This window comes from Peribacillus asahii (assembly GCF_004006295.1).
In the GTDB taxonomy this organism is placed as follows: Bacteria; Bacillota; Bacilli; order Bacillales; family DSM-1321; genus Peribacillus; species Peribacillus asahii_A.
This window is the reverse complement of sequence record NZ_CP026095.1, coordinates 2921522-2979192: the sequence shown is the minus strand read 5'-3', so window position 1 is coordinate 2979192 and position 57671 is coordinate 2921522. Positions and strand designations below refer to the sequence as shown.

The following is a 57671-nucleotide window of genomic DNA, read 5'->3' as shown; positions in this document are numbered from 1 at the left end:
GCTCATTTTTTTGCTGTATTATTTTATGTAATTCCTCAGTAAGAAACAGGTTTGTGATAAATCTGTTTTTTATTTTGTCTACATTTTTAATCGGATCTCTGTTTGAGAAGTGAACAATTAGGAAATAGCTAATATATACAACTTAAGGAGGGGTAACAATATGAAAAGTAAACTGAAACTTGTACCATTCTTAGCCGTTATCATGTTAGCTGGTTGTGGAGATCAGGATGAAGTAAATAATCCACCAGCTGAGAATAATGACACAACAGAGAATAATACACAAACAAATAATGAGACATCAGCCTTTTCGTTTAAAGAGTTTGAATTAGATGTAGATTACAAAGGTACGAATCAAGATTATGAAGTTGAATATGATACTTTAGAGGGAAAAACAGAGGCGTCTATTGAAGATTCTATAAATGACAAAAATCTTCATGGAGATGAAGCGATGAAAGAGCTAACGCCACTGTTTGAGCAATTAACATTTAATCAAGATACACCGCAAGCGGAAGTTATCCAAGAAGTATTGAAAGTGTTTCAGTTAAAAGATGATTATCAAGAATTTGACCTTGAAGTAACATTTGAGGACGGCACGAAAAAACAATATGAGCAACACCAATAATGAAGAAAGAATGGCGCGGCATACATACGTTGTCAAACAAGTGTTAATATAGTAAAATAGTCTTTATATAACAAAGGGGTTATATAAAGATATTCTACTCGGACTTATGGGGATAGGGCCGTAATCGATAGTGAACTATCGTTAGTAAAAAAAGCTACCACTAAATTATTTAGTGGTAGCTTTTTTTACTAAATATTTCCTAAGAAATAGTCGCTTTTTTCGGAAGCATTTTGGCAGTTTCCAGTCTCGATCGAATTAAAATGCCAATCCATGCAGCTAAAAAGGCCTTAATGATACCTCCGATAATAAAAGGAGCAAACCCTCCTAGAAAAGCTGCTTCCCACGTTAAATAAGCAAAAAACTTTAACCAAATAGTACCGATTGTTAGGTTAATAATCATTCCAACGATGTTTGCAACAAAGGCCGTCGAAATACTAAAGCGTGTTTTTTCAAGAATGAATCCGATAATGAAAGCAGAAATGACAAAGGAAAATAAGAATCCACCGGTTGGCCCGAAAAGTTTGCCTAGTCCTCCAGTCATTTGAGCATATATAGGTACACCTGTTGCACCGATAAATAAATATAATACTACAGAATATGTACCATAACGTGCACCTAAAATGGTTGCAGCAAGCCCAATGGCGAGTGTTTGACCTGTGATTGGTACAAGTGGTAGGGGAATAACGATTTGAGAAAAGATGCCAATTAATGCAGCAAATAAAGCAATAATCATCATCATTCGTAGTTTTTCATGGTTGTTATTCATAGTAACCTCCTATTGTAAACTCTATCCTAGATTATTCACCAACCAACACAAAATCCCACTGAAAAGCTGACTTGTCGGCTTTTCAATGGGATTCTCTTTTTCACTTAAAAGATGAAAAAAGAATCCTTTTCTGTTAAGGTTATTGCGACCAAACAAACACCAAAGAAAGGATTCTTATGATGACAACTTTAACGCAAAAACCTTTACATTTCAATCGTTCTATTAAATTATCCAATGATGGAGGTGCACTTTCTTCTGACACAGGTGAATTGATCTTCCGTGAGTTTGATGAAAAAATCGGCTTTTCTCAAACTATTGCCAAGCATCTTTGTTTGAAGGATACACGCACGTATTGTATTCATGAAAACGAACAACTTCTTCGTCAAAAAATCTATCAGCTCATCGCCGGCTATCACGAGAACGATGCAGCGGACCGTTTGACACATGATCCGGTTTTTACACAAATTCTTGGTACACCTGCACTCGCTTCTCAACCGTCGTTATCTCGATTTTTTAAGCGCTTTGACACGCAAGCACTGGACCAACTTCAAGCGGCAAATCAGAAGTTACTTGATCGGGTTCATCATGCCCGACAATCCAAGACACTGATTTTTGATTTAGATTCAACACATGCCGATACATACGGAAATCAAGAAAATTCGTCCTACAACACGCATTATCGCACAATGAGCTTTCATCCACTTGTCGTATTTGATGGGCTAACAGGCGATTTCTTGAAAGCTCAATTGCGTCCGGGGAGCGTTTATACTTCCAATGGTGTAGTGGATTTTATGTGCCCACTCATCGAACACTATAACGAAGTTTTTCCTGAAAAGTCTTATCTTGTCCGTGGTGATAGTGGCTTTGCGGTGCCTGAGCTATATGAATTGTGCGAAAAGGAATCGGTGTACTATATCATTCGTTTAAAAGCGAACGCCAAGTTAAAAGCACTTGCGGAAGAACTGCATCCAACACATGAAATTCGTGATGTGTCCGTGACAAAAAGCTATGTGGAAGAATCTATTTATCAAGCATCGTCTTGGTCAAAGCCTCGTCGTATTGTTATTCAATCGACCCGCCCAGCAGGTGAACTATTCTTTTCACATGCTTTTTTTGTGACGAGTCTCGGTGAAAGCTTTTCGCCTCAAGCGATTGTCACGTCCTATCAACAGCGAGGCACAATGGAAAATTTCATCAAAGAAGCGAAAGATGGCTTTGGCTTGGATCAGATGAAAAGCCATAATTTCCTCGTCAATGAAGCTCGGATGATGTTAAGTCTGCTTGCCTATAACTTCACAAACTGGCTACGTACACTAAGTTTTCCAGCTGCCTATAAAAGCATTCAAATTCAGACGATTCGCACACGTTTGATTAAAGTAGCGAATAAATTGGTGAGATCCGGACTCTCACTGTATTTCAAAATGTCCTCGAGCTTTGTCTATGAACGCTTCTTTTGGGACGTGCTGACCCGGGTGTAGCAGCTAAAATTCAACTAAATAGCCTTTTTAAAAAAATCGAAACCGCACCAAGGGGGAGTCTGTCCAAAAATCAGTATTCTCCTAAGACTCGTTTCAAACCTTCTCTAACTAGGCTATTTTCTTGGTACAAATTTACCTTAGCATTACTAATCTAATGAAATCCTTAAAAATTTTAGATTGCGGTGAATAATTCAGGATTAAATAAATTTAGTGAATTTTATTTTCCAAACTTCAAAGTCCGATTAGTTAAGATTACTAAATTGAAGCATTCCCATTTATTTTATTGGCAGTAATTATTTCTGGAATTATTCAGATGTTTGTGACAGAGGAAATGCTAGCAAAAATCATACCGAAAAATCGGTATTTATCTATTTTAGTCACATGTCTGATTGGAGCGTTATTGCCTTTGATTTACCAGGGGATGGTTTGTCAATGGGGAAGCGAGCTACGATTACGGACTTTAGTAAATATGTAGAAATATTTAAAGAAATTTACGAACGAAAAGTAGCTTCCATTACATTGCCATCTTATGTGATCGCTCATAGTACAGGTGAAGCCATTACGTTGGAGTATTTGTTTCAGTACAGGTACTCCATTTCAAAAGTTCATTTTAGTTTGTCTACTCGTTCGTTCACATGCGTAGAAGGAAAGTCAAGAGTACGTACTAAGACAGTTAAATTTATATGATCATTGTCCGGGAGATATCCATGCAGAAAAATATTAAAACTGTAAAGACGAATTCTATGGATTTCATTTAAACAAATTATAACGTACATGACTTAGCTAATCGTTTATCAACTAAGACTAAAAATTTTTTAGTCCTTTTTATCTATGAGTAAGAAAAGAAAGTGGATGATTTTGAACAGATAGTCAATCAGCATATATGGAACACAATCTCTCGAAGTGATTCAAGAAATGGATCAATTTAAAGATTTCAAAGTGAAGATGTATTTTCTGTGTGAATGGTTTAATTTAAAATTTCTCAAGAAATAATTGAAACATTGACAAAGTTCACATCGCTAAATATAATATTGGATATATTCTATTCTTTCAGAATATTGTTGGGAGCTTAAGTTAATGATAAATACAAAATCCATAGACTTATTATGTGTGCTTCATACAAACCTAGTTGAAGAAGACATTCAAAAGATTGAGGAAGTTGCACGAAACCTTTCTTTAATAGCCGATTTGAATCGAGCAAATGTCTTTGTGGATTGCCTGACTAAAGAAGGAAAGCATGCCATTGTGGTAGCAGAAGCTGTACCAGCGACGGCAAAATCGGTTTACAATAAGCCGGTCACAGGCAAGTTTGTGTATGAAGTATTCGAGCCTGCCGTATTCTTTGCATTGCGGACTGGGAAAGAAATGTTTTTGAATCGAGCCTTAACTCAAGAAGGAAAGACAGTAGAGCAAAGCGTTGTCCCGATTAGAGGATTGAACAATCGTGTCATCGCTGCATTGATTAAGGAAAAAGATATCAGTGAAGCAATTCAGAGTCAAGAAAAAATGAAAGCGTTATCAGAAACAAAAGAAACACTAAGTGAGCTTTTAGTAGGTATGACGGGAAACAGCTCTATTATTCCTGAAGTTATTGAGGAAGCTTTGTTTTTTGTTGATTCTCAATTAAACATTCTATATTTTAATCCATCTGCCATTAACTTAGTTTCAGAAGCATGTGCTTTAGAGTGTAAAGCCAGTACTCCGATTAATGAATATTTTCCGTGTCTTGAAGATATATTCCTTCATCCAGACGAATTGCTGATAAGGGAAGTGGAGATTCTACATAAAGTCTTTCAAGTAAAAAAGATTAGTTTAGGTCAAACAAATGAAACGATGGTCATTTTTCGGGATATTACAGAACTTCGAGAAAAGGAAAGAGAACTCGTTGTCAAATCGGTGATGATTCGAGAAATTCATCACCGAGTAAAAAATAATTTGCAAACAGTTGCAAGTTTATTGCGACTGCAAATGAGAAGGGGAGTTCCAGAGGAAAGCAAGGTTCATTTCCTGGAAAGCCTTAATCGAATCTTAAGTATTGCGTCAGTTTATGAGATTATCCTTTCCAATTCTAGTGTGGATGATGTGGAAATTTTTAGTTTGATTGAAAAAATCGGTAATATGCTTGTGTATTGTGAGGACCATGAGAATACAGATATTGCAATCGAGTATTCAGGAACTCAGTTCTTTATTGAATCTAATAAAGCGGTTTCCGTAGCATTAGTCATCAATGAACTTATTCAAAATTGTGTAAAGCATGCCTTCAAAGGATTGGTAGAAGGAAAAATTGAAGTATCCTTTCAGTACAATGGTCATGTTCTAGAGGTGCAGGTCAGGGACAATGGAGTAGGCTATCCAGAAGAAGCTAAGCCATCATTAGGTTTAGAAATCGTAAAAATGATGATTGAACACGATCTATCTGGTCAATTTACTATTAAACGTGATGAAAAAGGTACAATTGCCTCAGCGAAATTCCCGTTAAAAAAGGGGGAGTATGGTGAATAAACGGATCATGGTTGTTGAAGATGAATCCATTGTGCGATTAGATATAGCCATGATGTTAAAAGACGCTGGGTACGAAGTGATAGCTGAAGCAGGAGACGGGGAAATGGCCATTGAATTAGCTTATTCGTTAAAGCCTGACCTCATCATCATGGATATAAAAATGCCAAAACTGAATGGCCTTAAAGCAAGTGAAATCATCTCGAACAAATTTAATATTCCCATCCTGCTTTTAACGGCATACAGCCAGCGGGAGTATATAGATAAAGCGAAACAAGCTAATATATTAGGCTACCTAGTTAAGCCGATTTCAGAGGCTAGTTTAATTCCTGCTATTGAAATTGCCTTAAAGCAAGCAGAAAACGCGAATGCCTACAAAGAAAAAGTCCAAGAAATGAACGAAAAGCTAAAAAACCGGAAGATTGTTGAAAAAGCAAAAGGAATTCTCATAAAGCAATTTAATTTATCCGAAGATACTGCATACAAAAAAATGAGAACAATTAGCATGAATAAACAGGTAACATTAGAAAAAGTGGCAAAACATGTCATATCGAAATATAACGTGTAACATTACAAGTGAATAACCTGAGCAAAGGTGCTAAGTGGTTTGGTCAACTCAAACCACATGGCACCTTTTTGTCTTTTTTAGTGAAAAGGTTAAATCCTCTTAAAGAACAGACAAGCAGGGTTAGTAAGAATTTTGAGTAATTCCTTTCACATCATTCAGGTAGTCAAAAACAATCGCAAATCTTCCGTTTAAATAAAAGTTATCTATCTTCAAAACAAAATTAAGGTCAAAGAGGGGGATGGCATGATCATTATCGGTAAAATCGTTATTTATATTATCATGACTTGTGCGGTTTTGGGGGCTTTTGCAGCCATTAAAAACAGTGATGAGGGCTTAGGGAAACAATTTATGGAAGGATTGCATGCGATTGGACATATTTTCATCCCGGCAGCAGGTATTATGGCTTCCATTCCTTATCTTTCATGGTTTATTAACCAAGTTTGCGGTCCGTTTTTTTCGACAATCGGAGCCGATCCAGCGATTGCAGCGACAGCGATTTTAGCTACGGACATGGGAGGATATCAATTAGCAGAGGTTTTAAAGGAATCGCAAGAAGGATGGATTATGGCCATGATCGTTGGATTTATGGCTGGAGCAACGATTGTGTTCTCCATTCCAGTGGGACTTGCGATGCTTGATAAACGAGATCATAAATATATGGCTCTTGGTATCATGTCCGGGGTATTGACGATTCCAATAGGAGCTTTTATTTCAAGTGCGTTAATCACGTTGACAAATTCAAAAGTTCGTGATGCCATTTCAACTACAGCGGATTCAACATATGAATTCACTTTGAGCTACTTAAAAATCTTTTTGAATTTATCGCCACTCCTAATCTTTGTTCTTTTAATTGCAGTAGGATTATACTTCCTGCCTGATTTGATGGTTAAAGGGTTTATGTGGTTTGGGCGCATTATGGATGCCGGAATCAAGCTTGTTCTTGTTTTCTCGATTGTCGAGATTTTTACTGGTTTATTCTCAACCGTTTTTGGCAGTTGGGGCTTTCACCCGATTTTGGCAGACAAGGAAGATCAATTCCGTGCTTTAGAGACTGCAGGTTATATTGGTATTATGCTTGCAGGTGCGTTCCCAATGGTATATTTACTTCAAAAATATGCTGGGAATCAGCTTGAAGCGGTGGGCAAAAGATTTGGATTAAGTAAGGAAGGCAGTGCAGGGATCCTGGCTACGATTGCCAATATCTTAGCGATGTTTAAGCTTGTTCGTACCATGCCGCCAAAAGATAAAGTGATTAACATTTCTTTCGCTGTCTGTGCAGCATTCTTATTAGGTGATCACCTATCTTTTACCGCCAATTTTCAACCAACATTAATACTGCCAATTATCATTGGCAAGCTTTCAGCCGGTGTTATTGGGATTGGATTAGCGTACTGGCTATGTGTACCGAAGGCTCTGGAATTGGAGAAAAAGGATCGTGAAGCAGGAATTATTGGAAAAGATGAGTATCTGAATCATTCAGGAGAAAATGAGGAAGAAGAGAAAGAAGTTCAAGCAATTTTGTAATTTTATTCTTGCACCAATGAGAGGACGATCGATATGAGTGAGGAAAAAAAGCGTTTTATACAAGAATTCGTACCAGGAAAACAAGTGACGTTAAGTCATTTAATCGCTAACCCGGATCGAGATATGTTTGAAAAGTTAGGAATTCAAGAGGTAGGCGCCTTAGGAATTTTGACGTTAACTCCAAGTGAGACAGTTATTATTGCTGGTGATTTAGCTACAAAAGCAGCGAATGTTCAACTTGGATTTTTGGACCGCTTTACAGGAAGTCTAGTGATTGTCGGCAGTGTTTCAGAGGTAGATATGGCAATGAGTGAAATCAACCGGTTTCTTGCTGAAACACTGGGCTACACCCCTTCAAAAATAACAAAATCTTGATTTTTATTCCGGAGATGCAAAGAGGGGGAAGAAAACAATGTATACAGGAAATCGGGCGATGCTTATCGGCTCCATTGGTGCGGGTAAATCGACCTTAACGAACGCACTTCTTGAACGACAAGTGAAGGCAGTCAAAACACAAGCTTTAATCTATTATGATTGGATTGTCGATACACCTGGAGAATACACAGAAAATCCTTTATTCTATAAAAATATTATGGCGACTGCCCTTGAAGTAACCCATGTCATGTATTTACAAGATGCGACTAAGAAAAAAAACATTTTTCCTCCAGGCTTTAGCATGGGGATAAATAAGCTGCCCATTGGGGTTGTCACAAAGAGCGATTCGGAGCGTGCTGACGTAACACATGCGATTGCCGGGTTGAAGCAGGTTATTCCGAAAGGACCCATTGTCATTACCTCTTCTGTTAAAGGTGAGGGGCTGCAGGAGATTCGTAATCTGGTAAAATGTAAATCATTACAAGAGATGGAAGAGTATATAGCGAACCATCCATCCAATCATATTATTTTTAAATGAAACCCTTTACAAAAGGCAGAATATATTTTATATTATGTTTATACAATAAAATTTACAGGCAAAGGCGCCTTATACAACGATTTCAAGTCGGATCGTTCGTATGAGGCGTCTTTTTTTATTGGGGAGATGGGGGCATGAATCGTTATGATCCACAAAAAGAAGATATATTCAGTGCGGGGATTGATATTGGGACGAGTACAACGAAACTTGTCATAAGTAAGTTCTCACTCATGAATCTGGCTGGGGGAACGCATATGCCGCGTATTGAGATTGTCGATAAAGAGGTCATCCATCGCAGTCCCATTTATCGAACACCTCTCCTGTCCCCAACGACTATTGATATCGCAGCAGTGGAAACATTAGTTAAAAAGGAATATGAAAAAGCGGGGATTCAGCTCCAAGATATTAAAACAGGCGCTGTCATCATTACAGGTGAAACGGCTACGAAAAAGAATGCCGAAGAGATGATCCATCATCTATCCAGCCACGCTGGTGAATTTCTTGTTGCAACAGCAGGTCCTGACTTGGAAAGTATTATCGCTGCAAAGGGATCTGGTGCTTATCAATACTCGAAAAAAACCGGAAAGACTATTGCAAATATAGACATTGGGGGCGGCACTGCTAACGTTGCAGTCTACAAATCAGGCAGACTCTGTGGAACTTGTACCTTGCATATAGGCGGCAGATTAGTAGAGTTTGCAGGAGATAGAATTCATAGTATCTCGCCATCTGTCAAAAAAGTGCTTCAGCAATGGGGAGCAGCCACCACTGAAGGAGATCGACCCGCAGAGAAAGATATGAAAGCAATCACGGATTACATGGCTGAAGTAGTGTCACGCATGTTAAAACGGGCACTTTTAAAAGAGGATCATGCTCTTCTTTTAGGACATGAACCAGATTGGACAGAAGATATTGACGCCATTATGTTTTCAGGAGGGATTAGTGAATGTATCTATCAATACGAGAACCGTTCTCCCGAAGCAGTCCAATACGATGATATTGGAATGATGTTAGCAGCTTCTATTAAAAAAAATACGAATCTAGCGATGTGGCGATGGATTGAGCCGGAAGAAACAGTTCGGGCAACGGTTTTAGGGGCAGGCACACAAACGACCGAAATTAGCGGAGCAACGATACAAGTTGATAGCAAAGAATTGCCGGTTCGAAATTTACCTGTTTATCAAGTTCATTTTGAATACGAATTTCAGACTGGAATCGATAAGTTAGCGAATGCCGTAACAGAAGCGATTGAAATGTATGATCCGCAACATGAAGGTCAAAATTTTGCCCTGTATTTAACGGAGTTTCCCCATTTAGGTTTCCGGGATATCCAGCAGCTGGCAGCTTCTTTATTACAAGCAATGACACAAAAGACGAGGCATGACAAGCCTCTAGTGATTGTATTAGAAAGCGATCACGCCAAAGTACTTGGGCAAACACTTTATGCTCAGGATCCGACACAAAATGTCATTTGCATTGACCAAATTAAAGTGGAACATGGTGACTATTTAGATATTGGGACATTGCTGGAAACAAGCGTTGTACCTGTCGTTATCAAAACTTTAACATTCCACAAATAAGAAAGGAGGACTCACAGTTGAAGTTAAGTACAAATTACTTAGGAACTGTGTATCAGTTTTCAACATTAAAAGATTTGTTTGCTAAAGCGAATGAAGAAAAGTCTGGTGATCGCTTAGCTGGAATTGCGGCAGAGACTGTGCAAGAGCGAATTGCTGCAAAAGAAGTGTTAAGCCTGCTGACTCTTTCTGATATTCGTGAAAATCCAATGCTCCCATCCGAGGAAGATGAGGTCTCCCGTATTATTGAAAGTCAAATAAATGAGCCAATCTATCAATCCATTAAAAACTGGTCGGTTGCAGAGCTTCGAGAGTATATCTTAAGTGACGGAACAACTGGAGAAAACTTAAAAAGAATCAGCCTAGGTTTAAACAGTGAGATGATTGCCGCGGTTGCTAAGCTTATGTCTAATCTTGATTTGGTCCATGCAGCAAACAAACTAGAAATTTTAACAAAGTGCAATATTACGATAGGTCAGAAGGGTGTTTTGGCATCCAGACTTCAGCCAAACCATCCTACCGATAATGTAGAAGGCATGATTGCTTCATTGAAAGAGGGTCTTTCTTACGGAATTGGAGATGCGGTTATCGGGATTAACCCGGTCGATGATTCGGTCGAGAGTGTAAAACGACTGCTGCATGCAACACAGGATTTTATTCAAGATTGGGGGATCCCGACTCAAAACTGCGTGTTAGCCCATGTTACAACACAAATGAAGGCGATTGAACAAGGGGCGCCTGCTGATATGATTTTCCAAAGCATCGCAGGGACAGAAGCAGCGAACCGTTCTTTCGGTATTTCAGCCTCTCTTTTAGAAGAAGCTGGAGAATTAGCAAAAACTCTCGGAACGGGGACAGGGCCTCAGCGTTTGTACTTTGAGACAGGCCAAGGGTCTGAACTATCAGCAGAAGCCCATTTTGGCATTGACCAAGTGACGTTAGAGTCGCGTAATTACGGATTTGCCCGTTATTACGATCCATATATTGTGAATACGGTTGTTGGGTTTATCGGTCCAGAGTATTTGTATAACAACAAACAAGTCATTCGTGCAGGTTTAGAAGATCACTTTATGGCTAAAATGCACGGAATTCCAATGGGTGTGGATATTTGTTATACAAACCACATTAAAGCTGATCAAAACGACATTGAAGATTTAGGTGTTTTACTAACAGCTGCAGGCGTGAATTTTATCATAGCGACACCGATGGGCGATGACTGTATGTTAAATTACCAATCCATGAGCTATCACGACGTCGCTACGTTAAGGCAAACGCTGAATAAACGGCCTGCCCCGCTATTTGAAGAATGGCTTGAGAAAATGGGGATTTTTGAACAAGGCAAGTTGAGTACACGAGCAGGAGATCCGACCATTTTTACACGATAGGAGGTGGATAAGATGAATCCTGAGCTAATAGAGGAAATAACAAGATTGGTTGTTGAAAAATTACAATCACAGCCAAGTTCGCTAGTGAGTACCACAGAGGCAGCTAAGTCAGCGAATAGAGGAGTTAAGTTTTGGAACCATACATCCAGCTCTAGTAACTGCCATGTAGATTCTTCTCTTCCGATAGAAATGTTGGAAAGTAGTGTGGTTGACTCCGAGCAGGCGCTTGTCAAGTTCCGAAAGCATAACGACATGAAACAGTCTAATCCGGTTATAAGCCAGGCAACAATGCAGCAGAAAGAAAAGAAACCTGTCAAGTCTGGAGAAAAAATAACCGGAGTTAGAAATCCGGTCAACAAAGAAGAGCTCGAAATCCTTATGAGCAAAACTCCTGCAAGAATCGGTATCGGAAGAGCCGGTTTGCGTCCAAGAACAGATACTTGGTTAAAGTTCCGCTTTGACCATGCGGCAGCGGTGGATGCTGTATACGGAGATGTAAACGATGAGCTTTTAAATCGATTGGATCTTTTTAAAGTCAATACAAAAGTGACGGATAAAGAGGTATATATCCGTCGTCCGGATTACGGTCGAAAACTATCAGATGAAGCGAAAAAAATGATTGAACAAAGATGTGAGAAAGCACCAACTGTTCAAGTGATCGTCTCCGATGGATTGAGCTCAAAGGCTATAGATGCAAATTTAGAGGATGTGTATTTATCACTTCAACAATCTTTGAGAAGTGCGGGGCTCAATATGGGAACGCCTTTTTACATCGAAAAGGGCAGAGTAGCTGTCATGGATGATGTCGGCGAACTTCTTCAGCCGAAGGTCGTTATTTTATTAATTGGAGAGCGTCCAGGACTAATAAGTGCTGAATCCTTGAGTGCTTATTTATGCTATGAGCCAAGGAGAGGAACGATTGAAGCTGAGCGAATGGTCGTCTCAAATATCCACAAAGGCGGTATTCCACCTGTTGAGGCAGGTGCATACCTTGGCACTGTGATTCAAAAGGTATTGAAATATGAGGCCAGCGGAGTATCGCTTGTTAAAAAGGAACGATAGGGGGGAAGGAGAGTGACTTTGGAACGTATTCATGCTGAGATTTTAGCTGTTCGTCTGATCCCAAACGTCGATCCTGCACTAGCCGAACAATTTAAGCTAGAGCCCCGTTATAGAAGCTTAGCCATCTTTACATCGACGATTGATGATATCGGATACACCGCATTAGATGAGGCAACAAAAAAAGCGGACGTAGAGGTCGTATATGGACGATCGTTTTATGCAGGGGCCGCACATGCTTCAGGTCCGTTTTCAGGTGAAATGATTGGCGTTTTGGCCGGTTCCAATCCTGATGAAGTCAAAAGCGGGATGGACGCAGTTTTTCAAGTAGTCGAATCTGCTGCGTACTTTGAAGCGGTAAATGGGGATAAAAGCCATGCTTTTTATGCACATGTTGTTGCAAGATCCGGGACCTATCTCTCAAAGGAAGCAGGAATTGACCAAGGTGAGCCACTTGCCTATTTAATTGCTCCCCCTCTGGAAGCTGTGTATGGACTTGACGTTGCTTTAAAGGCGGCTGATGTAGAACTAGTAAAGTTTTTTGGACCACCATCTGAAACAAACTTTGGTGGGGGATTACTCACTGGATCTCAATCAGCTTGTCAAGCAGCAGCAGATGCTTTTCGGGAAGCCATTTTAAACATTGCCAGAAATCCAATTCAATATTGATCTTTTGAACAATTTAGAAAGGAGCGTGTCATTGGTGAATTTTGATTATGATCTTCAATCGATACAAGAGATGCGGGATGCGGTACAAAAAGCGAAAGAAGCACAACAAAAATATCTAGCTTTTTCTCAAGCCCAAGTAGATGAAATTGTGAAGCGGGTTGCAGATGCCGCATTTGCAAAATCACAAGAGTTAGCCCAAATGGCTGTGGAAGAAACGAGAATGGGTATCGTGGAACACAAAAAAATCAAAAACGAAACAGGTTCCCGGGCAGTTTATGAATCGATTAAAGACGAAAAAACGGTTGGGATTATCAACGAAGACCAAGTAAATAAAGTCATGGAAGTTGCTTATCCTTTCGGAGTGATTGCAGGTATTATTCCAACAACGAACCCGACCTCAACTGCCATTTTCAAAACATTAATTGCACTAAAAACAAGAAATGCGATGGTTGTGAGTCCGCATCCCCGTGCGGTGAAATGTACGGTGGAGGCGCTTAAAATCTGTTTGCACGCTGCTATAGAAGCAGGTGCACCAGAAGGACTGATCGGTTGGATCTCAAAGCCTTCCATGGCGGCAACAAACGAATTAATGAAGCATAGGGACGTAAATTTAATATTAGCAACGGGCGGAGGAGCCTTAGTTCGAGCAGCTTACAGCTCAGGTAAGCCTGCTTATGGTGTAGGCCCGGGCAATGTTCCTGTCTACATCGAAAAAACTGCGAACGTTCCACAGGCCATAAAAATGATTGTAGACAGTAAAACGTTCGATAACGGAACCATTTGTGCCACAGAGCAAGCAATCGTTGTAGATCGAAATGTTAAGCAAATGGCCGTAAGAGAGCTGAAAAACCAAGGTTCCTACTTCTTGAATGAGGAAGAAAAAGTGGTTATGGAAAAAGTCATCTCTCCTGTACCAGGAAAATTAAATCCAGACATTGTAGGTCAAAGTGCCATCAAGATTGCTGAAATGGCTGGGATTTCGGTTCCTTCTGATACGAGAGTTCTGATTGCAGAAGAGACTTTAATAGGAAAAGACATTCCATTTTCCATTGAAAAGCTTTCACCGATATTCCCGCTGTACACGGCTGATAATTATGAGGAAGCAAAAGAATTATGCTTAAGATTGTTAAATCTCGGGGGAAGAGGGCATAGCCTATCTCTTCACACGAATGACGATAGCGTCGCGAAAGAGTTTGCTCTTGAAATGCCTGTCTCAAGGCTTATGGTGAATACTCTTTCTTCAATTGGAGCTGTGGGAGCAACAACAGGTCTGATGCCTTCCTTCACGCTCGGCTGCGGTTCATTCGGAGGTAACATTACTTCCGACAATGTAACTGCCCGCCACTTAATAAATATTAAGAGAATGGCTTACGGTATTAAAGAAGCTTCTATTCCTAAACCATCTCAACAAAGTTCATCGGTTTTAAAGGATCCAAAATCAAAGCCGAATGTAACCGAAATCGTTGAGCAAATTATGGATCAATTGAAGCCTCAAGTCCCAATGGATTCACAGGTGATTGCAGAAATGGTAAACCAAGTAGTAAAAAAATATCAAACGAACTAATTAGGAGGAATAGACAATGACAAGAGAATTAACAGCATTAGGAATGATTGAAACAAAAGGATTAGTAGCATCAGTTGAGGCTGCAGACGCAATGGTAAAGGCTGCGAACGTACATTTAGTTGGTAAAGTTCATGTGGGCGGCGGCATCGTAACCGTTCTAGTACGCGGTGATGTAGGTGCTGTAAAAGCGGCAACTGATTCTGGTGCAGCAGCAGCCCAGCGTGTCGGAGAAGTTCTTTCCGTCCATGTCATTCCACGCCCTCATAACGAATTGGAAAGCATTTTGCCAAAATTGGATATTGAACTTTAAGTCAGGTACGTTAGGAGTATAAGACATGAATCAACAAGCCATTCAATTGATTGTAGAAGAGGTTTTGCAGAAATTGGGGAAAAGCACCTCTAAAAATAATTCAGTCCCTATGGCTGTATCTGCCCGACATTGTCACTTAAGTAAAAGCGACTTAGAAGCTCTTTTTGGTGAGGGCTATGAGTTGACAAAAAAGGCAGATTTATCGCAACCAGGTCAATTTGCTGCTAACGAAACCATTACAATCGCAGGTCCAAGAGGAAGCATTGAAAAAGTGAGGATTCTTGGTCCTGCGCGTAATATAACCCAGGTGGAAGTTAGCAATACAGATTCTGTTAAGCTTGGTGTGAAACCGCCATTACGTGAATCGGGTGATCTTAAAGGTTCCGCTCCTATTACACTAGTAGGGCCAAAGGGCAGCTTATATAAAAAAGAAGGCTTAATCATTGCCCAAGCCCATATTCATATGTCACCGGACGATGCAACATCATATGGCATAGAAAATGGTGAATATGTTCGGATTACAATAGACAATGAGCGGCCTGTCACATTTGAAAAAGTGTTAATTCGTGTATCTCCAAGATATAAACTTGAAATGCATATTGATACAGATGAAGCTAATGCGGGGCATATTTCAGGAGGTGCAATAGGGCACCTATATAAATATGAAGAATCGTTATGATGGATCGGACACTAATTGACCAAATCGTTGTTGAGGTGTTAAAAAAGCTTGACATGGCAACGATTTGGGAAAGTGCAAAACCCAAACCGGATTTATTAATTGTGAAGGGTGTGCAAGATTTAGACCCTTCTCAATTGATAAAACTCGAAACGAAATGGAATGTAATTTATAACGATGCGAATGAAAGTGATTTTCCCGAAACTGCTAAAGCAGTTATTTTTTTAGATGCCACACAAGATTTGCTTGTGAAAGGGGCAGTTGGTATTACGGATACCCATGAAAGCAAACTATTAGCTCGATATATTTTAGCTGGAGTCCCAATTTCTTTGATTCCCTCCACTTCTTTGGGAAGAATCATTCTTGGAGATAATCGAGTGATGATTAACAGGGAATATATTTCCCACTTGCTTCAGTATAAAGAGACGTTGAAAAAGTTTGGGGTAAAAGTAGAATCTTTCTTATCTTTTATTCAATCGCCATTAAACGAGGAACAGTCCCACACTAATGAACCGGTTTCATCTACTAAAAAGCTTTTAACACAAACAGATGTGAAAAAGTGCAAGGAAGAAAAAATTATGATTTGTCAAAAAACAATTGTGACCCCTTTAGCACGTGATACAGCACGGGAATTGGGGAAAAGCATCTGTGTGATTGATTCAAAAGGGGTGGATGTTCATGCAAATGGGAACGGTAATTGGTAACGTTTGGGCAACAAGAAAAGAAGACGATTTGCGGGCCCTGAAATTTTTAATTGTTCAGCCTGAGCTTCCAGATGGATCAGCTGTGGATGCACCATTTATTGCTGTTGACCGTATCGGGGCAGGAATTGGTGATGCAGTAATGGTCACAAAAGGAAGTGCGTCTGCAAATATGACGTCGGAAACAAGATTACCAATTGACGCAATCATTATAGGGATTATTGATTCTGTCGATGTAGAAAGGGGTGGCAAGTTTGGCTAAGGCATTAGGAATGATTGAAACGAGAGGGCTGATCGGCTCTATTGAGGCTGCGGATGCAATGGTAAAATCGGCGGATGTACGCTTAGTGAAACAGGAAAAGGTAGATGGTGCTCTTGTAACCGTACTCGTTGAGGGAGATGTAAGCGCCGTTCAGGCAGCGATAGAAGCAGGTAAGGAAGCAGCGGCTCGAGTTGGTGTGTTAATATCTGCTCACGTAATTCCGCATCCTGATGAAGGAATCGGACAAATATTATTAAAGACTCAAAAGAAAGAAGAAATACAAACGAAGAGCTCAACAAAAACACCTAAGGTAAGTAAAAAAAGTCCCAATGAGGGAGCTAAACCGAAATCAGCGTCTCAGCCTGCACAAAATCCAGGCTTAAACACAGCAGAGGAAAAAGATGAACCACCTGCTGAGCAAAAATCATAACATTTTGGTGAGAGTTACTTATGGACAGATGCAGGGGAGATAGTGAAAGGGAGGAAAAGAAATGGCCTTCAAACGTAAAAAAATTGCTGTTATTGGATCAGGTTTTACAGGTGCAACAGCGGCTCTTATGATGGCTCAAAAAGAACTTGGAGATGTAGTATTAGTAGACATTCCTTCTCAATGTAATCCTACAAAAGGGAAAGCACTTGATATGCTAGAAGCAAGCCCGGTACAAGGATTTGATGCCAATATTACAGGTACATCGAATTATGAAGATATTCAAGATGCAGATCTAGTCTTAATAACAGCAGGTCTGCCTCGTAAACCAGGAATGAGCCGTGATGATTTAGTCGCAACAAATGCGAAAATTATGAAGCAAGTATCTGAAAATGTGAAACAATATGCTCCTAATAGCTATATTATTGTTTTAAGTAATCCAGTAGATGCCATGACATATGTTTGCTATAAAACGACAGGATTTCCGAAAAACCGTGTCATCGGGCAGTCAGGTGTGTTAGATACTGCTCGCTTTAACACATTTGTTGCACAAGAGCTGAATGTATCCGTTGAAGACGTATCAGGCTTTGTACTTGGCGGACATGGTGACGATATGGTTCCATTGGTACGCTATTCTTACGCTGGAGGTATCCCATTGGATAAAATCCTACCAGCTGAATGCATTGAGGAGATTGTAGAAAGAACGCGTAAAGGCGGGGGTGAAATCGTTAATTTACTTGGACAGGGCAGTGCTTATTATGCCCCGGCTGCCTCTATGGTACAAATGGCAGAAGCAATTTTAAAGGATAAGAAACGAATTTTGCCTTCCATCGCTTTTTTAGAAGGAGAATATGGTTATAGTGATATCTATTTAGGCGTCCCTACAGTTTTAGGTGGAGACGGTATTGAAAGCATCATCGAACTTTCTTTAACAGCGGAAGAAAAAGATGCGTTAAATCGATCTGCTCAGACTGTCCGCAGTGTTATATCTATTTTAGATTCTGTTGAAGTTTAAATGAGAGAACGCTGGTTCAACTCTAGATTGATGACCATCCTTATTCAGCTGTACACTGGTACACTGAATAAGGGTGGTCATGTTTTTGTTTTTTATATCATGTTTTTAACTTGATGGGTATGAGGTATTGACAGGGTCATGTGTCTTTTTATGAATTACTAGAATGATAAATTGATTGACTCCTACTCTCATAAAACTTTCTAGAGTATAAAATAGAAAGACAGATGGAGGTAATCCCCATAGCAATTAAAGGCTTTAATGCTTTATTACGGAGATCACGCAGGCTTACATTTAATCCGAGACCTACCATGGCTGCTGTTAAATACCAAGTGGTAAGTTGGGATACGCCATCCATAAATCCTGTTGAAACGGGAATAAGGGACCCAAGTACATAGCTTCCGAAAATACTCATTATAATGAATCCGATTAAAAACCATGGGAATTCAATCTTATTGTCAGAATGATCCTGACTTTGGCTTTTTCGCTTCATAATATACATAAATATGAAATACAATGGGACAAGAAGAAACACACGGCCCAATTTTCCCAGTAAGCCCATGGCCAGTGCGTCATCTCCTGCAGGTGCTGCCGCTAATGCAACATGAGCAATTTCATGCAAGCTAATCCCCGACCAAATTCCGTAATCAACAGCTGACAAAGGTAAGATAGGCTGTAAAATGGTATAAGTAATCGCAAAAATGGTACCAACTAATGCAATAATTCCGACTCCAATTGCTGTATCTTCATCCTTTGATTTAACAATTGGTGCGATAGCTGCTATGGCTGCTGCGCCGCAAACTCCAAGAAGAAGAGAGATATTTTTGTCAGCTTTCATACATTTAGCTAACCACACCGTTAATAAAATCGCGAAAATGATAACCCCGGTATCACGAACGAGCAAGCCTAATCCATCATGAAGAACAGTACCGATATTTAGCTTGAGACCATATAAAATAATGGCAAAACGTAACAGTCTCTTTGAAGAAAATCCTATCCCTGCACGAATGATTTCCGGATAACCTAAGATTTGCCGATATAGGACAGCTATTATAATAGCGGGTGCTAATTGCCCAACATGGTCAAATCCAGGTACTTTTGCCAATAAGTAGCCGAGCAGGGCGATAAAAAAGGTAAAGCAATTCTGGGGGTCTATAAAACTTTAACTTGATGGCGATGGGGCTGCGATAAAAAAATTATCTGATACATAAAGAGAGTGTCTACTTTTTTGAAGTGGAAAAGCATATTCTAATACAAAATAAATATTTAACTTAAGAGACCTCAGTATTTAATTTTAGTATTTTGTGTCCAATGTGCTTTTTCTATTAAAATTTAAGTTGAGCCTTAGAGTACGAATGTAAGTAGAGATTTGGACAAAAAACTCACTAGTCATAAAAAGCAGATGCCGATCGCTATGCTGTAGAGCAGGCTGCATCGGCGAATAAAATGAAACAAATCACAGAAGCAGATGCGAATAAGTATCAAATTGAAGCGATGGCTAAAGCGGAAGCTGAGCGTGTTCACATGGATGGGCTTGCTAGAGCTGAAGCACAAAGAGCACAAGGAGCACAAGGAGAAACAGAAGCGGAAATTATTCGCTTAAAAGGGGCTGCCGAAGCGGAAGCAAAGCAAAAGATTGCAGAGGCATTCGAGCAGTTCGGCCAAGCGGCTGTGATGGATATGGTTTTAAAAATGCTTCCTGAATATGCGAAGCAAGTAGCTAGTCCACTAGGAAATATTGATAAAATTACAGTTGTGGATACGGGGGGAAGCAGTGAAAATGGCGGTGCCAATAAAGTCACAGCTTATGCAACGAACTTAATGTCTACCTTACAGGAATCTTTAAAAGCTTCTTCAGGTATTGATGTGAAAGATTTGTTAGAGAATTTCTCTGGTAAACAAATGATGCTGCCGGAAAAAAGTGTTAACGAAACAATGCCTGTTAGTCGAGAAAATACAGTGGATAATTAAAATAAAGTAGAACTTCCATCAGTGGGGAGCCTTCATCTCCCGCTGGTGGCTAGTTAACCATATTATTCATATCCATATTACTCATATCCATATTATTGATAACGTTAAAAGACCAGGCTAGACCTGGTTTTTTATTCGTGATGCTAAAATAATGATGTGAACTTTGGCAGCATCATGAGAGTTTTAATTAGTAAAGGTATTTAGCATTATAAAAAGATTGTAATTCTCTCTTTAACGAAGTATAGTGAAAGGTCCTAAAGTGAAAAGCAAATTCATCAAAGAATAAATGTTGTTCGGGGTCAAAACTGTAACATTCTAAAAAATGCTCAATGATAAGTGGTTGTTCCACTGTATCAAATAGTCCTGTTATGTCAATTTGATAATGAAATTGTTCATAAAGATTATAGTAGCCTGTATTGTCAAAAGCTTGTTTAATTAAGTGTGTATCCATGAACTTTACGCCTCCCGTATCAATATACCTGTTTTTTATATCTTTTATTCAGGAGAAGACGTGAAAAACGCACAGCCAAGATGTTTAGCTGTGCGTTCTTTGAGGAGATTTATTGATACATTTCAGCAATTTGCTTTTGTAAGTCTTTATTATTTAAGTACTCATCGTATGTCATTTGTTTATCAATAATGCCTTTAGGTGTAATTTCAATAATACGGTTTGCAATGGTTTCTGTAAACTGATGATCGTGAGAAGCAAAGATTAAAGAACCTTTAAAAGCAATCAGTCCATTATTCAAGGCTGTGATAGATTCTAAGTCAAGGTGACTCGTTGGTTCATCTAACATTAATACGTTTGAGCCGCTTAACATCATTTTAGAAAGCATACAACGTACTTTTTCCCCACCGGATAGAACACTTGCTTTTTTCATTACTTCTTCGCCAGAGAAAAGCATGCGGCCTAGGAAACCACGTAGGAAATTTTCTGTTTGATCATTCGGTGAGAATTGACGTAACCAGTCTACTAATGATAACTCGCATCCTTCGAAGAATTCTGCGTTATCTTTCGGGAAGTAGGCTTGAGAAGTCGTTACACCCCATTTGAATGTACCGCTATCAGGCTCCATTTCACCAGCAAGAATTTTAAATAATGTTGTTTTGGCAATCTCATCTTTACCAACAAGTGCAATTTTATCATCTTTATTCATAATAAAGCTTACATTGTCTAATACTTTAACCCCATCAATTGTTTTAGAAATGCCTTCGACACGAAGAAGGTCATTTCCGATTTCACGGTCCGGTGTAAAGGCTACATATGGATAGCGACGAGACGATGGTTGAATATCATCTAGCGTAATTTTATCTAGTAATTTTTTACGAGAAGTTGCTTGACTTGATTTGGATGCATTCGCACTAAAGCGAGCAACGAATGCTTGTAATTCTTTAATTTTCTCTTCTTTTTTCTTATTTGCATCTTGTGCCATTTTAAGAGCAAGTTGACTAGATTCGTACCAGAAATCATAGTTACCAACATAAATTTTAATTTTACCAAAGTCAAGGTCAGCGATATGTGTACATACTTTGTTTAAGAAGTAACGGTCATGTGAAACAACAATCACGGTATTTTCAAAGTTAATTAAAAATTCCTCTAGCCATTGAATGGCTTTTAAGTCAAGGTGGTTGGTCGGCTCGTCAAGAAGAAGAACGTCAGGTTTTCCAAATAGCGCTTGGGCAAGTAATACTTTTACTTTTTCGCCACCTGTTAATTCTGCCATTTTCTTATAATGCAGATCTTCACCAATTCCTAATCCTTTAAGAAGGATGGCTGCTTCTGAATCAGCTTCCCAACCATTCATATCAGCAAATTCGCCTTCCAGCTCAGCTGCTCTCATACCGTCTTCATCTGTAAAATCCTCTTTCATGTAGATCGCATCTTTCTCTTGCATTACTTGATACAATCTCTCGTGCCCCATAATAACCACTTTCAATACTTCTTCTTCTTCATATTCGAAATGGTTTTGCTTTAGGACAGCAAGGCGTTCGCCTGGCCCCATGTGAACGTCGCCAGATTGTGCTTCAATTTCACCAGAAAGGATTTTTAAAAATGTAGATTTACCAGCCCCATTTGCCCCGATTAATCCATAACAGTTACCAGGTGTGAACTTTATATTAACATCTTCAAATAGTTTACGGTCACCATAGCGTAAACCAACATTATTTACAGTAATCATTTATTTACATTCCTCCAATGACAATAATCCTTAGAATTATACCATGGATTTAGGGAAAGGAGGAAATTTGATTGTATAAACGATTAATTGTCGTAAGCGGAATCTGTAGAATGTATAGAAACGGAGAAATCATTTAAAAATCTCCTTTTCAAAGTTAATTAGGTAAAAGGAACTAAATTAAGGGTAAGTTGGGTTATTTTTCAATTTTTATGAAACTTTTTGATAGGTTTATTCGTTTAACTAGTAGGTACCCGTTAACTAAAATGGTTCATCACGATTTAACAGTGTTCTATACATAGCTAAATACTATAAAGGCAGTTTGAAAGGAGGGAAGTGTAGGAAGTGCCGATAAAATATATAATTGTTCTCATATATGCTTGTTTTCTTTTAGTTTCCTGTTCAACTCCTATTTCACCATCCACTCAAGAAGATAAAGAATTAGCGATGATTGAAGAAAAATTGTCTCTAAAAGCGAAAGTATTTGAATTAGAAGAGCAAATTCGCTGTATGCAAGAAAAGGAAGATATCGCTTATTTAGTAGATGGAGAGATCTATCGTTTCTTATTGGCTGTACAAGATCAAAATATTAATGAAGTAGAAAAGAGGGTTACTGAAGAAGTGGAAGTACAGTCTACACATATTACTTTTGAAAATGGGGCCTCTCTTTTTTACCGGAATTTTAATGAAGAAAATCGAATTCAGTATTTACGATTGCGCAAATATAACCTTCATGAGAATACAGGCAGTTTTCTTTACGAATTCTACCAGGGGAATAAAAAAAGTCAAATGGTTTTAGTATCTATTGATGTGGTGAAGGAAGAGAAAAGCTGGAGAATTAGGCATGTGACAAAGGAGGTTTAATAGGTGTAAAGGGAGTTGGACAGCCTCCCTTTACAACGTTACTTCTCTCATTAAATCATGAATATTTTCCCATGCATAAGCTACTTGAATTAGTTCTTTTCCATAGATAGAAATCGGTTTTGACGCAATAAGTTTTCCGCCCATTGAGGTATAAAAAGCGCGATTTACATTCTCTTCTAATGCCCAGATGACGACATTTTTATACTCCTTTGTAATTAAGATATCCAGAATGGGCTTGATAAGCTGTTTACCAATGCCTTGTCGTTGATACTCCTTCAAAATATAAATCGCGTAAATTTCCCCTTGATAAACAGGGTCTCTCGTTTGCTCGGTTCCACCAGCAGCAAAGCCGATAATTTCTCCATTGGCATTTTCCGCTACAAAGATTGCAGAATGGATGGTTTTTAAATTTCTTCTCCAATGCTTTGTCCGGCTCTCAATCGTTAATGAGTTTAAATAATCATCGGGAATAATGCCTGCATATGTAGAGCGCCAAGTTTCAACATGAACATGGGCAATGCCGGTTACATCTTCTTCCGTAGCTTTTCTAATGTTCAAAAAATCACTTCCGTTTTTTGTTTAGTTACAAATATGATGGTGTTGATTTTTAGGTTTCTCTCCTGTTTATGGAGCTTTTATCCACCGTATTATTTAACATAACCTTAATTATATTAAACCGTATACAAACATGTCACCTTCTATGTTTTTTAAACTGTACATAAGTGGTACACTAGTATACTGTTTAAGATTATAAAGTAAAAAATATAGAGGAGTTTTTTATGAATATTCACTTGAAAAGAGAACAATATGAAACATTATTTAAGCTTGTCCAATATGGATATTGGGTAGCTTCTTCTGACCAGGAGACGAATGAGGCTCAAGCGTTTGGTGAAATGGAACAGTACATATTGTCACTGGCAAAAGACTTTGGTTTTGACGGTGTTGAATGGGATGAAGAGTATAACTTATATGATGTGACAGCAACATGTAAAAATGGCATACAACAGGTAATTGATCAGTATGAAGAGATGGTGTTTAAAGATAAATTAGCGTATTATCTTGCACGCCGGGACTTGGCTCGGGAAATGACAGAGCATGTATACGATGAGGAACGAGCGTTTGAGCGCATTGTTGAACTAGAAGAAGACTATCACCTTCATTTAGAGAAGCATGGAGTTGATCACCTGCAAATCGATAAAACTAAATGAGATGAGTAAAACAGGCTCTGTATACTAGTCCTGTACATCGAGTGTAAAAAGTGATAGATTCAACTATGTTGAAAAATACATATCAGGGTACAATGATAAGTAAAGGAACGCACAGGAGGAAATCATACATGCAAATGATAGAGGTCGGCAAGGCTGTTGAATTAGAAGTTGATCGCGAAACGGAATTTGGCTATTTTTTAACAGATGGCACAGATGATGTATTGCTTCATAATAGTGAAATAACAGAAGGAACAGAACTAGAAATTGGGCAGGAAGTAACCGTTTTTATTTACTTAGATAAACAAGGTCGTTTAACGTCAACAATGAAGATTCCAAGTATTCAAGTTGGTACATATGGCTGGGCGGAAGTAGTGAATGTTAGAAGAGAGTTAGGTGTATTTGTCAATATCGGTCTATCTAAGGACATTTTAGTATCATTAGATGATTTACCGAATTTACAGCATCTATGGCCAGCAGTGGGTGACCGTTTATATGTTTCTTTAAAAACAGATCGTCAAGAGCGCTTATTTGCTAAGTTAGCAACGGAAGATGTCATTCAGGAAATGGCGGTAAAAGCGCCGTTAAAAGGTGTACGTAATACGACGGTTAAAGGAAATGTATATCGCTTATTAATGGTCGGTTCGTTCTTCGTTTCACAAGAAGGCTACCGTTGCTTTGTGCATGAAAGTGAGCGGAAGCAAGAGCCTCGATTAGGAGAATTTGTAGAAGGACGCGTCATTGATAGCAAAGAAGATGGTACATTAAATGTGTCGTTAATGCCATTTAAACAAGATAAAATGGTGGAGGATGCCGAGGTCATTTTACGTTACTTAATGAATCGTGGCGGCGCGATGCCATATGGGGATAAAACGCAGCCAGAAGACGTTCAATTTCATTTTGGGTTGAGCAAAGGAGCATTTAAACGCGCATTAGGAAAGTTGATGAAAGAAGGAAAAGTTTATCAAGAGGACGGTTGGACTTATTCGTCTGATCGAAAATAAATGAGAGTAGGCCATGGAACTTTTTGAAGGATTCATGGCCTTTCTCGTTTTCTAATCCATTATTTGAAAGTGTGTACAGGTACATTTAAAATGGGATACTTGCTCCAATTGGTATCTTCAGAATACTATCGCGCACTGTTAATCGTGAAAAACGATGTTTTTTTTCATTATATTTGTTAAGTCATTTACATTTTTCTTTGCCGTTTTGTCTTTTTTAGTTTATTTTAATATTATTATGTAAACCAATTAGGCGTTTATTAATCAACACTATTCATTAACACAGTCAAAAAAGTAAATAGGAGGAGGCGAATCGCCCCAACCTATAAACTTCGTCACGATACATTTTGAGTAAATATAAATGCATATTCTGTATACCTTATTAAAAAATCTTTTTCCTGTTTTGTTCTTCTTTTAAAATTTCGACAGCTTCTCGGAAACGCATAGAGTGTACAATTTCGCGTTCGCGTAAAAAACGTAATGAATCGTTAACATCTGGGTCATCGGAAATGTCAATTAGCCATTGATAGGTAGCTCTTGCTTTTTCTTCGGCTGCGATGTCCTCATATAAATCGGCAATTGGATCCCCTTTTGCTTGAATGTATGTCGCTGTCCACGGATTTCCGGCAGCATTTTCATAAAACAGAGCACCATCATGATTCACATACCGCTCAGCGAGGCCAGCTGCCCGCATTTGCTGCGGTGTGGCGTCTTTTGTTAATTTATACACCATCGTTGCAATCATTTCGAGATGCGCAAATTCCTCTGTTCCAATGTCTGTAAGTAATCCGATTACTTTATCTGGAATCGTGTATCGTTGATTTAAATAACGGAGAGCAGCAGCGAGTTCACCGTCTGCGCCTCCATATTGTTCAATGAGATATTTCGCGAGCTTTGGGTTACAAGTGCTGACTTTCACAGGATATTGTAATTTTTTTTCGTAAATCCACATACTTTTCCCTCCTTACACCTGCCATGGCCATGGGCCGCATCCCCAGTCCCATTGTTGACCAACCGGGCTATTTCCATATTGTAATAACGGACCATATCTTGGCTCAAAGATGGCTTTTAATTGTCTAGAATACTCCGAGTATTGATTGAATTGCGTTAATGCATTTTGATCATCTGGGTGTGTATCTAAGTACAGGGTTAATTCAACGAGAACAAAGTCGGCGGCTTGGATTTGCTCCAGCAGTTGATAGTATTCTGCATCTAGTTTCTTATTCATTTAAGAATCCCTCTCTCGATATGGGTTTTCATAATAATCATAAAAAACTTTCCAAAGTGTGCCGCTCCTTAATGCTTCTTGTGGGGAAAATTGTTCAAGGTTTGGTGGTTGAAAGGTCATATATATGTTAATAGGAGTTCGGTAAAATTTATTGCCGATAGGTGGACATGGGTCAAATGGACTGTGAAAAGGTTGCCACGCTTTGACCTGTGTAAACGGTTGTTCATGCTGTTGACTCATATAAAGTCCCTCCTTCACAGAAAGATTCTGCCTATACAAAAGTATGCACATTCGATTTGTTTATGCTTAAATCGGTAAAACAGTTAATAGTTCACGTTATGAAAGAAGACATGTACAATATAGCTATGAATCAGCAATGAGGAGGGCTTTTTATTGATTACGAAAGCACGTGAGTATTTACAACATTATTTTGGATATGAGTCGTTCCGAAGTGGGCAGGAAGCGATTATTGAACGGGTGCTTGCAGGAAAAAATACAGCAGGAATTATGCCGACTGGTGGAGGAAAGTCGATTTGTTATCAAATTCCAGCTCTTTTGTTTCCAGGCATAACACTTGTTATTTCGCCTCTCATTTCTTTAATGAAAGATCAGGTGGATGCGCTTGTACATAATGGAATTGAAGCGACGTATTTAAACAGCTCAATCTCTGCTAGTGAAGCATATACGCGAATGAACGATATTAAGCAAGGAAAATATAAGCTGGTTTATATTGCTCCTGAGCGTCTAGATCATTCCGCTTTTCAACAAGAATGGCAGCATATGAATCTATCCTTAGTAGCTATTGATGAGGCTCATTGTATTTCGCAGTGGGGAGAAGTAGTGTAAAAGGTACTTGGTCTGTGTTATTCGCCATATATCAAAAATAATGGACAAGAATATTGATAAATAAACGTTTATGAAAGGTAGGGTTAATATAAAATGAAGTTTACAATAGGTGAGTTATTGAATTTAGATGATGAAATTTTATATGATTACTTATCCGAAAAAGGAAAGTTTCACACGAAATCAGATTTAAGAGAGGTAGCTGAAAGTAGAGGTATACGTTGGAGATCAAACGATACTAATGACTATATTTTGAATAGTATTCTTAATAAAATTGCTACTACAAAAATAAATAATTTTTTGAATCCAAATGACAATTTTAATTATAAAAATGTGCATAAAGTAAAGGAGTTTAGCTCAGAGGAGAAAGTTAGATTTGTTAATAAATTTGGAAAGTATTTAGATGAGTCAGATTTAAAGATGTTAATTTATGATGAGACAGAATCATCAATTCCAACTTATAAAGAATTGCTAACCGATGTGTATTTAAATTTAATCAAGAGTCCCTCAAACGCTTGAGAGAGGAATGGGTGAGTGGGGAAGAGGTTGAAACGATAGGGAAGAATAGGATAGAGGGGAGTCAGATAATACTGATTTCCCCTTATTATTTGTATTGCTAATTATGTAATTTTATTCTTGATTTATATATTAAACTGTTGTATATTTAATTTATCATTCTTCATTTTTTCGTTAAATGTAATCATATTAAACTTTTTCCCAAAATCACTAAAAGAGTCATACCTTTTTATTATTTCTTTATATAGTCTCCCGAACCCCTTTTTATCAAAACTTCTACTTGTATTTGGTAAACAGTCATCATTGTCGCTGTATTCCATTATTTTATCGAATAGTTCTTCATCTGATATTAAATTAGTAGGAATAATTATAGCATCCTCAACGTGGACATATTTAATTTCTAAGAAGTCTTTAAAAATAATATAGAGCGATTCAATGATTTGATGATACTTAGTGTCTTTAAAGATGCTTTTCTCAATAGAAATCAAATTAACCCCATACTTTTCATATAATTCTTTTTTCTCTTTCTTCCTTTTAGAATATTCCATTTCAATATCATTGTCCAACTTGTCATTATAACCCCATACTTCAACATGAATCGGCTCCTTGTTTAATGGAAAAAGCGTAAAGTCACTTCTGAATTCACGCTCGGAATTAGGGAATGGGTACTGTTCTCTTTTATAAGGAATGTTGTACGAGATTAAAAATTGTGCAACCATGTACTCGTAAGACGACTTATTATACCATCCTCTGTCATCAATCAGATCAGTATCATCGTAATATTTCATTTTTCTCTTAATCTCGTCTATCCCACCGTGTTTATCAATTATGTATTGTGAAATTCCTTCGTTTTGACATTCTGCCAATCTTGGAAATCTACTATACTTTTCAATCAAAACCAATATATTTTTTTCAAGTTTATTGAAGTCATCATAATATCCAATTGGAATTCTACTTACAAGGTCGAATAAGGAATATCCTAGTTCATTCACCATCTCTTCCAAATCATCTTTATAGTTATTCATTTGTTGATTGATGATTATTCCTTCACCCATAGTAATACTATCGAGGGTTCCGTGTTTTTCTATATACAATTTTAATTCTTCAAGGCGATTCTCTTTAAATTTCCAATAATACGGATCATTCCTTTTAAGTATCCCTTTTCTTTGTCTGATCTTCATATTTTCTTCTTTTCTAATGGGGTAACATCCACGACAAGCGTCTTTATTGGTAAAATCGTTCTTTTTAGAATCAGTATAATCCTTGTACACTTTATTGCGCTTCTTGCCACAAAAATCACATTGATATTCTACATATACGCTACTTCCTTCATATAAATCTTCAATTGAAACTTCAAATATATCATTAAACTTTGTAAATACATAACCCTTATTTTCATAATATTCTTTTGTTTTGTAATACCATTTTACATTCGCAGTTTTAGTTAATAACATTTTCCATTCCTCCTAGTTAAAAATAAAAAAGACCACGCAACATTGCGTAGCCTTGTAAAATCATATAAATTTATTTATGATTCCCACTGAATGGGAGACAGATTACACTATATGTGATAGTAAAAAGTCCAACTAAGCTTGTCATATCAACGTTTCTAGCTGTTTTTATGTATTTCTGCTTCTTATTCTATTAGACTGTCTTGGGTAGAGGGAAGCGTCAGCAGTAGTGAGCAACGTCAGGATTATATCTACTTTTACAAAACATCATATAGGTATCGTTAGATATTTCACGTCCAGCAGAAAATAAAAAAGGATTAAAGTATATAATAGGAGGTCTATTTCCACCTTTTACAACTTTAATCACTTCTAGTTCTTCTAACTTTTTAATTGTACGTGTCATTATATTCTTACTGTAGCCACAAAATTCAGCTAAATCCTCCAATGGAAAGTATTCATTATTAATCTTTATGTCGTTATCTGGATATGTAATAAATGGTGTAAATGCACCGATAAAAGCAAACTCTTGGACTGTAAGTTTATTAGAAAGTAATAATTCTTTAATATCTGTTCTATGTATCATATTAAACTTATATCCTTCCTTAATAGTTTTTCTATTTGTTTCATTTGATTCTCTTATAGTAGTTAACTTCTTCTTAACTTTAAGATCATGTTCAATCGCATTCTTCATATACTGGTTGTGATTTTCGAACATTTGTTTATCATTATATTCTTGTAATCGTTTCTGAGTCCAAACCTCTCCAGTTTCAGTATGAACCCATTCTTCACCATGTTTAATTAATTTACTCAATTTGATAACACTCCCTAGTTTAAAATAATAAAAATTAAATAAATTTACTTGTTCTTATTGTCTGTATACATAGTCAACGCCTCTAAAAACTTAGGTGTACGTTCAAACACCCAATAGAATTTATCACTGCTAGGATTTTTATCTTTAAACAAATAATAAAACCCATTTGCTTTAAGAAAATGAAAAAGATGAATCGAATAGCAGTAAAACAAATCCTCTTTTTTGTAATTTTTTAATTCCATTACTAATCACTCCTTGTTTAATTTATTTAAGTAACCTGAAGGTAAAATAAAAACCCTTCATTCATCACACCTAAAATAGATGTAATGTAGAAGAATTCTTGTTTATATAATTTTATTTAATAAAAAATAAAAGTTTGTGAGATAGGGAAGAGGGGATCACTCCATTACCTCACAAACTTCTTAAGATAAAACCTACATTTTTTCGTGTTTATATGTCACTGCATACTCCGACTGTTCATTAAATGTTAACTTCCCATTTAAACGTTGCACCACTTCCTAAAGGGTTTTGGTCTACGTAAATTTTAAAGGTTGATGCTGTTACAGATAAAGGGTCTACCCAATATTTAAGCGCAGATCCTAAATTGTTAGTAGGCATCACAGTCACGTTGTTAATAGTCGGAATAGAATTAGCTCCATGAGTAACGGTTACCTCTGTACTTCCTGCCGCTATAGTCGCTGTTCCTGTTCGTCTACTAGCGTGTCCAAGACAGTCCCTATACCTCATATACTGTGTACTTGTCGGTTGGTCTAGCGTACTAAACGTTGTAATATTAGTTGAATCGTCACCTGCTAAACATTTAATGGAGTTTGTTCCGTACCCAGATCGTGGCGAAATGTTAGATAGATTAATTTTCAGCTTAACCGTATTTTCATATTTTACTCCGTACTCTGAATAGAATGTAATATCCGCTTTTATGTCAATATCTGTACCATCTGAAATGTAGATGCAGCTAAACGGTGACGTTGAATGTCCTAAAATAAACGAATCCGTAATTTTAATATTTCTAGGTCTATCCGTAGATGAAGCCCCTTTAGCGATTCGGATGGAAGGGTTAACCGTCCGAGATGAAATATAAGTACCTCCGCAAATAACTCCACCGTCTTGACCGTATATTTGAAGTGGTTTATCGCAATAATCAATCATACATCCGTCAATTGTGAAATGGTCAGTGTATTGTATAACGACTCCTTCGGTAACTCCCAACATGAGGCATTTGTGAAGATATAGTCCGCAACTGTAAGCTGCGTTCGCTCCAACAGAACCGTCATCCATCACGCCAATTCCCAATCCTTCTAAGAAAATACACATATCCACAAGAGTATTTACTGTGTCTTGTCGGTAAATCCCGTTCCCGCTCTTAAACGTACATTTTTCGATTGTGCCTTCTCTAGCTCCGTAAAAGTATAATCCGTATACACCGCTATTCATTTCAAATGCACATGTTTTAATATGAAAATCAAAGTTCATAGCTGCGGATAAAGCCATATTAAATTTAATTCCATTTCCTGCACCCTTGAAAGTAAATCCTTCTACTTCTAATTTTTTATGGTGTGTACGAAGAAATGACGGATTTGTAGTCGTGGCATTAATGACAGTTCCCACAAAAGTAACTAATTTTATCGGAATGTTAGGGAGGTTTACGCTCGTTCCGATATCATATTGGTTTTCCGCAAAAATTAATGTTGCTTTAACTTGAGGTGCAGGTATGCTATCTATAGCTCGTTGCACTCTACCTGTATCGTCTGTTTCGCCTGCCAATCGTTTGAAATTCTCTACTTTTATTCCTGTTATTCCCGAAAAAATGTCAATATCCTGCGTAGTTTCCGCCAACTGCGTTGTAATCTCTTCTGTATTTTGAGTTAAAACCCCAATTTCATTAGATGCTTCTACTAAAATCGCAGCCGTATCGTCTACTTTTTTAACAAAATCTTTATCTATCATATTTTTATCAATTCTATTTAACATTAATTTACCTCCTTGTCGCAAAATATGGTTCAAATGTATAAAAATTTAGAGTTAGAATAAACTAATAATCCAACTTAGAATCAACACAAAAGAGGGGAGAATCAGAATATCTGAAACTCCCTTTAATTATGTATTATTTTAAGTTTTCAATATTATCCAGTTTGTTCTGAGTCTGAAACACCTTTTGTTAAATATTGACTTAATATTTCCTCAATGTCGTCAAACCTCCAATAAGGGATGCGAAGTAAGGGAATGCTATTAGTTATACAATATGTATTTTTGATCTCATCCCGTTTCTTATTCTTTTCAAAAGATGCCATAGCCCAATCTTCGCCTTTTCCTGCAAAATCTACAGGTTTAAAGTGCTGTTCACCGTCATATTCAATGACACATATTAATCTTTTTTCCGAATCAAAAATCGCAAAATCAAATTTTAATTCATTTATATTTTTACAATCCTCAAATTTATATTGTGATTTATATTTAATCTCATTATCATTCAACCATTGCGAAATTTTCTTTTCACCTTTTGATTCATTGCAAAACGGACATCTAGACCCCTGTAAAAAATGATAAGGTTTAACATAATAATCACGTCCACAAATATTATGTTTTAGATTAATTTTAGTATCTGTATTTATATATTCACTTGAAATCTCATATTCATTGCCAACTAAATTAATCACTTCTTGTTTAAATTCTTCTGTTGTTTTCTTTTTGTTTCCATAGCAGTAACCGCATCTTTTCCCTTTATAGAAGTTGCTAGGTAAAACATCAAATGTATTATTACATATTACATGTTTCAATGTGACATGAGTAGAGCTATTTTTATACTCCCCAATTAATTCATATTCATTTTTTACCAATTCATAAAGTATATTTTTATAATCTTCCGTACTTCTTTTTATTCTTCCTGCGCATTTTGGACACCTTCTGCCTGTTAAAAAACTAGCAGGAGTTACTTCATATTCATGTTCGCATTCAGTATGTCTTAATTTTACTTTAGTATGTGTTTTAACATATTCACTTAAAACTTCATATTCATCTCCAACTAATTCGTATACTTCTTTAGTAAATTCAACATGTGTTTTCTTTTTCGACATTTCCGTCATTCCTCCATTTAGTGATTGTTAATTTGATGAAATAAAAAAGACCGCACAATAATGTACAGTCCTAAATTAATAATGTTAAATTATTTGATATTTTTATAATCTTCTACAATTTTTAATAAATCATTAGACTCATTAAAGTAAAATACGTTTCTATTAGAATTGTCTCTATTAGTTTTTTCCATTCGTTTTAACACAAAACCTTTTAACATAAGTGTTGCAGCTAAACGTTGACTAAAAACTATATATTCTTTTTTCATTTGATGTTGCCTCCATTTTGGAATAACTGCGCTTATTTAGGTTTTGTATATTTTAATGCCTCTTTACTATCTCCTAACCCAGATACAGTGGGGTCAACTACAACTCCAAGTAACACTAATATAGATAAAACCGTATTAAATAAATAAGTTAACTTGTCGCTAAACTCAACAGGAATATCATATCCAAATAAACTTGCAACTGCTTGTGCTGCTAACAATAACGCAGAGAATAAAGCTACAATGAAAGTTTTCTGTTTGAACCTAACTTTCCAGTTAATATTCATAATATACACCTCCTTAATCTAATTTTCCGTTATTATGATTAGAAGGGGAGTAGACTTCTGCTACGCCTTCTTTTAGCATTTTCCCATTGATGTTTTCCCCATCTTCAAATACAGTAGCGATTAATCTACCGTAAATATCGAAATGCTTAGGATCAATTTGAATTTCATCACCTACTGATAATTGTTGTTCCATCCATGCTTTTGCTTTTAATCCCAACTCACGCTCAATCCCCTTCGTCTCGAAAGCATCGACAAAATCTAAACGTAGCGATAATTTAGGAATTTCAATCTGAAGAGTGTCACCATCAGTAATTTTTAAGATTCTAGCTGTAATCATTATATAAATTCCTCTCCTGTTTCAATCTAGTTGTTATGTAATTTTATTTGAGTTGTTCTAACATTTCCTTGCGTGTCTTATCTCCATAAATACCATCATAAGGTTTGATTCCGCACATTTTTTGAAATCTTAACACAGCATCTTGAGTTTGTGATCCGTAAATCCCGTCTGCTTTTCCAACTTTAAAATTCAGTTCATTTAAAGCTTCTTGGATTTGTTTAACTGCATTATCTTTGTCACCTTTTTTATAGACCCCATTAGGAAGTTTAATGTCAGTTGAATCACTCTTAGATGTTGTAGCAGATTTTACTTTAGTTGGAGTAGGGGAGTATGATTTCTTTACTACTTCACCATTTAAACTATCTAACTCTTTCTCAATTTCCTTTTTGAAACTACTCCATCTACCTTCATCTAAGATACGATGAGGACAGAATTTACCACTCCAATCTTGATGCTTTCTAACTCTTTCAATTCCCCAACTACGTTCTTTAAGTAATTGAGCAATAAACTTAATCGCTAAATCCTCAGCCTTTCTGTAACGTTCTCCACCTGATTTAGAGTAACAAATTTCAACTCCAATGGATGTACGATTACCTGAATTTGAACCTGATCCATCTCCACAATGCCAAGCATTACGATTCTCAGGAACAGCTTGAATAACCTCTTTATCATCTACAGCATAGTGGAATGAAACGCTATTGTTATTACTATTCATGTATTTAACTTCATTTGCAGCAGGAGCATCGTTGTATGTGTTATGTATTGTGATATATTTAGCAGCCATTGAATAGGGACATTTGACATTATATTTACTTGAGGACACTAGATTCTTTTTAATTTCAATAGTCATAATTAATCATCCTTTCTTCGTAAACACTACATGTTTTATAAAACTAAAAAAGAAGCCTTATCGACTTCTGTGTGTTTATTATATATAATTTTATTTAATATATCTTCAATTTCATCAAGTTTCCAATAGGGAATACGATAAAGTGGTATATTATTGTCTGTACAATACATATTCTTAATTTGATCTTTTAATTGCTGTACTTTAAATACTTCTTCTCCGCCAAAGTGTTCTTGTGGTTCAAAATGTTGAATACCATCATATTCAATTAAAAATAACAATTCTTTTTCTTTGAATATGGCAAAATCAAATGGTAAGGTGTTTTTATATTTACAATCATCGAATCTATACTGAGGTACGTATTTGATATTATAATTATCTAAACATTTTGAGATTAAAGTTTCGCCTTTAGGGGCGTTGCATTTAGGACATCTCGTACCCTGTAAGAAACTGTATGGAGCAACATCCCATTGGTCGTATCCACATTTATTATGTTTTATTGTAATTTTAGTTTTAGCACTCACGTATTCACCTAAAACTTGATATTCAATTCCAACCAGTCGAAATACTTCTTGTTCAAATTTACTATTAGATTTTGTCTTTTTCTCTTTACGGATGCCATTTGCACATTTTGGACATCTGCGTCCATTTAATAAAAAACTCTTAGGTATAACATTCCACTCATCATATCCACAAATATTGTGCTTCATTTTGACTTTAGTTTTGGCATTCTTATATATTCCAAGTACAGTGTATTCATCACCAACGAGACTATAAACCTCTTGCTTAAACTCTTCGTGGTTCTTTTTCATTTTACCACTACACTTATAACATTTATTACCTCTCAAGAAATTATCAGGAGTTACCATCCAATCATCACAACCACATAAGGTATGTCTCATTTTAATTGGCGTTTTGTTGTTTATGTACTCTCCTAAAACTTCATATTCACTACCTGTTAATTTAAACACTTCTTGTTTAAATTCCTCAGTAGTCTTTTTTATATTACCTGAACACTTGGGACATCTGCTTCCTGAGTTTACAAAACCACTCGGAATAACATTCCATTCATAATTATTACAGGATTCATTATTGTGTCTTATTTTTATTTTTATCTGTGCGTTTTTGTAAGTCTCTAAAACAGCATACTCGTCACCAACCAGTTCTTTAACTTCCTGTACAAACTCTTCGTGCGTTTTCTTTCTTGGCATTTTACTAATTCCTCCTATTAGATAATAAATATTTGACAAACAAAAAGAGGTTACGATAATCGCAACCTCTTACAACGTGAAATTATTAAATTTACTTCTTGATTGATTTAAATTCTTCAACTTTACTGAGTAAATCTTCAGATTCATTAAAAAAGAATATGTTTAAATTTGATCCCTGTTTATCTGATTTACCCATTCGCTTCAAAGGGAACTTGTTCATCATTAAGTAACCTGCAAGCTGATTTGAAAACACTATGTATTCTTTTTTCATATTTGATATTCTCCTGATAATTTAATCCAGTTTATTTTATTCCAAATTTATATAATAAATAAGCTACTATAAGAGTCGGTAGTCCAGTCCATAATATATGCTTAAATAACTTAGCGAAATCAATCTTAGATTCATCTGCTTTCTTCTCGATGTCTTCAACTCGATTTCCTATCTGTATAACTTCACTTTGCAGGCGTTGTTGGCTCACATTTAAATTAGTTAAATTTTCATCAACTCGATCTAACGTTTCAGCGAATTTCTCCATTTGAACATTCTGTTTCTCATTAGACTCAATCTGCATTTTAAGTAGAGTATTCATTTCAACTTGTAAATCATTTTTAGTAGCTTGTATATCTAATTGTTTAGAATGATTTTCAACTTTAGCTTCAAGTTTAGATAGTCTTCCATTCAAGTCCTCACTCAAATTAAACACTCCTATATAATGTTATTGTCTTTCCACCTCATTTTTGATATAATAATAGAGGCTTAGTAAAGCTAAATAAGACTGCAACTCTACCCACTTTGAGAATGCAGTCTTATTTTTATGTAATTTTATTCATTTAAAATGTCAATTTTATTATATGTATATATTTTTAGTTTCTATAAGCGAAAACACTGGTGAATAGAGTAGGGGAGAGATTGTGAAATTAGCTAATGTATATTTATTCAGTAGTTTGTATGTTTATACATTTAAAGTTACACTAAATTCACTTCACAGTATCTTCCTACTGGGTGTTACCAAGTAGCGATTGCAACTCGTTTCCATGTATTCGCAGTATGACACACGTACATATAATTCGCATCAGCCGACCAGTCACCAGGAGTCCCTGTTGCGGTTGCTGAAGCTGGCACTGCTACGAAACGGGACATATTCCCTGTACGTCCTGCGTTATCTCGATGTTTTAAAATATTATCCGCACTATCAAGAAATGACGTATTATTGGTTGCACTTGCTGTTACTGGCGTAAATCCAATAGGTAAATGAAACATGAACCTCGTTAGAGTTGAGTTTACATCAAAGATATTCTTATTGTCGGTTACGTTTCTTAAACGAAAAGCTCCTGCGTTAAAAACCCCGTTATCAAACTCGTAATTTTTCCCCGAAGATGGTCCTCCGTTGTCGTGAATTGTTAATTTCCTTGTGAATCCCGATTGGTGCTGAATAAACCATGAAGTTCTAGCGTTTGCGTGAACGCTTGGGTATATTGCAGCGTAAAAAGTTGCTATCCATATACCGTAAGAAGATGAAGCATCTATTGTTGAAAAATTCCCAACACCTTCTTCAACATATGGCATATAGTAAACATTTGATATACCGTTATCATAAAACCCTCCACCAGTATTTTGAGACGCATGGCAATTAAATAATATGCTATGTCGTGCAGTATTATAAAAGCCCCAATCACCATTACCCGTTGCGTCACATTTATGGAGTGTTAAAACATTATTATCAACTCCACCCGATAAGCTAAACCCTCTTCCTTTATTTTGGTACGAGCGCACATTTTCCAAATTGCACAAATTTACATTCCCATTCGTTGAATCAATATTTATACCATGTCTACCAAAACCTTGTACAAGTACGTTGCGAATCGTTACTCGATTTGAACCAAGAACAATGCCATCATCTGTTCCTAACGTTGTAGACAGCGAATGGAGACAAAGGTTTTCAATAACAGTAAAGGCAGAATCATTTGTTTGCGTCGTAATACCTTTAACACCAGCTGGAAAACGCAAAACAGTCTTAGATGTAGAGTGGAATAAGCTAGAACCAGCACCGTGTATATGTTTTCTCGTTGTTAATACAGGGAAACTGGACATAAAGAAGATTCCGTCGGGTATAAAAATGTCATCAGCATCATTCACGGCTTGTTGCATCGGGATTTCCCAGTCCCAATTTACAGGGTCAGGAATCATCGCTTTATTTGGAATCAGATTCTCATACTCTTTTAAATTTACTCTACCTGCTGTTTTATTAGTGATTTGAATCTCGGTTTCCGCCAACTGGGTGCTTACTGCTGCCAATTCGTCATCATGATCATTTAGCTTTGTTGCATGATTATTCAAAGTTGAAACACTGTCATCTACCTGTTGCACAAACTCTTGGTCAATCATGTGCCGTTTGATTCTCTTTAACCCCATATTTTTTCCTCCTTTTTAATTATAGTAGAAAAATGTTTATTTATTCCTAAATAATAAAAATATGACGCTCAAAACCCTTGATTTTACTAGGTTTTGAACGCCATCTTTTCTGATAAAATTGTTCTTTTATTCGATTGTCGATTTTTATGTATTTACATTAATTTAGTTATTATCGTACAGTTTGTTCCGACTGTGTGTTAAACAACTGTACCCATTTGGTCTACCCAACCAGTTCCAGTCCATGTTATATTTTTATTTCTCGATTCATCAAAAGTTGTAAATCCTTTGTATGGTGGAGTTTGTGTTATTGCTTCTTTTGATGTTACGGACTTACTTAATAATGGTTTAGCTAGAAGTAGGAGTGTTGCTTTATCTGTGACAGTATCTAAATCCAAGGTTACGTCTAATGGACTTCTGCGAGATGTCGCACTCGGTAAAGAAAAATCTATCTCTACAACCAAACTAGATAATAATGGTTCAATATAGAGATAAGTTGCACTTTTATAAACATTACAGAATGCTGATGTACCGTTTTGTTGTGTCATATTTACAGTCAATGTTCCTGCGCTTGAATTGTATTTCAGTTCATAAAGTTCAAAATCTCCTGTATTAGCAGATACTTTTAAAGTTCCACTATAATTAGCGTTTATCTTGTGTAATTTATTGACTTGATTAGCGATACCGAAAGATTTAGAAAACTTAAAGTCACTTGATGCACCGTATTGATTAGAATATTTTGTATCTGTGCTGTCTCTCGTGAATCCTGTTACATTGTTATCTTTGTACACTGGAGAAACAATGTTCGTCCTTTGGTTGCTAGAACTAATATTCGTGCCAGCGTAATCAAATATCATTTGGTTGTTTTCTAAGTTCAATCCAACACCAGATAACCAAATAGCGTAAGCTAGACCTGACTGATTCACATAACTGTTTTTTATAATGTTATTTTTGAATGACATAACTCTTGTTCCTGTGAGCTTAAAGCAACCCAACGCTCCTGTAGAGCCGAGAGGTACATCCTCTAAATCAACTAGAATCGTATTTCGTTCAAAGACATCCAGTTTCCCATCTACTTTATCTGTGTTTACTCCAAAATCAAAATGATAATTAGTTGACAACCCCTCAGTATCAAACTTAAATAAGTTATCATAATACTTTACACCGTACTGTGAAAATCCTAGTCCGCAGTTTATAAAGACATTCCCTTTTACGACGTTATTTACACAACTATCATCTCTAACCGTTGTAACACCTTTATTTACAAACGTACACTGCTCTACAGTTATATTACTACCTCTAAAAGACAAAGCAAGTCCGCTAACAGCATTACTGTCAAATTTCGCATTTTTAATAGCTACATTATAACTTTCATGTGCATCTGCCTCTACGTCAATTCCTGCTTTTGGTAGAGTGCCTCTTAATACTCCTGTAAACGAATAATTTCCGCCATCCACAACGCAATCATTCACACTGGATATAGTCATACCTTGTCTGTAATTATAATAACAATTACAGTTCACCACTCTAACATTAGACAGTGATGTTGTTTCATTTCCAAACAAGAAAACACCATCCATCATCGAATAGTTACTCTCAACGTCTTGCAAGGTGATATTTTCCCCAAACTTAATATAAATGTTTGATCTATCAGCGTACCCTTTTCCTGTGTTGTAATCACCGAGTACAGGTTCTCTAAATTGCGACCTGCCATCAATTTTTAAACCTTCGATACGCAAATTAGTACAGTTTTCAAATGTTAATATGGAGTTATTTCTACACTCCCCGTTGTTATCATGTGATTGTATGGTCGCACCGTATCCCGAAATAGTCAGATTATCATAATCTTTGAAGATAAATCGTATATCTCTACCTATGTCAACAGGATGTTCTGCATCTTCAAGTGGTCTGTTAGGGTAACTCGGATTAGGTGTGTACGAATATCCTGTCGTTACTCCATCCCCATGTAGATAAACCCCAGGTGGGAATAGTAGTTTACCACCTGTTTTTGGAAGTGTTGCTATAGCATTTTGAATCGCTACACTGTCATCTGTTACCCCGTCACCTTTTGCTCCAAAGGATTTCACATCGACAGTCACAATGTTTTTGATTTGTTGAATAGTTTCCGCCAACTGGGACGTAAGAGAAGTAATATCACTTGCATGACTATTCAACTCTGTTGTATGATTACCCAAAGTTTCCGCATGAGTATTCAATGCAACTTCCACATCAGTTCCAATAGGGAGTCGTTTACCGAAATATCTTACTTTAACTTCCGTCCCTAACGGCACACCCTCGCTTAATGTGATCTGGTTATTTGCACTTTCAGTAAAGTTATCACCTGAATCTTGAGGTACACCATCTACATAAACTTCAACCTTGTCTTGTAGTTGGTCATATATAGTTTGCAAAGTGAATACAGTTTGACCTTCAACTGCAATGAAATCTTCAGTGTAGATAGATTGATTATTAAATTTGTTAATTTCATCTGTGTGATTATCAACAACAGTTTGAATATCCGAAGCTAGGGGGAGGGCTTCGCTGAAATATTTTACTTCAACAACCGTTCCAGCAGATACAGGGTCATTCAATATAATTGTATTAGAATTCGCTTCTTCATAATTATCAGGTGTTCTTTGTGGAACTCCACCAACTGTTACAGTTGTTCTATTTTGGAATTGGTCATACGGATATGATAATGTGAAAATTGTTTGACCTTCAGTTGCGATGAATTTATCTTTATGTACAACTACATTTCCGTTCGAATCCGCACCTTTGCGACTTAGCAACCCCCAAAACTCATTTCCCGTTGCGATTAGAGGATCTGGAGGAGTGTTATTTGTACTCGTTTTCTTACAGATGTAAGAATTCCCGTTAAGACTGACAATATTATTTGGTTTATATGTAGTCGTAGTGTTATAAGGTTCAATGAATTTAGTATTGTTTGTAAGAGTGTTCAAGTCTGTAAGAGCAGTTGCAGCAAATTGCTGTCTCGCTGTTTCTTGTGATTCTCTTACTGCTTCAGCACTAACCCTTGAATTCTCACTTGAAATCCTTGTATTCTCGTTTGAGATTCGGACATCTTCTGTTGCTTCTCTATCTGCTTCATCAAGAATTCTCTGAGATTCATTTTCTTCACGTTCATTCTCGGCAGTAACCCTTGATGACTCATTGCTTATGCGAATATTCTCAGCGTTAATTCTTTCTAGCTCATTTACTTTTCTTGTTGATTCTGAATTTTTTCTCTCTGTTTCGTCTAAACCTCTCTGATTTTCAGTAGAGATACGAGTATTTTCACTTGAAACACGAATTTCTTCTTCTGCATTAACATCAGTATTAGTTTGAATTACAGTTTGTCTAGCTACTTCAGTTTCATCAATTTTGTCGGTAGCTTCTTGTAATTTATCTTGAACTGATTGTCTATCTGTTGCTAAGTCTGCTTTGGATTTATCTACTAAACCTTTAAGTGTTTCAACGACAGTTCCATTTTCCTGTTCTGTATAAACCATCGAACTTGGGATAAAATGTTGACCCATACCCTCATAGGAAAATGCTAATTGTTTACCTGCATTGGAGATATTAAAGGTTACAGCTTTCCCACCCTTGTAATCTACCAAATATTCATTAGCCTTTGGAACACCTTTTTTAATTTCGAACCAAGTCTTATTGTCTCCACTAACTGAAACTCCATTAAACTTAGAGGGCATTTCTGTTAGTATAACTTTACCATGCGGATCAATAACCAAGGATTCGTCTATATGCACATAAGGAGACTCTGAATTTCCTTGTCTGCGAGATATAATTATTTGATCATCATAATCGAACGTCATTAAATAACCTCCTTATTTAAAAATAAAAAAATAAACACTCGAAAAACCCTGTAAAATAAGGCTTTTTGAGCGTCCATTTTCCGTTAAAATTCAACTTTTATTTAATTTTATTTACTTAATTCTACTTGCTCACCAGTAGTAGGGGAGTTAGCTTGTAACTCTTCAATCACTGCTTTGAGAAAAATATTCTCTCGATTTAATTGAGCTACCATTCTGTCATATTGCTCTACAATCTTATTAAAATCTTTAACTTGAATATCCATTTAATGTTTCCTCCTTGTTTATCCTTCTAAAGCTATAAGTCTTTGTTCTAATTCCTCAATTTTTGTTTGCTGCTCTTTAACTAAGGGGATGAGTAGTACCCATAATCGACTGTACTCCAATCCTTCCACTTCACGATTTCCGTTTTCATCAGGTGCGCCATATGTAACAAACTCACTCAATCCAACAGCCTCTACATCTTCCGCAATTAAACCTGTATGGGTTTCCATGTATGGAATATCTATCATTTCAGGAACTTCTTGCGGTTCCACTGGATTCCCTTCGATATCTACAGGACTTATTTTCGTTAAATATTCTGCATATTGTTCTGTAGCTGTTTTATCGAACCACGTTTTGGGAGTTAAATCTAAGATATTTTTAGATTTAGATACATTATACTCTTCAATGTTTAACTTATATTTAGAAGCTGAAGTGGATCGACCTAGTGTACCAAAAGAAGTAATGTATATATTTGCATCAGAGCTGTACGTTCGGTTGTAGATAGTAGTAGATTGAAAAAATTGTTGACCATCCCAACCCATAGCTAAACTACCACCCTCACGACCATAGAAAATATCAGCAGTTACACTGTTAAAAACAGGACTGCTTGAAATACCAGTAGAGTATCCTTGTTGTTGAACCCATGTTTGAGTAGCTACAGCACCTTGATTTGCAAAGATATCCCCCGTTACAACTAAATCTCCACCAGCGATAAGCGCACCTTTAGAAGCTATATACTCTGCTTCGATATTACCGTGAGAAATAACATCTCGACATCGTAAATTTCGGTATGAATAACTACCGACAGCACCGTCACTAGGTAATCCAAATGCGTCAACGACCCGAACTTCTCCACCTTGTAACGTTCCCAAATAAACGTTTTTATTGACGGTAGCTAATGCTGTGGATGTGACTAGATTAGCATCCATGCTGTATTTTTGAGCACCTTGGTTGTCATATCCTACAATCCCATTTGGACTTACGGTTACATAAGCTCCTAACGAGCTTTCTACTTTCATACTTCCAGCATTTATAGTTAGACTGGTATTTTTATCACTAGATTTAATTATAGAACCAATAATCGTTCCACTAAACTCACCACTTTTAGCTACCATTTCCCCTGATGAATTCACAGTGAAATTACCGTTACCAATATTGATACTTCCACCCGTGATATCAGTAGCTTCCATCGTACCACCAATAATTTTACCTGCGGACACTGTACCTGAAAACGTACCGTCAGCACCAGAGAGAGTACCTGAGAAGGTTAAATTACCATTTGTATCAGCGTAAAATTTATCTTTCCATTGACCATAGACATCTTTTGCTTGTATTTTAATTCCATCCGAAACATTAATTCCGATTTTAACTTTGTCATCTGAACGAGTGATATTGAACCCATTTCCATCTATAGTGTAAGTTCCAGATTGATTCTCAATTACTAAATTTACTCCTGTAATCAGTTTTCCCATTACCACTTCGGCTACAATTTTGTCAGGTTTTATTGCAGTCTTCCAAGTGTTGCCACCATCCATAGTTAAAGCTAAAACTCCTGATTGAGCAATTAACTGTTTTAACGGGTCATCTGGATTTGTAATTACGATACCTCTACCTGAAATGCTAATCGAATTATTAACCCCTGCGGATATTTCTCTTTTCGTAGCATCCCACTCAGAGTTTATAATTTCATTAACTTCTCCCATCTTTTTTGCACTTTCATTCCATTTATACTTAGACATATCTAGAGAGGTAGAAGTGGAGTAGGAGTCATAGATTTTCTTGGCTAATTTTGTAGCCTCATCTAAAATATCAGCAGTGTTTGAAATAGTTAAACTGATATTGTCTGATTCATAATCAAAATGAATTTCTATAATTTTAGCTGTGATATTTACACCCAATAGCTCGTAATTAATCGTTACTGTATCACCAATAGATAGCTTATTCCAATTACGCTGCTCCTCAATGACATTTAGAAAATTAATGATATCAATGTTAAATGTAGTCTTAGGTGCTTTCAGTTCCTCAAAGCGTCTAATGGCTTCATCATATAAATCTTGCTCATCAATAAAGTTATCATCTTGCCAAGTTTTTTCAATAATGAAATCGTTACGCTCTTTAATCTCATCTACTGTAAAGTTATTTTCAACAGCTATTTCAGCTCTCAATGCAGAAATATTATTGTTTACAGTAGTAATTTGAGCTTTTACATTATTAATCTCAGTCTGCTTATTGGCGATCTCATTATTTTTAGTTGTTTTTTGAGCATCTAAAGTAGAAGTATCTTCTTCCATACCTTTAGCAATATAAATTTTATCTTCAATGATATTTAACTCATTTTGTAAAGTTGTCATTTCCGTTTCTTTTGTGAAAAGGGTGGTTTGGTGTTGTTCTAATTGCGTCAAGTAGCTCTTGAATGTAGGCTTTCTTGCTACAATTAAATCCTGATACTTAATCTGTGCCTTACATAAGTTATCTGACATATAATAGGAATGACTAATAATATTTTCGTTTTCATCCATTTTGAAAGGGTACAAGAAGTATGAGAAATTTTCAAGAAAGGTAGTACCTGTCATATTTAAATTCTGTATACTTAGATTCTCATTGCCAAACACATGAAAACGAGTAACCATTTCATCTGAATTAGATTGTCTGCTTAATGTTTGAAGATATTTTCCATATGAAAGTCTTAATCCTTTATTTGTACCAATACTTTCTTCTTTCTTTAAGCTAACTGAACGATTAACTGTATTGAATTCAACTACTGTAGCGAATGTATCCGCCACTTGAAAAATAAAGTCCAGCACGGTAGATTCAGATACTTCAAATGATCGGAAGCGAATATCAAAGTCACTATCTATATAACCGATTCCCCATGTGCTACCCAATAATGCTGTATTAAGTATACTAGTTGCATTTACAGACGTTTCTTCTAGTCCCCTGATTAATTTGTCATTGAGTTGCCATGCTAACGAATAACAGTGTACATTTTTATCATCTTTGGTTTCATCTGAACTATCAGTTACATCGTTAATTATGTACCATTCGATTAAATTACCTAATTCTAGTTTAATTAAGTATCTATCTTTTAACTTGTCTATATTTGGATTTCCAACTAACTCATGTTTATCCTCTACAAGATAAGGAATAGTAAAACTTAGTTCGCTTACTTTTCCTAAAAAAACATCATGTTTAATATTATACGCTTCTGTTAATTCTCCAATTTTTACTCTGTTCGGTTTGCAAATGGATAACTTAGGTTTTTGAGGTTTTAACGATAAGTCTATTGTTCCTAATCTCAAATTTTTATCCTCCTTTCATTATTATATATTTAATTTACTTTTAAGCATTTCCTCAACTTTGTCGTAATCCCAATACCATATTTCTAGAATATTAATGTTATTCTTTTCAGTATATTCTCTTTTGCGTCTGTCATGTTCTTGTTGTTTCTTAAACTCTTCTTCAGTTTGATTTCTCACTGTCCCGTCATGATACTGTCCTTGATATTCAATCAATAAATTATAATCAGGTAAATAAAAATCATAAGAAAGTAATCCTCCACCAGTTCCAACTAAACCATCAAATTCTTTTTGTGACTCAAAGTGCATGTTATTTTCTTCTAACCATTTTCTAATTTGTTTTTCACCTTTTGATTCTGAACATAGAGGGCATCTAATCCCTTTTTTATAATCAGATGGTTTTGACCAATTAGGTTTGTGCCCACATTTAAAATCTATTAGTATCTTAGTTTTATTATTTACATAGTCACTCAGTAATTCATGACCATTAAAACTAACTAAATTGATTAATTCTTCTTTTGCTTGTTCAGGACACTTTCCGTTACATTTAGGACAACCATGACCGATTCTATAACTATATGGCGTGATTTCGTGTGGAATATGTCCGCACTTAAAATCAATTTTTACTTTTGTTTTTGCGTTTATATATTCGCCATCAACCCATTCGTGACCATTTGATTCGATTAATGCTATTAAACTTTCTTTCGCTTGTATCGGACATAATCCTGCACATTTTGGACATCTTTCACCATTTTTATAACTATATGGGTAAATTTCATGAGGATCATGTCCACATTTGAAATCTATTAATACTTTTGTTTTTGCATTTATATATTCAGTTAATAACTCATGTCCATTTTGTTTTGTCATCAAAATTAAATTTTCTTTAGCTTGTTCTAAATTTTTACCTGAACATTTCGGACAGCCTCTTCCTTTTTTATAGTTAGATGGTGATATCCAGTGCGGTTCATGGAAACATGAAAAATTAATTAATATAAGTTCATGAGTACCAATATATTCACTTAATGCTTCATGGTTATTTTCTTCTAATTTGTCAATGAATGTGTCTAGTCCATTTTTAATCTTTTTATTAAAATCTCCATTTTTCATGTGTAATTTAACACTGTCAGCTAATTTAATTCCTCGATATTCCATCTTTCCATTCCTCCATTTGTTATAAAATTAGACAATAAAAAGACCACCGAATAATCGGTAGCCTTGTATTCGAAAATATATTTAATTATTTATTGTTTGAGTTCGTCCATAGCTTTTCTCAACTCTTCACTATCTTTGAAGTAGAAAACATTTTTATGTTTATCATTACTATTTTTACCCATTCCTTGTAAGACAAAGCCTTTCAATACTAACTTTGCCATTAGTTTCTGACTGTAAATAACCATTTGCATCACCTCATTTGATTTTGTTTAAATTATCTTTAAAAATAAAAAGAGAGCCGATTAAGACTCTCTTAGATTAAAAATGACAATTGATATCTAAATTGAATTTCACAAGTCCCAAAAATACGTAAACGATTGATGCCTCGATTTAAACACAAATATTCACCGTTGAAATCATCATATCTATACGTTAATGGAAGATCACTCTCAATATCTTTTTTCTCATTGTCGATGTATACAGTTTCATTAAGTGCAAGTCCTGTACCTCTAGTGGATGCATTTCCGGTAAAACCAAAAGCAGAATCTAATCCAATTATAGAGGAACCAAGTGGAATGACAGTAACTATTGAGTCTAATCCTTTACTGAAAGAAGCTATTTTAATTCTACCTGTTCCATCATTTTCTGCAAATCCACTCGTACCGATAGCAGTATTGATTAGATTGATTAAGTGTGTAATATTTTTATTTTCACCTGTTGCAGATAGTATCGAGGCTTTATTTATCTCATAATTAGTTCCGTCGATAATGATAAGTAACTTTGCATCGGCAGAAATATTAGTTAAATCTGTTGTTGGTAAAGCCTGTTCATTAGCAATTAATGTTGCAGCTTTCCCTGTGAATTCAAACTTAATACCGTTACTTAGATTATGTATCTTAATATTCTCTTGTTGAGATTTATTTTTAATCCATATTTCAGGAAATACATCTAAATCACCATCATTTTCAAATTCGAAATCATATTCACCATCCACTTCAATGAAAGGGGAGGAGTAGACTGGACTATAACTATATGGACTATTAGATGCTAATTCAATTGTAAAGTAACCCTGCCCTAATCCATTATGAGAAATTCTTGAATCACCTTTATACATGACATAAAACATACGATGAGGATAATCATCAAAATAAAAAGGTTTGTAATAGTCTTGGTTGAACCAACGTTTAATTTTACGTTCTTGATCCTCTGCATATCCATCAGGCATTAGAAAGGTAAGGGGGAGGGAAATATTATCCCTCTCTACGCTTTGAAAATAAGATTTATCATTACCTTTTACTTTTACCTCATTAATATTTCTAGATGGTAGAAATATTTCTTCAAATAAACCTGAATCCAACTTTACGCTCATTAACCCCATATCTTTAGAACTTATTCCGTCATAATGGAAATCTAAACTTTCTAGCATAGATTATTTCAACCCCATTCCTGCTAAATTTTTATTTAATACTTTGAATAATTCATTTGCACCTTTTTCTCCACCTTCAAGTTTAGCTATGTTAATATTCATATTAACTGTCGTAGTAGCAGGGGAGAGGGCGATATTTGGTGTAACTGATTTGATGAGATTTTTCATGTTAGTAAATATATTAGGAATATTCTTAGGTGGAATTTGTAATTCACCTTTTAGCGATTTGATTACTTCTTCGTTAGGCTTTGTATTAAACAATTTATTAGCTAATTCAGTTAATTTATTACTCGTAGAAGGAGTTTTACCAACAATTCCACCATCATGAAATTCATTCAAAGGAGTATTAGATACTTTGTCATACTCTTTACTTATTACATCTAATTCTTTTGTTAACTTAGATACTTCAGGTTTATTTCCAGAAGCTTGTGCCTTAGTCAGTTCTTTTCCGATTCTCTCTTTTTCTTTTTGTAATTTGGCTAATTCTGCTTTCTTTTTCGCTTCTTTTTCTTCCATAGTAGAATAGTTTCCAATTTGTAAATATCCACTTGTCACATATCCTACAGCACCATCATATTTAACTTTGGCATAGCCTTTTTCATATCCTAAGAATTCAACAACGTCATTTTTAGATACAGATCTAACTAAGTAGCTTTTTTCTGTATCATCATACATGTTCAAATCTATAGTTGCTTTTGCTGTTGATAAGATATCCTTTACGCCCTCTAATTTATTGTATTCGTTCTGTGCCTTTTCTAAGTCAGTTAAAGCTTTCTTTCTATCAGCACTACTAGCACCAATTACTGATGTTTGTGCATATTTTTGAGCATTTGTAACAGCATCTTTCTTAGCTTGGATATTAGCTTTATTTGCAGTAGTTGTATCTTGATTAGATATCGTTAAATTAGAAGCACTTTGAAGGTCATAGAAACCTTCTTTCAGAGATTCCAAAGCTAATAATGATTCGTTTAAAACATCCGTGATATTTTCAGATACACTTAAACCAACTAACTGAGCGTTTGAAGATATTGTTTCTGTGATAGTCCCAATAGAAGATGTATACTGTGCAATATCTCCCTTTAGGATATCTTGTCTTACTTTACTCCAATATCGCTCATTATTAATCATGTTATCATACATCTTTTCAATGAACTCTTGTTGAGAATCAAATTCTTCAGAACGCTTATCCCATGCTTCATTCTCAAGTTCGACTTGCTGATTAATATTTTCTTTCTTAGCATCATATTCATCTTGTAAAGATTGCTTACGTAGCTCAAGACTTCTATCATGAATAAAATCCTGAATTTCTTCATTTTTGTCAGCTAATTGCTTACTTAAATCATCACGTTGCTTTTTAGCCCATGTGGAATCATCCATTGACAACTTATTGATTTTATTTTGAATCTCTTGTGCTTCTTGTTGTTTCTTTGATAATTCTTTGTCATAGTTGTCAGCATTTTCTTTATCATCAATTTCACGAATCCGCTTGTTATAGAGTTCGTCTAATTTTTCGCCTTCTTCGTTAAGTCGCTCGATTCGTTCATCATGTGCTTTTTGTTCAGCTTCACGAATTTTATCAAGTTGTTTTAACTTGATAGTGCGTTCAGCTTCATAGGCTTCCTTCATAGCATCGACATATTCATCTGCAATTGAACTGTATAATTCTTTAATAGTTTGCTGTTGATCGAAAATAGACAAATCTTTAGCATCTAACTTATCTCGCTCTGCTTGAATTAGTTCTAGATTTTCTTTTTGTTTAGCAGGGGTGAGGGAAGTGTGTTTAGCTTCTAACTTAGCGATATTATTAAGGATATCTTGACGTTCCTTTAGTAATTGATTTAACTTAGCGTTGTGTTCGTTTATTACTAAACCATAAACATTTTTTAGAATGTCTTCCTGTTTTGCAATTTCACTATTAACCTTTTTAATTTCTCTAAGAGTAGACTCTATAGCACCTTTTGTAATTTCTATGTCACGTAAAACTTCATTTTCGTCATCTACTGATGCTAGACTCGATAAATCAATTGATTCTAAATCCCGAAGATCTTTTTGTAAGGATTCAAGACCACGTTCCCAAATAGATAGATGTCTATTGAGTTCATCTAATTCACCTTTTTCTTCTGCATATTGAACTTTAACATCCATAGCTTCTAATCTATGGATTCTACCTTCAATCTTATCCATCGCTCTAGAGTTAGCTTCTTCAATTTTATTGATAGCATCTAACATTTCGTTAACGATGCTTTCTGAGACTTCTTCTGCAATTGCTTGAATTTCTACTTGAGTTTCAGTAGCAGAATCTTTCCATTCTCCTTGAATATAAGCCATATAAGAATCGAATGTAGCCTTGTCAATTTCTCCAGCTTTATATTTAGCTTTGACTTCTTTTTCGATATTCTTAATCTTATATTGTTGCTTCTTCTCAATTTGCTCAAGTAGCATAGCTTCTTCTTTTAGATAAGCTCTACCTTTTGCAGTTTCGGTTCCATACATTTCAGCCTTTTGACGTTTACGGTCAGCTCTTGTTTGTAATTCAGCAAGTTCAGCATCGTATTGATCAGACCAAGCTTGAACTTCATTCGCAGCCACTTCCTGCATAGCTTTCTTAGTTGAAGCATTGTCTACTCGCATATCACCAAGGATATCATTCCAATAAGCTCTAGTCGCTTTGTCCATACCCGGCTTTTCTTTTTTGTACCAATCTTGTAGTGCTTTCATATCTTTTTGTTCTTGTTTTTCTTGTTTCTCTAACAAGTCATATTGTTCAGATAAGTAAGCTCTACCTTTTTTGGTAGCAACACCGTAGTACTCAGCTTTTTCTTGTTTAGCATCAGCTTGAGATTGAAAACTATTAGAGTTTCTTTCCATTTGCTCAGAGAAAGAATCTGCAACTGCTTTGTAAATTTGTTGAATTTCCGCATTATTTTGTAGAATTTCATTTTGCAAATCAGCTTTTTCTTGTTTAGCAGCATCTTCATTTTGTTGATTTTCCGCAGCTTTTTTAGATTTCTCAGATTCTTTTTCGGATGTAGTTTTACCTGCGTCAACTTTGATTCCTAAAGCCTTTAAAGTTTGAGCACCTGCTATTCCATCAACAGCTAATTTATTTTTCTTCTGAAATGCTTTTACTGCTTTTTCTGTATCTTTACCGAATATACCGTCTGCTGGAATTCCTAACGCCTTTTGTAATTCTTTTACGTCAGAACCTCTTGAGCCAACTTTGAGAGTAGAAGAGGTAGATGCTGAAACTGCGGAAATTTTAGAACCATCTCCACCTTTAGCTAAATCCTTTATGTATGTCTCAGGATTAATGTAATTACCCTTACTGTCTTTTATTTTTAAGTCTAGATGAGCAGCAGTTGACGTTCCTGTGCTTCCCATTTTCCCGATAGTTTGCCCTGCTTTAATTGAATCTCCTGCTTTAAATTTAGGAAGACTCTCTAAATGGATGTAACGATATTCTTTACCGTCTTCACCTTGTATAACAATGGCGTTTCCTGCTTCTTTGTGCGAGAATACTTGTTTAACCGTACCATTAGTGAGTGATTTGATAGGAGTACCTTTATCTTGATTGCCAGAAGTACCCTTTACATTCATATCACTTCCCCAGTGACCGTTAGGATGTAATGCGTCTTTTTGACCGAAATCTCCACTCATTCTGAAGGTATCCAAATACCATTGAGCTACATCAGCAGAAGAGGTTCTGTTAATAGCGTGTTCAGGTTTAGCTACACTTGCAGTTTTAACACTCGCTGTTGATGCCTTAGCTGATTTACCATATTTATTGTAAGCATCATTAGCGTATTTATATCGTTTGGCATATTCAACTTTTCCAGCACGTTCAAATGACTCTTGGAATACTCTTGTTGAGCTTTCGACACTCCTATTGTTTTTTAGAGCTGTGACTCCGCCACGAGCATTTAATTTTCTATTAGTAGTTCTTTCGGCATTATCTTTACCTTCTAGTTCTACCACGATATACATGAGTTGAGTTTCTAAATCATAAGGGTCTAATCCTTTAGATGCAGCCCAAGCAAGGAAAAACTCCCATCTATCATCAGGTTTACCTTTTGCTTTACCAGATGTCCATTGAGCTATTCCTCGTCCGGGACCCCCGTCGTATTGCTTCTGCTTAGGATTAAGTGCAGGGGTAGATTCTTGTTGTAAATTACCAACTATTCCTGCTGCGGCTTGTGGACTGTAACCTTGAGATATGAAGAAATTCATAGCCTTCTCAGCATTACTGCTACCTGCTAATTTAGCCGATGAACTTTTACTAGAAGTAGAAGTAGGACTATAGAAAGTATCCTTGACTGCATCAGACTGCGAAACTACACCTTCTGTAATATACTTTCCAGTTTTAATTTGCTTATCTATAGAATCTATTGCACCATCAATAGCTTTATTTTTCTTTTCTAGTAAATTGATTTCTTCAAGAAGGGCATTACGATATTCTTTAGAATACTTAGGATATTGATCAAGTTTAGCCTGTTGTTTTTCTAATGCTTTATTCGCTTTTTCAAGTGCGTCTTTGGATTTATCTACAACATATGTAAATTTATCGTATTCTTCGGCTGCGTCTTTTACTGCTTTGGAGTTGTCTCTAGTTGATTTAGTGTTGCTATCTGTTGATTTTTTTAAATCAGATCCAATCTCAATACGATCCAAGAAAATATCATTAAAATCAGCTTCAACCTTCGTTGCATAATCCCTAGCTCCACTATATGTAGCACTAAAAGCATAAGTAGCTAATGCACTTGGATTCATGAGTCCTGCTAAACCATTTTTTCCAGTCATTGCATTTACTATGTTAGCTACATTTCTTGCTTTAGTTTCAATACTTTCTAATTGGCTACTCCAAGCTTGAACGACTCCAGCAAGAACCTCATTCTCAACCGCAACTTTCGCTTCACCAAGATTCTTATACATAGTTAAATCTACACCGTATAAATCTTGGAATGCTTTGACACGATTACTATTAGCTTCGACTGCTGCTTTATAGAATACATCGTTATATTCTAATTTAGCTAACATTACTTGTTTGGCAACTTTTTCTTCATTTTCCATTTCAATTTGGATTTGTTTTCTTAGTTCTTTTTCGTTGCCAATATAACCAAGAAGGTGAGGGTACTTTTCGATAAGTAAACCTATTGAATCAGCAGATAACTTTTGGTTTTCTTTTAAATCGTCAAGAACTCCGTTAAGGGAGTCGATATTGGATATTGCGTCATCGAACATATCTGTTAGCTGTTCTTGAGCATTCGCAGCTTCTTCAGAACCTTCGCCAAACTCTTTAACAGCACTTTGTAATTCAGATATTGATTTTGCAGTACTTTCAGACGAATTACCCGTTCCACTAATTCCGTCTTCTAATTCAGGTAATAATCCCAACTGTTCCTGTATTTCTTTTGTGGTCATCCCTGTTTTTTCTGCTAATTTAGTAAAATCAATACCAGCAACTAAAGCAGCGTTTCCAGATGATATTAATTGATTAGTAAGCATATCTAATGTTTTATCATCAATGCCATCCATACCTTTTAAATTAAGTAATGAATCTTTGACTGCATCAAAAGCATCAGTGGCTTTATTTTTATACTCTTCTATTTTTTTCGTATCAGAACCTTTGTTTATAGCATCCTGATAATCTTTTATTGCACTTGAATAATCCTCTAGTGTCTTTTTGAAGTTAGAATCATATTGAACGTCATTTAAAAGGTCATCAAATACTTTACTGAGTGTCTGATCTGATAATCCAGCAGATGAAACAAAAGATGTGAAATCATCAATTACTGATTTAGCCATAGTACTAGTAGCATCATCTAACTTAACGTTAACGTCAATCATTTCCATTAAGTTTTGTTTATACATAAATGCTAATGATTCAACTTCAGTTTCTAAACCTTTATATTCTTTAATTACATCTTTAAGATAATCAAAATTACCTTGCTCAACGAGATTTAGTTTCTTACCATTCGCAAGTTTATCTTGAAGTCTATCGAACATTTTTTCCGCTTCTTCTAAACTGTCCAGATTAAGCGTACTACTTGTTCCAGCCCAAAAATTATCCAGTTCTTTTTGTCTATCTTTTAAATCCTTTTTAGAATTGTCGTAATTAGTTTCAACTTCTTCTTTTCTTTGAATTGCATCTAATTTTTCTTGTATCGCTAATTGTTTCTCCAAGTCGGCTGTTTTAGCTTTAATTCGCTCACTACTACCAATAAGTTTATTGCCATATTGATCTTCACCAATTACTAATTCAGGCATAATTTTAGCTAAATCATTAGCGATACTTCTGTATTTTTCTATATCAGTTGCATCATAATCTACACCAAATTCGCCCGTGCTTATTAATTCTTCGTATTTTTCATATTCTTTAGTTAAAGATTCGACATCCTCTTGGTGCTCTTTATAGGATTCAGTTAAAGCTCTGTTTTGTTGCTCCAATTCTTCAGCACGTTGCCTAGCTTCAGATTGTTTACTTAATAAAAATTCTAAACCTGCTCCTATTGCTACAAATGCCAATCCAACTCCACTTGCAGCAGCTAATCCCCTAAGCATAGTTCCTGTAGTTTTAGCTACAGTTCCTAAACCTACTAGTGATAATTGAAATCCTTTTACACCAGCAGTTCCAGCCCAAAATGATTTATTTAACATTAAAACGGCAGTGCTTAAGACTCCTAATATAACGGGTAGTCCACCAATAGTTTTAATTAATCCTTCAAATGAACCGAGTAGGGAGATGAATGTTTCTAAACCTTCAACCATTCCATCCGTTAAAAAAGCATCTCCTAATGCCAATGCTAATTTCTCTATAGCAACAGTAGCTCTATTGATTCTTGCTTGCAAGCTATCTTCGAACGTCTTATACTCTTTTAAAGCTGAACCTGCTGCATTCGTTGATGATTGATATATTTTTCGGTACATGGAGTCAGTTCTACCTAAGTCATCCAAGAAGGCTTGCATTCTCGTAATATGGTATTTCAAATTGTTATCCTAAAGGCTTTTTATCCTCTAGCTCTATATCTTCGTATTTGATATAGTTCAGCATACATTTTCATCCTCTTATAATTAAGTAGGATGCAGGACACTCGTGGGAGAATTATATTCTGTACTTACAGTTTCATCTCCTATGCGTTACACTACTAATTGGTATTTAATTAATTAGTTAGCACGGTATTAGCATCTCAGCCTTCACCGTTTTTGCCCTGTCATAATCTAATACATTTCTATATTAGACGGCAAATATTTTACCAGCCAATCCTTCTGTTACTGCTATTTTTTGGTCTTTTGTTAGAGACTTAGTTTTTTCTGCTACTTCAGAATAGATATCAATAATGTCACGCATATCTCCATCTTCGCCATGCATAGAAACATTTAACGATGCTAATGCGTCTTGCGCAGGTTTGGATGTAAGACGAGGGAGGACACTTTTAATAAAGTTACCAATTTCATTCTTGTGTACCCTAGCTTTCGCTATATTTTAAAGGGAGTAGACTATACCATTAACTCTATTGAGTTACCTCTTGGTAGTCGTTGGGGGCTTCCTAAAAGGCTATCCCTGCTGATTGCCCATTGTAATATCTAACAGATTGTCACACTTCGGTACTGTTAGCTTTAGGGGTTTCCAGCATATTCAAGGTTTGCTTATATCATCACTAATATAAGGGGCAATGAAATTTACCCGATTGTTTTGTGGCAGCCGTTACTGTACCGACAATTGCGTTTAATTGGTCGAAGTCAAGACCCATAGCACGAGCTGTCGCACCTGCTCTAGCTTGCCCCTGAGCCAATTTTTCAGTTGTCGTAGCATAGTTATTTGATATTTCATTCCACATTATATTCCCTTATTCTCGCTACAGAATAAAGCGTACTTTAATTGTACTGCTTATAGTTTCCTATAAGATTAGACTATATCAAAATCTTCAGCATTATCTGTTAAGATTCCTCCCATTTCCCTTATCAATCGCTTATAAGGTACGGCTTCCGCCTAGTCGTTACACGTTCCTCATTTGAGGCTTCGCTCGGTATTGTCATATCTAATAATTAGACTTAGAGTTCTACCGAATTAAAGAGGTTTAGATACAATGTTTCCACTGTAAATGCCTAGAAATTAAGCATCAATTATTCCCATCGATTCTTTTGCTTCCATGTTCCATTGAACAAGAGTGGAAGTTAGATAATCGGCTGATTTTTGAGTACTCAGGTCGGCTACGGCAGAAGCTATCAAGGCACTGTCAGCTAAACCATTTAATTCTTCTCCTTTGAAACCTTGTCGAGAAAATTCAACAAGGGCATCCATGCTTTCAGAAATTGAACGTGAGAATCTTTCTGAACTTTCCACAGCACGATCAAATACACTCGATAGATCAGATTCACCAGTTACCATTTTCAAAGTGGTCATTTTAGTGTCTATATCGACAATAATTGACATGAAATCTTTAGCTGCATTAATAGTTCCGTATATAGCTGTAGTGACAATTCCCCATGTGGCTACTTTACCCATGATTCCGGCTAGTGAATTACCTAAAGTTTCATTAGCTTTCGCTGTATCTCTAGCATTGGCAGCTAATTGTCTAAAACTAGTACTTAAATTCAACATTTGTTGATTTAGGTTAGGTGTGCGAGAAGTCAAAGCATTAACTGAATTCAAATATTGTTTAATACTTGAATCATTCATGGACATTCCTGTTGATCTAGCTAAATTTTGAACATTTACACTAGCTTGTTTTTTATAGTTCTCTAAACCTACATTAGTGTTAGCGTTAGTTTTAGCTCTAGATAAAGCATTTTCTAATTTTTTAATTTGATCAATATTCTTAGTATTATCAATCGCATTATTTAAGCGTGAAAGAGAAGAGGATGTGATAGTACCTTGTCTTTGTAATTCATTAAACTCATTTTTTAATCTAATTTGAGTAGCGAGCAATTTTTCAGTTGCTAAACGTTGTTGTTCGATGTTTTGGGTAGTTCTACTGGAAGTAACGTTCCCACCTTTATCATAATTATAAGTAGTGGAAGTATTTCCATTTTTATATGTATCAGAACCACCTGTAGCACCTTTGGCATTTTCTTTTGTAACTCGTTTTTGAAGTTGTCCAAGCTTTTCTAATTCAGAAATCTGTTGTTTAATTACTTCAGTTTCTTGTTTAGTTGCTTTTGTTCGTTTATCTATACGCT

56 protein-coding genes and 2 pseudogenes (2 of these 58 running past the window's edge) are annotated in these 57671 nt (G+C 36.1%); 27 read left to right on the top strand and 31 right to left on the bottom strand.

What is annotated here, in order from left to right:
* Together trhA and BAOM_RS14615 are read left to right on the top strand one after the other, a co-directional pair.
* Positions 1-42, top strand: the end of a protein-coding gene (trhA, locus tag BAOM_RS14620; RefSeq protein WP_127760903.1) for a PAQR family membrane homeostasis protein TrhA. 603 nt of this gene lie to the left of the window's left edge; only the last 42 of its 645 coding nucleotides appear in the window; its start codon lies beyond the left edge, outside the window; the stop codon is at positions 40-42.
* Positions 43-160: 118 nt separating this feature from the next.
* Positions 161-622 (top strand): YusW family protein, encoded by a 462-nt coding sequence (locus BAOM_RS14615; protein ID WP_127760902.1) that lies wholly within the window; start codon positions 161-163, stop codon positions 620-622.
* A 199-nt stretch (positions 623-821) separates the two neighbouring features.
* On the opposite strand, the gene BAOM_RS14610 is transcribed toward BAOM_RS14615, so the two are convergent.
* Positions 822-1388, bottom strand: a complete 567-nt coding sequence (locus BAOM_RS14610) for a biotin transporter BioY (protein ID WP_127760901.1) — start codon at positions 1386-1388, stop codon at positions 822-824.
* Between the two features lie 179 nt (positions 1389-1567).
* On the opposite strand from BAOM_RS14610, the gene BAOM_RS14605 reads away from it, so the two are divergent.
* The 19 genes from BAOM_RS14605 to mdh all read left to right on the top strand — a co-directional run bounded on the left by BAOM_RS14605 (position 1568) and on the right by mdh (position 18015).
* The gene (locus BAOM_RS14605; RefSeq protein WP_127762580.1) at positions 1568-2866 is read left to right on the top strand and encodes an IS1380 family transposase; all 1299 of its coding nucleotides are present in this window, start codon (positions 1568-1570) and stop codon (positions 2864-2866) included.
* Positions 2867-3179: 313 nt separating this feature from the next.
* Positions 3180-3341, top strand: coding sequence for a hypothetical protein (locus BAOM_RS25570; protein ID WP_373995300.1), 162 nt, complete (start codon positions 3180-3182; stop codon positions 3339-3341).
* Complete coding sequence (locus BAOM_RS14595; protein ID WP_252282471.1) at positions 3299-3553, top strand: alpha/beta fold hydrolase domain-containing protein; 255 nt, start codon at positions 3299-3301, stop codon at positions 3551-3553. Before BAOM_RS25570 ends, BAOM_RS14595 begins: the two co-directional genes overlap by 43 nt.
* 390 nt (positions 3554-3943) lie before the next feature.
* Positions 3944-5368, top strand: a complete 1425-nt coding sequence (locus BAOM_RS14590; protein ID WP_127760899.1) for a sensor histidine kinase — start codon at positions 3944-3946, stop codon at positions 5366-5368.
* A complete protein-coding gene (locus tag BAOM_RS14585) occupies positions 5361-5933 on the top strand; it encodes an ANTAR domain-containing response regulator (RefSeq protein WP_127762578.1) in 573 nt (190 codons plus the stop codon). Before BAOM_RS14590 ends, BAOM_RS14585 begins: the two co-directional genes overlap by 8 nt.
* A gap of 243 nt (positions 5934-6176) precedes the next feature.
* A complete protein-coding gene (eutH, locus tag BAOM_RS14580; RefSeq protein WP_127760898.1) occupies positions 6177-7457 on the top strand; it encodes an ethanolamine utilization protein EutH in 1281 nt (426 codons plus the stop codon).
* Between the two features lie 33 nt (positions 7458-7490).
* Positions 7491-7832 (top strand): ethanolamine utilization microcompartment protein EutS, encoded by a 342-nt coding sequence (gene eutS, locus BAOM_RS14575; RefSeq protein WP_127760897.1) that lies wholly within the window; start codon positions 7491-7493, stop codon positions 7830-7832.
* 37 nt (positions 7833-7869) lie between these two features.
* Positions 7870-8370, top strand: a complete 501-nt coding sequence (locus BAOM_RS14570; protein WP_127760896.1) for a EutP/PduV family microcompartment system protein — start codon at positions 7870-7872, stop codon at positions 8368-8370.
* A 134-nt stretch (positions 8371-8504) separates the two neighbouring features.
* The gene (locus tag BAOM_RS14565; protein ID WP_127760895.1) at positions 8505-9950 is read left to right on the top strand and encodes an ethanolamine ammonia-lyase reactivating factor EutA; all 1446 of its coding nucleotides are present in this window, start codon (positions 8505-8507) and stop codon (positions 9948-9950) included.
* Positions 9951-9967: 17 nt separating this feature from the next.
* Positions 9968-11332, top strand: coding sequence for an ethanolamine ammonia-lyase subunit EutB (locus tag BAOM_RS14560; protein ID WP_127760894.1), 1365 nt, complete (start codon positions 9968-9970; stop codon positions 11330-11332).
* Positions 11333-11344: 12 nt separating this feature from the next.
* Positions 11345-12394 carry an ethanolamine ammonia-lyase subunit EutC gene (eutC, locus tag BAOM_RS14555; RefSeq protein ID WP_127760893.1) on the top strand — a complete coding sequence of 350 codons (1050 nt, stop codon included), beginning with the start codon at positions 11345-11347 and terminating at the stop codon, positions 12392-12394.
* 12 nt (positions 12395-12406) lie between these two features.
* Entirely contained in the window at positions 12407-13060 is a 654-nt protein-coding gene (gene eutL, locus BAOM_RS14550) for an ethanolamine utilization microcompartment protein EutL (RefSeq protein WP_127760892.1), read from the top strand.
* Positions 13061-13094: 34 nt separating this feature from the next.
* Positions 13095-14624 carry an acetaldehyde dehydrogenase (acetylating) gene (locus BAOM_RS14545; protein ID WP_127760891.1) on the top strand — a complete coding sequence of 510 codons (1530 nt, stop codon included), beginning with the start codon at positions 13095-13097 and terminating at the stop codon, positions 14622-14624.
* Positions 14625-14640: 16 nt separating this feature from the next.
* Entirely contained in the window at positions 14641-14934 is a 294-nt protein-coding gene (locus BAOM_RS14540; protein WP_127760890.1) for a BMC domain-containing protein, read from the top strand.
* Between the two features lie 25 nt (positions 14935-14959).
* Positions 14960-15613 (top strand): phosphate propanoyltransferase, encoded by a 654-nt coding sequence (pduL, locus tag BAOM_RS14535; RefSeq protein ID WP_127760889.1) that lies wholly within the window; start codon positions 14960-14962, stop codon positions 15611-15613.
* On the top strand, positions 15610-16314 hold the full coding sequence (locus BAOM_RS14530) for a hypothetical protein (RefSeq protein WP_127760888.1): 705 nt from the start codon (positions 15610-15612) through the stop codon (positions 16312-16314). The genes pduL and BAOM_RS14530 overlap by 4 nt, the downstream gene beginning before the upstream one ends.
* Complete coding sequence (locus BAOM_RS14525; RefSeq protein WP_127760887.1) at positions 16289-16573, top strand: EutN/CcmL family microcompartment protein; 285 nt, start codon at positions 16289-16291, stop codon at positions 16571-16573. The genes BAOM_RS14530 and BAOM_RS14525 overlap by 26 nt, the downstream gene beginning before the upstream one ends.
* A complete protein-coding gene (locus tag BAOM_RS14520) occupies positions 16566-17003 on the top strand; it encodes a BMC domain-containing protein (protein WP_127760886.1) in 438 nt (145 codons plus the stop codon). Before BAOM_RS14525 ends, BAOM_RS14520 begins: the two co-directional genes overlap by 8 nt.
* A 61-nt stretch (positions 17004-17064) precedes the next feature.
* A complete protein-coding gene (gene mdh, locus BAOM_RS14515; RefSeq protein ID WP_127760885.1) occupies positions 17065-18015 on the top strand; it encodes a malate dehydrogenase in 951 nt (316 codons plus the stop codon).
* A 148-nt stretch (positions 18016-18163) separates the two neighbouring features.
* Here the strand turns inward: mdh and BAOM_RS14510 are convergent, their stop codons facing one another.
* Positions 18164-19168, bottom strand: a complete 1005-nt coding sequence (locus BAOM_RS14510; protein WP_127760884.1) for a YeiH family protein — start codon at positions 19166-19168, stop codon at positions 18164-18166.
* Between the two features lie 239 nt (positions 19169-19407).
* Between BAOM_RS14510 and BAOM_RS14505 the strand changes: the two are divergent.
* A pseudogene (locus tag BAOM_RS14505) lies at positions 19408-19983 on the top strand (flotillin domain-containing protein); the annotation flags it as partial.
* Between the two features lie 187 nt (positions 19984-20170).
* Here BAOM_RS14505 and BAOM_RS14500 read toward each other — a convergent pair.
* Both BAOM_RS14500 and BAOM_RS14495 read right to left on the bottom strand, forming a co-directional pair.
* Positions 20171-20434 (bottom strand): hypothetical protein, encoded by a 264-nt coding sequence (locus tag BAOM_RS14500; RefSeq protein ID WP_127760883.1) that lies wholly within the window; start codon positions 20432-20434, stop codon positions 20171-20173.
* Between the two features lie 109 nt (positions 20435-20543).
* A complete protein-coding gene (locus BAOM_RS14495; RefSeq protein WP_127760882.1) occupies positions 20544-22163 on the bottom strand; it encodes an ABC-F family ATP-binding cassette domain-containing protein in 1620 nt (539 codons plus the stop codon).
* Between the two features lie 342 nt (positions 22164-22505).
* Between BAOM_RS14495 and BAOM_RS14490 the strand changes: the two genes are divergently transcribed.
* Entirely contained in the window at positions 22506-23024 is a 519-nt protein-coding gene (locus BAOM_RS14490; RefSeq protein ID WP_127760881.1) for a hypothetical protein, read from the top strand.
* Between the two features lie 30 nt (positions 23025-23054).
* Here BAOM_RS14490 and BAOM_RS14485 read toward each other — a convergent pair whose 3' ends face one another.
* The gene (locus BAOM_RS14485) at positions 23055-23582 is read right to left on the bottom strand and encodes a GNAT family N-acetyltransferase (protein ID WP_127760880.1); all 528 of its coding nucleotides are present in this window, start codon (positions 23580-23582) and stop codon (positions 23055-23057) included.
* A 221-nt stretch (positions 23583-23803) separates the two neighbouring features.
* Here BAOM_RS14485 and BAOM_RS14480 point away from each other — a divergent pair, with 221 nt between their 5' ends.
* Both BAOM_RS14480 and BAOM_RS14475 read left to right on the top strand, forming a co-directional pair.
* A complete protein-coding gene (locus tag BAOM_RS14480) occupies positions 23804-24232 on the top strand; it encodes a hypothetical protein (RefSeq protein ID WP_127760879.1) in 429 nt (142 codons plus the stop codon).
* Between the two features lie 128 nt (positions 24233-24360).
* Positions 24361-25233 (top strand): CvfB family protein, encoded by an 873-nt coding sequence (locus BAOM_RS14475; RefSeq protein ID WP_127760878.1) that lies wholly within the window; start codon positions 24361-24363, stop codon positions 25231-25233.
* A gap of 379 nt (positions 25234-25612) precedes the next feature.
* On the opposite strand, the gene cotJC is transcribed toward BAOM_RS14475, so the two are convergent.
* The 3 genes from cotJC to BAOM_RS14460 are packed head-to-tail and all read right to left on the bottom strand — an operon-like array spanning position 25613 to position 26698.
* On the bottom strand, positions 25613-26182 hold the full coding sequence (gene cotJC, locus BAOM_RS14470; RefSeq protein WP_127760877.1) for a spore coat protein CotJC: 570 nt from the start codon (positions 26180-26182) through the stop codon (positions 25613-25615).
* Between the two features lie 12 nt (positions 26183-26194).
* Entirely contained in the window at positions 26195-26458 is a 264-nt protein-coding gene (gene cotJB, locus BAOM_RS14465; RefSeq protein WP_127760876.1) for a spore coat protein CotJB, read from the bottom strand.
* The gene (locus BAOM_RS14460; protein ID WP_127760875.1) at positions 26459-26698 is read right to left on the bottom strand and encodes a spore coat associated protein CotJA; all 240 of its coding nucleotides are present in this window, start codon (positions 26696-26698) and stop codon (positions 26459-26461) included.
* 153 nt (positions 26699-26851) lie between these two features.
* On the opposite strand from BAOM_RS14460, the pseudogene BAOM_RS14455 reads away from it, so the two are divergent.
* Positions 26852-27292, top strand: a pseudogene (locus BAOM_RS14455) (DEAD/DEAH box helicase); the annotation flags it as partial.
* 105 nt (positions 27293-27397) lie between these two features.
* Positions 27398-27820, top strand: coding sequence for a hypothetical protein (locus tag BAOM_RS14450; protein WP_127760873.1), 423 nt, complete (start codon positions 27398-27400; stop codon positions 27818-27820).
* 122 nt (positions 27821-27942) lie between these two features.
* Here the strand turns inward: BAOM_RS14450 and BAOM_RS14445 are convergent, their stop codons facing one another.
* The 23 genes from BAOM_RS14445 to BAOM_RS14350 all read right to left on the bottom strand — a co-directional run.
* On the bottom strand, positions 27943-29271 hold the full coding sequence (locus BAOM_RS14445; RefSeq protein ID WP_127760872.1) for a hypothetical protein: 1329 nt from the start codon (positions 29269-29271) through the stop codon (positions 27943-27945).
* A 217-nt stretch (positions 29272-29488) separates the two neighbouring features.
* A complete protein-coding gene (locus BAOM_RS14440; protein WP_127760871.1) occupies positions 29489-30079 on the bottom strand; it encodes a hypothetical protein in 591 nt (196 codons plus the stop codon).
* A gap of 44 nt (positions 30080-30123) precedes the next feature.
* Positions 30124-30321: a DUF5659 domain-containing protein gene (locus BAOM_RS14435; protein ID WP_127760870.1), complete on the bottom strand. Its 198-nt coding sequence runs from the start codon at positions 30319-30321 to the stop codon at positions 30124-30126.
* A gap of 238 nt (positions 30322-30559) precedes the next feature.
* Positions 30560-32068, bottom strand: a complete 1509-nt coding sequence (locus BAOM_RS14430; protein WP_127760869.1) for a right-handed parallel beta-helix repeat-containing protein — start codon at positions 32066-32068, stop codon at positions 30560-30562.
* 152 nt (positions 32069-32220) lie between these two features.
* The gene (locus BAOM_RS14425) at positions 32221-33171 is read right to left on the bottom strand and encodes a DUF2726 domain-containing protein (protein ID WP_164853251.1); all 951 of its coding nucleotides are present in this window, start codon (positions 33169-33171) and stop codon (positions 32221-32223) included.
* A gap of 89 nt (positions 33172-33260) precedes the next feature.
* Complete coding sequence (locus BAOM_RS24545) at positions 33261-33437, bottom strand: DUF5659 domain-containing protein (protein WP_164853250.1); 177 nt, start codon at positions 33435-33437, stop codon at positions 33261-33263.
* A gap of 32 nt (positions 33438-33469) precedes the next feature.
* The gene (locus BAOM_RS14420) at positions 33470-33721 is read right to left on the bottom strand and encodes a phage holin (protein WP_127760867.1); all 252 of its coding nucleotides are present in this window, start codon (positions 33719-33721) and stop codon (positions 33470-33472) included.
* A 13-nt stretch (positions 33722-33734) separates the two neighbouring features.
* Positions 33735-34058, bottom strand: coding sequence for a thermonuclease family protein (locus BAOM_RS14415; RefSeq protein ID WP_127760866.1), 324 nt, complete (start codon positions 34056-34058; stop codon positions 33735-33737).
* 43 nt (positions 34059-34101) lie between these two features.
* The gene (locus BAOM_RS14410; RefSeq protein WP_127760865.1) at positions 34102-34908 is read right to left on the bottom strand and encodes a peptidoglycan recognition protein family protein; all 807 of its coding nucleotides are present in this window, start codon (positions 34906-34908) and stop codon (positions 34102-34104) included.
* Positions 34909-34943: 35 nt separating this feature from the next.
* Positions 34944-36116, bottom strand: a complete 1173-nt coding sequence (locus BAOM_RS14405) for a hypothetical protein (protein WP_127760864.1) — start codon at positions 36114-36116, stop codon at positions 34944-34946.
* A gap of 91 nt (positions 36117-36207) precedes the next feature.
* A complete protein-coding gene (locus BAOM_RS14400) occupies positions 36208-36387 on the bottom strand; it encodes a DUF5659 domain-containing protein (protein WP_127760863.1) in 180 nt (59 codons plus the stop codon).
* 31 nt (positions 36388-36418) lie between these two features.
* Complete coding sequence (locus BAOM_RS14395) at positions 36419-36811, bottom strand: hypothetical protein (protein WP_127760862.1); 393 nt, start codon at positions 36809-36811, stop codon at positions 36419-36421.
* A gap of 311 nt (positions 36812-37122) precedes the next feature.
* Positions 37123-38529 (bottom strand): right-handed parallel beta-helix repeat-containing protein, encoded by a 1407-nt coding sequence (locus BAOM_RS14390; RefSeq protein WP_127760861.1) that lies wholly within the window; start codon positions 38527-38529, stop codon positions 37123-37125.
* A gap of 197 nt (positions 38530-38726) precedes the next feature.
* Positions 38727-42356, bottom strand: a complete 3630-nt coding sequence (locus tag BAOM_RS14385; protein ID WP_127760860.1) for a glycosyl hydrolase family 28-related protein — start codon at positions 42354-42356, stop codon at positions 38727-38729.
* A gap of 107 nt (positions 42357-42463) precedes the next feature.
* Positions 42464-42619 (bottom strand): hypothetical protein, encoded by a 156-nt coding sequence (locus BAOM_RS24540; protein ID WP_164853249.1) that lies wholly within the window; start codon positions 42617-42619, stop codon positions 42464-42466.
* 18 nt (positions 42620-42637) lie between these two features.
* Positions 42638-45916, bottom strand: coding sequence for a phage tail spike protein (locus BAOM_RS14380; RefSeq protein ID WP_127760859.1), 3279 nt, complete (start codon positions 45914-45916; stop codon positions 42638-42640).
* A 21-nt stretch (positions 45917-45937) separates the two neighbouring features.
* Positions 45938-47068 carry a PDDEXK family nuclease gene (locus BAOM_RS14375; RefSeq protein ID WP_127760858.1) on the bottom strand — a complete coding sequence of 377 codons (1131 nt, stop codon included), beginning with the start codon at positions 47066-47068 and terminating at the stop codon, positions 45938-45940.
* A gap of 89 nt (positions 47069-47157) precedes the next feature.
* Positions 47158-47313 carry a DUF5659 domain-containing protein gene (locus BAOM_RS24535; RefSeq protein ID WP_164853248.1) on the bottom strand — a complete coding sequence of 52 codons (156 nt, stop codon included), beginning with the start codon at positions 47311-47313 and terminating at the stop codon, positions 47158-47160.
* Positions 47314-47381: 68 nt separating this feature from the next.
* Positions 47382-48494, bottom strand: coding sequence for a phage tail domain-containing protein (locus BAOM_RS14370; RefSeq protein ID WP_127760857.1), 1113 nt, complete (start codon positions 48492-48494; stop codon positions 47382-47384).
* 3 nt (positions 48495-48497) lie between these two features.
* Entirely contained in the window at positions 48498-55445 is a 6948-nt protein-coding gene (locus BAOM_RS14365; protein WP_164853247.1) for a phage tail tip lysozyme, read from the bottom strand.
* 280 nt (positions 55446-55725) lie between these two features.
* Complete coding sequence (locus BAOM_RS25565) at positions 55726-55971, bottom strand: phage tail tape measure protein (protein ID WP_127760855.1); 246 nt, start codon at positions 55969-55971, stop codon at positions 55726-55728.
* 178 nt (positions 55972-56149) lie between these two features.
* Positions 56150-56329 carry a phage tail tape measure protein gene (locus BAOM_RS14355; protein ID WP_127760854.1) on the bottom strand — a complete coding sequence of 60 codons (180 nt, stop codon included), beginning with the start codon at positions 56327-56329 and terminating at the stop codon, positions 56150-56152.
* A gap of 275 nt (positions 56330-56604) precedes the next feature.
* Positions 56605-57671: the 3' portion of a phage tail tape measure protein gene (locus BAOM_RS14350; RefSeq protein ID WP_127760853.1), read on the bottom strand. The gene runs 310 nt beyond the window's last position; only the last 1067 of its 1377 coding nucleotides appear in the window; its start codon lies beyond the right edge, outside the window — the gene reads right to left on this strand; the stop codon is at positions 56605-56607.

What these genes read in the sequence shown, in the direction of transcription:
- BAOM_RS14615 (WP_127760902.1), top strand. Translation starts at nt 161, where the DNA reads ATGAAAAGTAAACTGAAACTTGTACCATTCTTAGCCGTTATCATGTTA.
- BAOM_RS14610 (WP_127760901.1), bottom strand. Translation starts at nt 1,388, where the DNA reads ATGAATAACAACCATGAAAAACTACGAATGATGATGATTATTGCTTTA.
- BAOM_RS14605 (WP_127762580.1), top strand. Translation starts at nt 1,568, where the DNA reads ATGACAACTTTAACGCAAAAACCTTTACATTTCAATCGTTCTATTAAA.
- BAOM_RS25570 (WP_373995300.1), top strand. Translation starts at nt 3,180, where the DNA reads ATGTTTGTGACAGAGGAAATGCTAGCAAAAATCATACCGAAAAATCGG.
- BAOM_RS14595 (WP_252282471.1), top strand. Translation starts at nt 3,299, where the DNA reads ATGGGGAAGCGAGCTACGATTACGGACTTTAGTAAATATGTAGAAATA.
- BAOM_RS14590 (WP_127760899.1), top strand. Translation starts at nt 3,944, where the DNA reads ATGATAAATACAAAATCCATAGACTTATTATGTGTGCTTCATACAAAC.
- eutH (WP_127760898.1), top strand. Translation starts at nt 6,177, where the DNA reads ATGATCATTATCGGTAAAATCGTTATTTATATTATCATGACTTGTGCG.
- eutS (WP_127760897.1), top strand. Translation starts at nt 7,491, where the DNA reads ATGAGTGAGGAAAAAAAGCGTTTTATACAAGAATTCGTACCAGGAAAA.
- BAOM_RS14570 (WP_127760896.1), top strand. Translation starts at nt 7,870, where the DNA reads ATGTATACAGGAAATCGGGCGATGCTTATCGGCTCCATTGGTGCGGGT.
- BAOM_RS14565 (WP_127760895.1), top strand. Translation starts at nt 8,505, where the DNA reads ATGAATCGTTATGATCCACAAAAAGAAGATATATTCAGTGCGGGGATT.
- eutC (WP_127760893.1), top strand. Translation starts at nt 11,345, where the DNA reads ATGAATCCTGAGCTAATAGAGGAAATAACAAGATTGGTTGTTGAAAAA.
- BAOM_RS14540 (WP_127760890.1), top strand. Translation starts at nt 14,641, where the DNA reads ATGACAAGAGAATTAACAGCATTAGGAATGATTGAAACAAAAGGATTA.
- pduL (WP_127760889.1), top strand. Translation starts at nt 14,960, where the DNA reads ATGAATCAACAAGCCATTCAATTGATTGTAGAAGAGGTTTTGCAGAAA.
- BAOM_RS14530 (WP_127760888.1), top strand. Translation starts at nt 15,610, where the DNA reads ATGATGGATCGGACACTAATTGACCAAATCGTTGTTGAGGTGTTAAAA.
- BAOM_RS14525 (WP_127760887.1), top strand. Translation starts at nt 16,289, where the DNA reads ATGCAAATGGGAACGGTAATTGGTAACGTTTGGGCAACAAGAAAAGAA.
- mdh (WP_127760885.1), top strand. Translation starts at nt 17,065, where the DNA reads ATGGCCTTCAAACGTAAAAAAATTGCTGTTATTGGATCAGGTTTTACA.
- BAOM_RS14500 (WP_127760883.1), bottom strand. Translation starts at nt 20,434, where the DNA reads ATGGATACACACTTAATTAAACAAGCTTTTGACAATACAGGCTACTAT.
- BAOM_RS14495 (WP_127760882.1), bottom strand. Translation starts at nt 22,163, where the DNA reads ATGATTACTGTAAATAATGTTGGTTTACGCTATGGTGACCGTAAACTA.
- BAOM_RS14480 (WP_127760879.1), top strand. Translation starts at nt 23,804, where the DNA reads ATGAATATTCACTTGAAAAGAGAACAATATGAAACATTATTTAAGCTT.
- BAOM_RS14475 (WP_127760878.1), top strand. Translation starts at nt 24,361, where the DNA reads ATGCAAATGATAGAGGTCGGCAAGGCTGTTGAATTAGAAGTTGATCGC.
- cotJC (WP_127760877.1), bottom strand. Translation starts at nt 26,182, where the DNA reads ATGTGGATTTACGAAAAAAAATTACAATATCCTGTGAAAGTCAGCACT.
- cotJB (WP_127760876.1), bottom strand. Translation starts at nt 26,458, where the DNA reads ATGAATAAGAAACTAGATGCAGAATACTATCAACTGCTGGAGCAAATC.
- BAOM_RS14460 (WP_127760875.1), bottom strand. Translation starts at nt 26,698, where the DNA reads ATGAGTCAACAGCATGAACAACCGTTTACACAGGTCAAAGCGTGGCAA.
- BAOM_RS14450 (WP_127760873.1), top strand. Translation starts at nt 27,398, where the DNA reads ATGAAGTTTACAATAGGTGAGTTATTGAATTTAGATGATGAAATTTTA.
- BAOM_RS14445 (WP_127760872.1), bottom strand. Translation starts at nt 29,271, where the DNA reads ATGTTATTAACTAAAACTGCGAATGTAAAATGGTATTACAAAACAAAA.
- BAOM_RS14435 (WP_127760870.1), bottom strand. Translation starts at nt 30,321, where the DNA reads ATGGAATTAAAAAATTACAAAAAAGAGGATTTGTTTTACTGCTATTCG.
- BAOM_RS14430 (WP_127760869.1), bottom strand. Translation starts at nt 32,068, where the DNA reads ATGTTAAATAGAATTGATAAAAATATGATAGATAAAGATTTTGTTAAA.
- BAOM_RS14425 (WP_164853251.1), bottom strand. Translation starts at nt 33,171, where the DNA reads ATGTCGAAAAAGAAAACACATGTTGAATTTACTAAAGAAGTATACGAA.
- BAOM_RS24545 (WP_164853250.1), bottom strand. Translation starts at nt 33,437, where the DNA reads ATGAAAAAAGAATATATAGTTTTTAGTCAACGTTTAGCTGCAACACTT.
- BAOM_RS14420 (WP_127760867.1), bottom strand. Translation starts at nt 33,721, where the DNA reads ATGAATATTAACTGGAAAGTTAGGTTCAAACAGAAAACTTTCATTGTA.
- BAOM_RS14415 (WP_127760866.1), bottom strand. Translation starts at nt 34,058, where the DNA reads ATGATTACAGCTAGAATCTTAAAAATTACTGATGGTGACACTCTTCAG.
- BAOM_RS14410 (WP_127760865.1), bottom strand. Translation starts at nt 34,908, where the DNA reads ATGACTATTGAAATTAAAAAGAATCTAGTGTCCTCAAGTAAATATAAT.
- BAOM_RS14405 (WP_127760864.1), bottom strand. Translation starts at nt 36,116, where the DNA reads ATGCCAAGAAAGAAAACGCACGAAGAGTTTGTACAGGAAGTTAAAGAA.
- BAOM_RS14400 (WP_127760863.1), bottom strand. Translation starts at nt 36,387, where the DNA reads ATGAAAAAAGAATACATAGTGTTTTCAAATCAGCTTGCAGGTTACTTA.
- BAOM_RS14390 (WP_127760861.1), bottom strand. Translation starts at nt 38,529, where the DNA reads ATGGGGTTAAAGAGAATCAAACGGCACATGATTGACCAAGAGTTTGTG.
- BAOM_RS14385 (WP_127760860.1), bottom strand. Translation starts at nt 42,356, where the DNA reads ATGACGTTCGATTATGATGATCAAATAATTATATCTCGCAGACAAGGA.
- BAOM_RS24540 (WP_164853249.1), bottom strand. Translation starts at nt 42,619, where the DNA reads ATGGATATTCAAGTTAAAGATTTTAATAAGATTGTAGAGCAATATGAC.
- BAOM_RS14375 (WP_127760858.1), bottom strand. Translation starts at nt 47,068, where the DNA reads ATGGAATATCGAGGAATTAAATTAGCTGACAGTGTTAAATTACACATG.
- BAOM_RS24535 (WP_164853248.1), bottom strand. Translation starts at nt 47,313, where the DNA reads ATGGTTATTTACAGTCAGAAACTAATGGCAAAGTTAGTATTGAAAGGC.
- BAOM_RS14370 (WP_127760857.1), bottom strand. Translation starts at nt 48,494, where the DNA reads ATGCTAGAAAGTTTAGATTTCCATTATGACGGAATAAGTTCTAAAGAT.
- BAOM_RS14355 (WP_127760854.1), bottom strand. Translation starts at nt 56,329, where the DNA reads ATGTGGAATGAAATATCAAATAACTATGCTACGACAACTGAAAAATTG.